The 53,937-nt window shown below is 71.1% G+C and carries 58 protein-coding genes, 3 tRNA genes and 1 pseudogene (1 of these 62 only partly in view); 25 read left to right on the top strand and 37 right to left on the bottom strand.

What is annotated here, in order from left to right; all coding sequences use genetic code 11:
- Both KUM49_RS07210 and KUM49_RS07215 read right to left on the bottom strand, forming a co-directional pair.
- On the bottom strand, nucleotides 1-2,828 hold a 2,828-nt coding region (locus KUM49_RS07210), incomplete at its 3' end, for a PAS domain-containing protein (RefSeq protein WP_217235881.1).
- 316 nt (nucleotides 2,829-3,144) lie between these two features.
- Nucleotides 3,145-3,627, bottom strand: coding sequence for an SSI family serine proteinase inhibitor (locus KUM49_RS07215; RefSeq protein ID WP_217235882.1), 483 nt, complete (start codon nucleotides 3,625-3,627; stop codon nucleotides 3,145-3,147).
- Between the two features lie 168 nt (nucleotides 3,628-3,795).
- Between KUM49_RS07215 and KUM49_RS07220 the strand changes: the two genes are divergently transcribed.
- Together KUM49_RS07220 and KUM49_RS07225 are read left to right on the top strand one after the other, a co-directional pair.
- Nucleotides 3,796-3,886 (top strand) — tRNA-Ser (locus KUM49_RS07220).
- A 197-nt stretch (nucleotides 3,887-4,083) separates the two neighbouring features.
- A tRNA-Arg gene (locus KUM49_RS07225) sits at nucleotides 4,084-4,156 on the top strand.
- A gap of 88 nt (nucleotides 4,157-4,244) precedes the next feature.
- Here KUM49_RS07225 and KUM49_RS07230 read toward each other — a convergent pair.
- Both KUM49_RS07230 and KUM49_RS07235 read right to left on the bottom strand, forming a co-directional pair.
- A pseudogene (locus KUM49_RS07230) lies at nucleotides 4,245-4,904 on the bottom strand (site-specific integrase); the annotation flags it as partial.
- Nucleotides 4,905-4,917: 13 nt separating this feature from the next.
- Entirely contained in the window at nucleotides 4,918-5,406 is a 489-nt protein-coding gene (locus KUM49_RS07235; protein WP_217235883.1) for a hypothetical protein, read from the bottom strand.
- 516 nt (nucleotides 5,407-5,922) lie between these two features.
- Here KUM49_RS07235 and KUM49_RS07240 point away from each other — a divergent pair.
- From KUM49_RS07240 to KUM49_RS07250, 3 genes are all read left to right on the top strand, one after another.
- On the top strand, nucleotides 5,923-6,210 hold the full coding sequence (locus tag KUM49_RS07240) for a DUF3303 family protein (RefSeq protein WP_217235884.1): 288 nt from the start codon (nucleotides 5,923-5,925) through the stop codon (nucleotides 6,208-6,210).
- A 439-nt stretch (nucleotides 6,211-6,649) separates the two neighbouring features.
- Complete coding sequence (locus KUM49_RS07245) at nucleotides 6,650-7,393, top strand: VOC family protein (RefSeq protein ID WP_217235885.1); 744 nt, start codon at nucleotides 6,650-6,652, stop codon at nucleotides 7,391-7,393.
- A gap of 369 nt (nucleotides 7,394-7,762) precedes the next feature.
- Entirely contained in the window at nucleotides 7,763-8,065 is a 303-nt protein-coding gene (locus KUM49_RS07250; RefSeq protein ID WP_217235886.1) for a hypothetical protein, read from the top strand.
- Between the two features lie 47 nt (nucleotides 8,066-8,112).
- On the opposite strand, the gene KUM49_RS07255 is transcribed toward KUM49_RS07250, so the two are convergent.
- From KUM49_RS07255 to KUM49_RS07270, 4 genes are all read right to left on the bottom strand, one after another.
- Complete coding sequence (locus tag KUM49_RS07255) at nucleotides 8,113-8,829, bottom strand: cation transporter (RefSeq protein WP_217235887.1); 717 nt, start codon at nucleotides 8,827-8,829, stop codon at nucleotides 8,113-8,115.
- Between the two features lies 1 nt (nucleotide 8,830).
- A complete protein-coding gene (locus KUM49_RS07260) occupies nucleotides 8,831-9,166 on the bottom strand; it encodes a helix-turn-helix transcriptional regulator (RefSeq protein WP_217235888.1) in 336 nt (111 codons plus the stop codon).
- A 111-nt stretch (nucleotides 9,167-9,277) separates the two neighbouring features.
- A complete protein-coding gene (locus KUM49_RS07265; RefSeq protein WP_217235889.1) occupies nucleotides 9,278-9,592 on the bottom strand; it encodes a hypothetical protein in 315 nt (104 codons plus the stop codon).
- Nucleotides 9,592-9,840, bottom strand: a complete 249-nt coding sequence (locus KUM49_RS07270) for a hypothetical protein (RefSeq protein ID WP_217235890.1) — start codon at nucleotides 9,838-9,840, stop codon at nucleotides 9,592-9,594. The genes KUM49_RS07265 and KUM49_RS07270 overlap by 1 nt, the downstream gene beginning before the upstream one ends.
- A 160-nt stretch (nucleotides 9,841-10,000) precedes the next feature.
- Here KUM49_RS07270 and KUM49_RS07275 point away from each other — a divergent pair, with 160 nt between their 5' ends.
- Both KUM49_RS07275 and KUM49_RS07280 read left to right on the top strand, forming a co-directional pair.
- Complete coding sequence (locus tag KUM49_RS07275; RefSeq protein WP_217235891.1) at nucleotides 10,001-10,252, top strand: GntR family transcriptional regulator; 252 nt, start codon at nucleotides 10,001-10,003, stop codon at nucleotides 10,250-10,252.
- 71 nt (nucleotides 10,253-10,323) lie between these two features.
- A complete protein-coding gene (locus tag KUM49_RS07280; protein ID WP_217235892.1) occupies nucleotides 10,324-10,692 on the top strand; it encodes an SCO4225 family membrane protein in 369 nt (122 codons plus the stop codon).
- Between the two features lie 39 nt (nucleotides 10,693-10,731).
- Here the strand turns inward: KUM49_RS07280 and KUM49_RS07285 are convergent, their stop codons facing one another.
- The 4 genes from KUM49_RS07285 to KUM49_RS07300 all read right to left on the bottom strand — a co-directional run bounded on the left by KUM49_RS07285 (nucleotide 10,732) and on the right by KUM49_RS07300 (nucleotide 13,214).
- Nucleotides 10,732-11,460: a hypothetical protein gene (locus KUM49_RS07285; RefSeq protein WP_217235893.1), complete on the bottom strand. Its 729-nt coding sequence runs from the start codon at nucleotides 11,458-11,460 to the stop codon at nucleotides 10,732-10,734.
- A 78-nt stretch (nucleotides 11,461-11,538) separates the two neighbouring features.
- Nucleotides 11,539-12,063 carry a GtrA family protein gene (locus tag KUM49_RS07290; RefSeq protein WP_254400872.1) on the bottom strand — a complete coding sequence of 175 codons (525 nt, stop codon included), beginning with the start codon at nucleotides 12,061-12,063 and terminating at the stop codon, nucleotides 11,539-11,541.
- Between the two features lie 180 nt (nucleotides 12,064-12,243).
- Entirely contained in the window at nucleotides 12,244-12,642 is a 399-nt protein-coding gene (locus KUM49_RS07295) for a hypothetical protein (protein ID WP_217235894.1), read from the bottom strand.
- 26 nt (nucleotides 12,643-12,668) lie between these two features.
- Entirely contained in the window at nucleotides 12,669-13,214 is a 546-nt protein-coding gene (locus KUM49_RS07300; RefSeq protein ID WP_217235895.1) for a MarR family winged helix-turn-helix transcriptional regulator, read from the bottom strand.
- 106 nt (nucleotides 13,215-13,320) lie between these two features.
- On the opposite strand from KUM49_RS07300, the gene KUM49_RS07305 reads away from it, so the two are divergent.
- The 8 genes from KUM49_RS07305 (at nucleotide 13,321) to KUM49_RS07340 (ending at nucleotide 23,460) form a co-directional block, all read left to right on the top strand.
- Nucleotides 13,321-13,776 carry an HGxxPAAW family protein gene (locus KUM49_RS07305; RefSeq protein WP_217235896.1) on the top strand — a complete coding sequence of 152 codons (456 nt, stop codon included), beginning with the start codon at nucleotides 13,321-13,323 and terminating at the stop codon, nucleotides 13,774-13,776.
- Nucleotides 13,777-13,824: 48 nt separating this feature from the next.
- Nucleotides 13,825-14,700 (top strand): DUF2797 domain-containing protein, encoded by an 876-nt coding sequence (locus tag KUM49_RS07310; RefSeq protein WP_217235897.1) that lies wholly within the window; start codon nucleotides 13,825-13,827, stop codon nucleotides 14,698-14,700.
- A gap of 147 nt (nucleotides 14,701-14,847) precedes the next feature.
- Nucleotides 14,848-15,588: a response regulator transcription factor gene (locus KUM49_RS07315; protein ID WP_217235898.1), complete on the top strand. Its 741-nt coding sequence runs from the start codon at nucleotides 14,848-14,850 to the stop codon at nucleotides 15,586-15,588.
- Nucleotides 15,585-17,189 carry a HAMP domain-containing sensor histidine kinase gene (locus KUM49_RS07320; RefSeq protein WP_217235899.1) on the top strand — a complete coding sequence of 535 codons (1,605 nt, stop codon included), beginning with the start codon at nucleotides 15,585-15,587 and terminating at the stop codon, nucleotides 17,187-17,189. Before KUM49_RS07315 ends, KUM49_RS07320 begins: the two co-directional genes overlap by 4 nt.
- 14 nt (nucleotides 17,190-17,203) lie before the next feature.
- On the top strand, nucleotides 17,204-18,751 hold the full coding sequence (locus tag KUM49_RS07325; RefSeq protein WP_217235900.1) for a bifunctional glycosyltransferase family 2/GtrA family protein: 1,548 nt from the start codon (nucleotides 17,204-17,206) through the stop codon (nucleotides 18,749-18,751).
- A complete protein-coding gene (locus KUM49_RS07330; protein ID WP_217235901.1) occupies nucleotides 18,751-20,958 on the top strand; it encodes a glycosyltransferase family 39 protein in 2,208 nt (735 codons plus the stop codon). Before KUM49_RS07325 ends, KUM49_RS07330 begins: the two co-directional genes overlap by 1 nt.
- Before the next feature lie 121 nt (nucleotides 20,959-21,079).
- Nucleotides 21,080-22,579: an MFS transporter gene (locus KUM49_RS07335; protein WP_217235902.1), complete on the top strand. Its 1,500-nt coding sequence runs from the start codon at nucleotides 21,080-21,082 to the stop codon at nucleotides 22,577-22,579.
- Between the two features lie 122 nt (nucleotides 22,580-22,701).
- Nucleotides 22,702-23,460: a TetR/AcrR family transcriptional regulator gene (locus KUM49_RS07340; RefSeq protein WP_217235903.1), complete on the top strand. Its 759-nt coding sequence runs from the start codon at nucleotides 22,702-22,704 to the stop codon at nucleotides 23,458-23,460.
- A 30-nt stretch (nucleotides 23,461-23,490) separates the two neighbouring features.
- Here the strand turns inward: KUM49_RS07340 and KUM49_RS07345 are convergent, their stop codons facing one another.
- Nucleotides 23,491-23,961 (bottom strand): PPOX class F420-dependent oxidoreductase, encoded by a 471-nt coding sequence (locus KUM49_RS07345; RefSeq protein ID WP_217235904.1) that lies wholly within the window; start codon nucleotides 23,959-23,961, stop codon nucleotides 23,491-23,493.
- A 35-nt stretch (nucleotides 23,962-23,996) separates the two neighbouring features.
- The gene (locus tag KUM49_RS07350) at nucleotides 23,997-24,359 is read right to left on the bottom strand and encodes an STAS domain-containing protein (protein WP_217235905.1); all 363 of its coding nucleotides are present in this window, start codon (nucleotides 24,357-24,359) and stop codon (nucleotides 23,997-23,999) included.
- Between the two features lie 264 nt (nucleotides 24,360-24,623).
- Here KUM49_RS07350 and KUM49_RS07355 point away from each other — a divergent pair, with 264 nt between their 5' ends.
- The gene (locus tag KUM49_RS07355) at nucleotides 24,624-25,304 is read left to right on the top strand and encodes an ANTAR domain-containing protein (protein WP_217235906.1); all 681 of its coding nucleotides are present in this window, start codon (nucleotides 24,624-24,626) and stop codon (nucleotides 25,302-25,304) included.
- Nucleotides 25,305-25,357: 53 nt separating this feature from the next.
- Nucleotides 25,358-26,053 (top strand): GAF and ANTAR domain-containing protein, encoded by a 696-nt coding sequence (locus KUM49_RS07360; RefSeq protein ID WP_217235907.1) that lies wholly within the window; start codon nucleotides 25,358-25,360, stop codon nucleotides 26,051-26,053.
- Here KUM49_RS07360 and KUM49_RS07365 read toward each other — a convergent pair.
- The 3 genes from KUM49_RS07365 to KUM49_RS07375 form a co-directional block, all read right to left on the bottom strand.
- On the bottom strand, nucleotides 26,050-26,871 hold the full coding sequence (locus tag KUM49_RS07365) for a YceI family protein (RefSeq protein WP_217235908.1): 822 nt from the start codon (nucleotides 26,869-26,871) through the stop codon (nucleotides 26,050-26,052). The genes KUM49_RS07360 and KUM49_RS07365 overlap by 4 nt on opposite strands.
- Before the next feature lie 85 nt (nucleotides 26,872-26,956).
- Nucleotides 26,957-29,473: an MFS transporter gene (locus tag KUM49_RS07370; protein ID WP_217235909.1), complete on the bottom strand. Its 2,517-nt coding sequence runs from the start codon at nucleotides 29,471-29,473 to the stop codon at nucleotides 26,957-26,959.
- 13 nt (nucleotides 29,474-29,486) lie between these two features.
- Entirely contained in the window at nucleotides 29,487-30,038 is a 552-nt protein-coding gene (locus tag KUM49_RS07375) for a MarR family winged helix-turn-helix transcriptional regulator (RefSeq protein ID WP_217235910.1), read from the bottom strand.
- A gap of 197 nt (nucleotides 30,039-30,235) precedes the next feature.
- On the opposite strand from KUM49_RS07375, the gene KUM49_RS07380 reads away from it, so the two are divergent.
- Nucleotides 30,236-30,439 carry a hypothetical protein gene (locus KUM49_RS07380; RefSeq protein ID WP_217235911.1) on the top strand — a complete coding sequence of 68 codons (204 nt, stop codon included), beginning with the start codon at nucleotides 30,236-30,238 and terminating at the stop codon, nucleotides 30,437-30,439.
- 660 nt (nucleotides 30,440-31,099) lie between these two features.
- Here the strand turns inward: KUM49_RS07380 and KUM49_RS07385 are convergent.
- The 8 genes from KUM49_RS07385 to KUM49_RS07420 all read right to left on the bottom strand — a co-directional run bounded on the left by KUM49_RS07385 (nucleotide 31,100) and on the right by KUM49_RS07420 (nucleotide 35,704).
- Nucleotides 31,100-31,981, bottom strand: a complete 882-nt coding sequence (locus tag KUM49_RS07385; protein ID WP_217235912.1) for an RNA polymerase sigma factor SigF — start codon at nucleotides 31,979-31,981, stop codon at nucleotides 31,100-31,102.
- 289 nt (nucleotides 31,982-32,270) lie between these two features.
- The gene (locus KUM49_RS07390; protein WP_217235913.1) at nucleotides 32,271-33,149 is read right to left on the bottom strand and encodes an RNA polymerase sigma factor SigF; all 879 of its coding nucleotides are present in this window, start codon (nucleotides 33,147-33,149) and stop codon (nucleotides 32,271-32,273) included.
- A 181-nt stretch (nucleotides 33,150-33,330) separates the two neighbouring features.
- A complete protein-coding gene (locus tag KUM49_RS07395) occupies nucleotides 33,331-33,624 on the bottom strand; it encodes a Dabb family protein (protein ID WP_217235914.1) in 294 nt (97 codons plus the stop codon).
- Nucleotides 33,625-33,635: 11 nt separating this feature from the next.
- Nucleotides 33,636-33,812: a hypothetical protein gene (locus KUM49_RS07400; RefSeq protein WP_217235915.1), complete on the bottom strand. Its 177-nt coding sequence runs from the start codon at nucleotides 33,810-33,812 to the stop codon at nucleotides 33,636-33,638.
- Nucleotides 33,813-33,901: 89 nt separating this feature from the next.
- A tRNA-Ser gene (locus tag KUM49_RS07405) sits at nucleotides 33,902-33,986 on the bottom strand.
- A 62-nt stretch (nucleotides 33,987-34,048) separates the two neighbouring features.
- The gene (gene tadA / locus KUM49_RS07410) at nucleotides 34,049-34,480 is read right to left on the bottom strand and encodes a tRNA adenosine(34) deaminase TadA (protein ID WP_254400873.1); all 432 of its coding nucleotides are present in this window, start codon (nucleotides 34,478-34,480) and stop codon (nucleotides 34,049-34,051) included.
- Nucleotides 34,481-34,536: 56 nt separating this feature from the next.
- Nucleotides 34,537-35,067, bottom strand: coding sequence for a hypothetical protein (locus tag KUM49_RS07415; RefSeq protein ID WP_217236011.1), 531 nt, complete (start codon nucleotides 35,065-35,067; stop codon nucleotides 34,537-34,539).
- A gap of 451 nt (nucleotides 35,068-35,518) precedes the next feature.
- A complete protein-coding gene (locus tag KUM49_RS07420) occupies nucleotides 35,519-35,704 on the bottom strand; it encodes a hypothetical protein (protein ID WP_217235916.1) in 186 nt (61 codons plus the stop codon).
- Between the two features lie 108 nt (nucleotides 35,705-35,812).
- Between KUM49_RS07420 and upp the strand changes: the two genes are divergently transcribed.
- Nucleotides 35,813-36,448: a uracil phosphoribosyltransferase gene (gene upp / locus KUM49_RS07425; protein ID WP_217235917.1), complete on the top strand. Its 636-nt coding sequence runs from the start codon at nucleotides 35,813-35,815 to the stop codon at nucleotides 36,446-36,448.
- Between the two features lie 58 nt (nucleotides 36,449-36,506).
- Here the strand turns inward: upp and KUM49_RS07430 are convergent, their stop codons facing one another.
- From KUM49_RS07430 to KUM49_RS07455, 7 genes are all read right to left on the bottom strand, one after another.
- Complete coding sequence (locus KUM49_RS07430; RefSeq protein ID WP_254400875.1) at nucleotides 36,507-37,151, bottom strand: LytR C-terminal domain-containing protein; 645 nt, start codon at nucleotides 37,149-37,151, stop codon at nucleotides 36,507-36,509.
- A 99-nt stretch (nucleotides 37,152-37,250) separates the two neighbouring features.
- Nucleotides 37,251-37,547 (bottom strand): type II toxin-antitoxin system VapB family antitoxin, encoded by a 297-nt coding sequence (locus tag KUM49_RS07435; RefSeq protein ID WP_003999914.1) that lies wholly within the window; start codon nucleotides 37,545-37,547, stop codon nucleotides 37,251-37,253.
- A 323-nt stretch (nucleotides 37,548-37,870) separates the two neighbouring features.
- Nucleotides 37,871-38,002 (bottom strand): hypothetical protein, encoded by a 132-nt coding sequence (locus tag KUM49_RS49740; protein ID WP_302185407.1) that lies wholly within the window; start codon nucleotides 38,000-38,002, stop codon nucleotides 37,871-37,873.
- Between the two features lie 70 nt (nucleotides 38,003-38,072).
- On the bottom strand, nucleotides 38,073-38,417 hold the full coding sequence (locus tag KUM49_RS07440) for a hypothetical protein (protein WP_308406561.1): 345 nt from the start codon (nucleotides 38,415-38,417) through the stop codon (nucleotides 38,073-38,075).
- Between the two features lie 102 nt (nucleotides 38,418-38,519).
- Entirely contained in the window at nucleotides 38,520-39,113 is a 594-nt protein-coding gene (locus KUM49_RS07445; protein ID WP_217235918.1) for an HhH-GPD-type base excision DNA repair protein, read from the bottom strand.
- A gap of 25 nt (nucleotides 39,114-39,138) precedes the next feature.
- Nucleotides 39,139-40,623, bottom strand: a complete 1,485-nt coding sequence (locus KUM49_RS07450) for an FG-GAP-like repeat-containing protein (protein ID WP_217235919.1) — start codon at nucleotides 40,621-40,623, stop codon at nucleotides 39,139-39,141.
- Between the two features lie 83 nt (nucleotides 40,624-40,706).
- On the bottom strand, nucleotides 40,707-41,483 hold the full coding sequence (locus KUM49_RS07455) for a siderophore-interacting protein (RefSeq protein ID WP_217235920.1): 777 nt from the start codon (nucleotides 41,481-41,483) through the stop codon (nucleotides 40,707-40,709).
- 92 nt (nucleotides 41,484-41,575) lie between these two features.
- Here KUM49_RS07455 and KUM49_RS07460 point away from each other — a divergent pair, with 92 nt between their 5' ends.
- The 5 genes from KUM49_RS07460 to KUM49_RS07480 all read left to right on the top strand — a co-directional run bounded on the left by KUM49_RS07460 (nucleotide 41,576) and on the right by KUM49_RS07480 (nucleotide 47,346).
- The gene (locus KUM49_RS07460) at nucleotides 41,576-43,645 is read left to right on the top strand and encodes a penicillin acylase family protein (protein WP_217235921.1); all 2,070 of its coding nucleotides are present in this window, start codon (nucleotides 41,576-41,578) and stop codon (nucleotides 43,643-43,645) included.
- On the top strand, nucleotides 43,638-44,249 hold the full coding sequence (locus KUM49_RS07465) for a GNAT family N-acetyltransferase (RefSeq protein WP_217235922.1): 612 nt from the start codon (nucleotides 43,638-43,640) through the stop codon (nucleotides 44,247-44,249). The genes KUM49_RS07460 and KUM49_RS07465 overlap by 8 nt, the downstream gene beginning before the upstream one ends.
- A complete protein-coding gene (locus KUM49_RS07470; protein ID WP_217235923.1) occupies nucleotides 44,246-44,719 on the top strand; it encodes a cupin domain-containing protein in 474 nt (157 codons plus the stop codon). The genes KUM49_RS07465 and KUM49_RS07470 overlap by 4 nt, the downstream gene beginning before the upstream one ends.
- On the top strand, nucleotides 44,716-45,486 hold the full coding sequence (locus KUM49_RS07475; RefSeq protein ID WP_217235924.1) for an SDR family NAD(P)-dependent oxidoreductase: 771 nt from the start codon (nucleotides 44,716-44,718) through the stop codon (nucleotides 45,484-45,486). Before KUM49_RS07470 ends, KUM49_RS07475 begins: the two co-directional genes overlap by 4 nt.
- Before the next feature lie 126 nt (nucleotides 45,487-45,612).
- Complete coding sequence (locus tag KUM49_RS07480; protein WP_217236014.1) at nucleotides 45,613-47,346, top strand: copper resistance protein CopC; 1,734 nt, start codon at nucleotides 45,613-45,615, stop codon at nucleotides 47,344-47,346.
- Here KUM49_RS07480 and KUM49_RS07485 read toward each other — a convergent pair.
- Complete coding sequence (locus KUM49_RS07485) at nucleotides 47,294-48,226, bottom strand: DUF72 domain-containing protein (protein WP_217235925.1); 933 nt, start codon at nucleotides 48,224-48,226, stop codon at nucleotides 47,294-47,296. The two genes, KUM49_RS07480 and KUM49_RS07485, sit on opposite strands and share 53 nt — an antisense overlap.
- Before the next feature lie 162 nt (nucleotides 48,227-48,388).
- On the opposite strand from KUM49_RS07485, the gene KUM49_RS07490 reads away from it, so the two are divergent.
- Nucleotides 48,389-48,673, top strand: coding sequence for a zinc-ribbon domain-containing protein (locus KUM49_RS07490; protein WP_217235926.1), 285 nt, complete (start codon nucleotides 48,389-48,391; stop codon nucleotides 48,671-48,673).
- Between the two features lie 27 nt (nucleotides 48,674-48,700).
- On the opposite strand, the gene KUM49_RS07495 is transcribed toward KUM49_RS07490, so the two are convergent.
- From KUM49_RS07495 to KUM49_RS07510, 4 genes are all read right to left on the bottom strand, one after another.
- Entirely contained in the window at nucleotides 48,701-49,204 is a 504-nt protein-coding gene (locus tag KUM49_RS07495; protein ID WP_254400876.1) for a DUF5990 family protein, read from the bottom strand.
- A gap of 112 nt (nucleotides 49,205-49,316) precedes the next feature.
- Complete coding sequence (locus KUM49_RS49745; protein ID WP_302185408.1) at nucleotides 49,317-49,445, bottom strand: hypothetical protein; 129 nt, start codon at nucleotides 49,443-49,445, stop codon at nucleotides 49,317-49,319.
- Nucleotides 49,446-50,209: 764 nt separating this feature from the next.
- On the bottom strand, nucleotides 50,210-51,445 hold the full coding sequence (locus KUM49_RS07505) for an SWIM zinc finger family protein (protein ID WP_254400877.1): 1,236 nt from the start codon (nucleotides 51,443-51,445) through the stop codon (nucleotides 50,210-50,212).
- Nucleotides 51,442-53,937, bottom strand: partial view of a DEAD/DEAH box helicase gene (locus KUM49_RS07510; protein ID WP_217235928.1) — the 3' portion only. It continues 312 nt past the right edge of the window; the window shows 2,496 of its 2,808 coding nt (coding positions 313-2,808); its start codon lies off the right edge, out of view; the stop codon is at nucleotides 51,442-51,444. Before KUM49_RS07510 ends, KUM49_RS07505 begins: the two co-directional genes overlap by 4 nt.

The following is a 53,937-nucleotide window of genomic DNA, read 5'->3' on the forward strand; positions in this document are numbered from 1 at the left end:
TCCTGCCCGGGCACACCCTGCGCCGGAACTTCCTGAGCGGGCGCTCCTGTTGCTCCTGTTGCCGCTGTGTCTACGGGGGCTCCCGGAACTCCGGTCGGCTCCTCCTCCGCGCGCTGGCCGACGGCCCGTCGGCGGCGCCCCGTCGGCGCGCTGGTGGGATGCGGCTGCGGCGGGGTGTGGTCGTCGGCCTGGCTGGGCGGTACGGCATCGTGCCGGCCCTCGTCGACGAGAGCGTCACCGTTAACACCCTGGTCCAAAGCCTGCGTTTGTCCAGGAACGTGTCCAGGGACCGGAGCAACCGGGGCCTGCCCCGGAACCGCTCCCGCAACCTGCCCCGGAACCGCCCCCGGCGCCTCCGCACCCTCGGACGCCCGGTCCGCGTCCGCCGGCGGCAGGGCGAACACCGCGCGCGGCCCCGCCTCCTGCGCGGCGGCCCGCTCCGAGGCGGCGGCCAGCGCACGCCGACGCCGTCCGGTCGGCTGCTGGGCGTTCTCGACGTGTGCGGCACCCTCGGCACCCTCGCCGGCGGGGCCCTGCGCCGCCCCGCCGGAGGCCAACGCAGGCAACGCGGGCGGCAACGCATGCTGTTCGGCACCGTCGCTCCGGGTACCCCGGCCACCGGGCGCGGGCACGCCCTGCGGGGGCACGGTCCCGCCCAGTCCGGTCCCGACGGCCGCAGTCCCGGAGGCATGCTCGGAGGCCATGACGACGGCCCCTTCGGCGACACCGGCGACCGACCCCCCCAGCGCACCCGGACCCGGACCAGCACCGGCCGCTACACCCGCACCGGCCGCTGCATCCGCCTCCGTACCCGCACCCTCGGCAGACCGCCCCCGCCGCCGCCCAGTACCCCCGCCGGGGCCTTCCCCGGCGTCGCCCGAAGGCTGGGCGGGAACCGGCGCGATCTCCTGTACGGGCGCACTCGCCGCCCGCCGCCTGCGCCGACCGGTCGGGGCCGAGGCCTCCGCCTCGGCAACGGCACCGTCGGTGTCGCCCGCTACCTCGACGTCCAGGAAGGCGTCCGTCGTGGCCCGCCGGGCCCGCCGCCGCCCGCCGGTGGCCTGCTCGGGGAGTACGGCCTCCGCGGGGGCCGTGGGAGCCGTGGGAGCCGCAGGGGCAGCGGGGGCCGCCTCCAGCGCGGCCGGACCCGGGGCCGCGACGGCCCCCGCCCCGCCACCGAGCGGCACTTCGAGGACGTACGCGCTGCCGCTCATGCCCGGCACCTCGTGCGTCTGCAGCACGCCCCCGTGGGCGCGCACGATCCCGCGCACGATCGGCTCGTGCACCGGGTCTCCCCCGGCGTACGGCCCGCGCACCTCGATCCGTACGACCTCACCGCGCTGGGCCGCCGCGACGACGACCGTGTTGTCCATGTAACCGCCCGCGGAGACGGGCGAGTTGCCGGTGGCGTCGACGCCGGCGACGTCCGCGACGAGGTGCGCGAGGGCCGTGGCGAGGAGCTGGGCGTCGACCTCGGCCTCGATGGGCGGCGCGTGTACGGCGAACTGCACGCGGCCGGGCCCGATGAGTTCCACGGCCCCGTCGACACCCGCCGCGACGACGGCGTCGAGCATCACGTTCGTGCGCGTGATGCCGGCCGTCCCGGTGTCGAGCCGCTGGTACCCGAGGACGTTGTCGATGAGTGTCGTGATCCGCGAATAGCCGGCGGACAGGTGATGGAGCACCTGGTTGGCCTCGGGCCACAGCTGCCCGGCGTCGTCGGCGGCCAGGGCGGCCAGTTCGCGGCGCAGCTCGTCGAGGGGCCCGCGCAGCGACCGTGCGAGCAGGGTGAGGAGTTGCTCATGGCGTCCGGCGAGGGCTTCGAACCGGTCCTTCTCGCGCTCGCCGAGCGCGGCGTACCGCTCCTCGCCGGCGGCCAGCTCCTCGTCGTGCTGCTCCTGGAGTTCTTCCAGTTCGGTCAGGTGCTTCTGGCGCAGCGCGGTGAGTTCGGAGGCGTGTTCCTCGGAGAGCCGCTCCAGCTCCTCCGCGTGCCGCTCGTCGGCGGCGGCCTTCTCCTCGGCGAGCGCGTCGTACGGCCGCCTGTCGGTGAAGGTCAGCACGGCGCCGACGAGCTGGTCGCCGTCGCGGACGGGAGCGGTCGTCAGATCGACGGGAAGCCTCTCGCCCTTCTTCGACCACACCACCTGCCCGCGCACCCGGTGCTTGCGCCCGGAGCGCAGGGTGTCGGCGAGCGGGGACTCCTCGTACGGGAAGGGCGTGCCGTCGACCCGGGAGTGGAGCACGAGATCGTGCAGTCCACGTCCGCCGAGGTCACTGGCCCTGTATCCCAGTATCTGGGCGGCGGCCGGGTTGACGAGCACGATCCGCCCGTCGGTGTCCGTCCCGACGACGCCCTCGGACGCGGCCCGCAGGATCATCTCGGTCTGCCGCTGCGAACGGGCCAGCTCGGCCTCGGTGTCCACGGTTCCGGTCAGGTCCCGTACGACGAGCATCAGCAGTTCGTCGCCGCCGTAGCCGGAGCTGTCGTAGGCCTGCTGGCCGTTCTCCAGGTTCGCGCTGGTGACCTCGACCGGGAACTCGGTCCCGTCGGTCCGCCGGGCGATCATCCGGGTCGGCTTGGTCCGGCCGCGCGGATCCATGTGGTCGGGCCGCCGCATGGACCCGGGGATGAGCTTGGAGTCGAACTGGGGCAGCAGATCGAGCAGCCCGCGCCCGACCAGGGCGGTCCCCGGCGCCTCGAAGGCCTCGAGCGCGATCGTGTTCGCGTTGACGACGGTCCCATTGGCGTTGACCAGCACCAACGCATCGGGAAGCGCATCGAGTATGGCTGCGAGGCGAGCAGCGCCTCGGGATGGCCTGCTGCTCACGAGACGCTTCCTCCCTGTTACCGCACCTTGCCGACCGCTCGGGCCATCTTGCCAACCGGCCCGCGACGTGTCACGCGAGGGAGTCTAAGGGCAGTGGTTGCGCTCGCGACGCCGGATGAGAGGGAGGTCGCACGACGAAGTGACGTAGAACGTGTGACCCCATCCGCGACCAGGCGTCCCGCTGAGGCGCAGCGTTCCGGAGTCGGGGCATCCGCCATGAACCGCCTACGCCCGGCGCGACCTCCCGCTTCCGCCCATGGGCCGACCCCAGGTCCGCCCCTTACACCCACCCCCTACGCCTTCCTCCCCTATGCCCCTATGCCTGTCGCCCGACCTCGGGCAGCAACGGCACGAGCCGGTCCCACCGCCCGATCTCACAGCCGTTGCTGCGGTCGAACCGCGCGTCGACGGGCCGCCCGGCCCACGTCCCGGTGACATGAGCGGTGGCCGGCCCGCCGTACTGCATGGTGCAGACGCTGTCCCGGGGCACGGCGGCGAACGCGTCCTTCCCCCACCGCGTGTTCCGCTCGACGACGGCACACGCTCCGCCGGCGTCGGGATGGCTCCCCCCGCCGGGATGACAGTCCACCTCGTACGTCCCGTCCGCGTCGCCGCCCGCGTTGCGCACGGTGACGGTGAGGTGGTCGCCGCCCGTGGCCCGGTCCTCGTCCCGGACGGGCGGTGGCGCGAGGGAGGAGGAGGCGGCAGCTGGCGCCGCGGACAGGGCGACGGCAGAGCCGACGCCGACGAGAAGGGGGGCGAACCGCGCGAACCGGCCGAGCCGGGTGACCTGCAACATGCCTTGACTAACGCGGTCGCCCTCGGGATGTTGCGCGCCCCGCCGCCGCCGATATGCACTTTGCCCTGCGGCCCGCCCTCCTAGTACCGTGGGAGGCGATTGGTGACACCCCGCTCGACTGTGTCATCATCTGCACGCACCACTCGCGCTCGCGCGGGCGGCTGTGCTGGAGGCGTCGCCTAGTCCGGTCTATGGCGCCGCACTGCTAATGCGGTTTGGGCCTCAAAGCCCATCGAGGGTTCAAATCCCTCCGCCTCCGCACCTCATCACGAAGCCCCGGTCGACACGGCCGGGGCTTCGTCGTTCCCGTGTTCGTTCCAGACCCCGCTCAGAGTGCCGTTTTCGCAGGTCACAAGCGGTATGGCAAACGGATTTCACATGGCGGCGGCAGTCATGTAATGTTCTTCCTGTCGCCGCGAGCGGGCCGGAAGGCCGGGCGGCGGGACAAAAAAACAAGCACTCGTAGCTTAACGGATAGAGCATCTGACTACGGATCAGAAGGTTGCAGGTTCGAATCCTGCCGAGTGCACACAGGTCAAAGGCCCCGGAGAGATCCGGGGCCTCTTGCGTTTCAGCGGCGTACAGCAGCGAAGTACAGCAACCGCGTCAACCGGTACGCCCATGGCGTCGGACAACTGGCCGATCGCGGCGCGCACCTCCTCCTCGCTTGCTTCGGCGTAGACCTCCATCGTCATGGCGATCTGTGAGTGCCGGAGGATGCGCTGGGCCACCTTCGGGTGGACCTTGAGCGCGACCAGGAGCGAGCTGCACGTGTGCCGCGTGTTCCGGAGCGGGATGACCCGGAGACCGGCGCGACGCGCCCGGAGGGCGAACATGCGGGTCATGTTGCCCGGCTCGGTCGGAGTCCCGTACTTCGTCGTCAAGATCAGGTCATGGCTTCCCTGCCAGAGCTCCCCGGCGGCTTTCCGGTCGCCGATCTGTTGAGCGCGGCGCATCCGCAGCGCCTTGAGGCAGAGTGCCGGCAGAGGGAGGAAGTCGTCGGAGTCCTCGGTCTTGGTCTCGCGGTGAAGGATCTCCCGCCCCGCGCGCTGGATCTGGTGATCGACGTACAGCTCTCCCCGCTCGAAGTCGACGGACTTCCACGTGAGACCCAGGACCTCACCACGACGCAGGCCGAGGCAGAGCACCAGGACCCAGGCCGCGAAGAGGTGGTCATCCCGGGCGGCGGCATCGGTGAGGAACCCACTGGCCTCAGCGACTGACCACGGCTTGATCCGGCGGCGACGAGGCTTCGGCACCTTCACGAGCGAAGCCACGACGGCAAGCTGGTCAGGCGAGGGATGACCGGATCCGGTCGATGGCGGGCAGAACCTCATCTCTGTTCTTCGCACTCTTGATCCAGGTTGGCAGCCGCGCGACGAGCGTCATCTTTTTTACCTGCGCATCCCATGGGGCTCGCTCACGCAACGGTGCCTGTACGAACTTCCGGATCAGCTCCAGGTGTTCCGGGTTGTAGGCCCACAGCCAGCCGTGTCGCATCTCTGTCTGCAACCACAAGGGCAGACCGAAGTAAGGATCTGTCGCTTCGCCTCGCCCTCGAAAGAGGCGGAACCCTCCCACAGCGGCGTTTCGCGATAGACCGCACGCCCTACACACAAGACGGCGGCGCGCGAACACCGAGGGAACTGCGTCCTCAGCCGCAGGTGCCACCGGGGCAACGTGTGCAATCCCGGCGCACTTCGGGCAGCGCACGAGCACATGATCAATGAAGTGGTACTTCGTGTGCTGGGCGTCGCGGAACCGCTGTGCCGAGAGCATGACGCCAGTATGCGATCCCTCTGTCTGACCATGCTCATGCACGGATGGACCGTGCCTCTTCCGTTGCCCGATCAGGCGGGGAATCGCGGGGAACCATGGTCACTCACAGCGAGAAGGGAAGACGAGAGGTGGGTGGCGAATCTGTCAAGTCCGCCCACGGCGGCTGACACCAACAGCCCCGAACAGCAGCGGTTGGCGCCGGACCCCAGCGGATGGTCAGCGCATGAGCACGGCCGGTTGACCAACGCCACCGACGTCCCGTGATCGACCTGATGAGGATGAGGCCCGACTTCAACGCCTGTGCTGCGCGGGGCGCCCGTCGGTTCGAATGGGCCATTGAGACTCCACCGACCTCGTAGATGTCTGTGCGTGGCAACGTCACCTCTCCTGGGCGTCACGTAGGGCGCAGGAAATGTTGCGGCCGGTGATCAACGGAGTGAAGCTGAGCGGGATGCACCGGATCCCAGCGAGCGCGGACGGAACCGCGCAGGTCGCGGTGCGCGAGGAGAGCGTGCGATGCGGATGATGATGAAGGCCCGCATGGACACCCAGATGTCGAATCAGGTGACGAAAGGCGGAGCGATGCCCGACTCGCTGAAGTCAGCCATCGAGCAGCTGAAGCCGGAGGCCGCCTACTTCACTCCTGAGGGTGGGCGCTCCATGATTCTCGTATTCGACATGCAGGACAGCTCGCAGTTGCCCTCCATCGCCGATCCGTTCTTCCAGGAGATGGGCGCGGAGGTCACGTTTGAGCCGGTCATGAACCTCGACGATTTACAGAGGGGCCTTGCTGCCCTGAAGTAGCAGAGCTGACCTCAGCGCCCGCATGCTGAAGGCCCCGTGTGATCGGGCTGTACAGCAGTGAAGAACCGCAACCTCAATAACCGACCTTGTCCGCTAGCGTCCCTCACGGGTCCCGCGATGGCGGTTATGGCCGTCGCTGACCGATCCACATAGAACTACGGATCAGAAGGTTGCAGGTTCGAATCCTGCCGAGTGCACACAGGTCAAAGGCCCCGGAGAGATCCGGGGCCTTTGGCGTTTCCGGGCTGTACAGCAGCGAAGTACGCCGACGGGGCTTCGGCGCTGCTTGCGTTCCCCCTCCGGCCCCCGGCACCGCACCGTTGTGAATGCCCTTGTCCCAGCCCCGAGGTTGTTCCCTAGAGTCTGATCAACTGCACAGAGGCCAAGTGGGGCGGGGCATGGCAGGTCGTTGCGGGCTGGCTTGCTTAGGATCGGGGGCATGACAATGCGACTGGTTCAGATCGCGATGAATGCTCGGGACGACTCCGAGCTCGGCCGGTTCTGGGCGGAGGCGCTCAGCTGGAGCAGTTCCGTCGAGGAACCCGGCGTGGTGACCAATCTCGAACCCGAGGGCTTCGCCTATCCCGATCCCACCGCCGTCTGCATCGACGTCATCACCGTCCCGGATCCCAAGACGGTGAAGAACCGTGTGCACATCGACCTCGCCACCACCTCCGCCGCCCATCAGGCGGAGCTGGTCGCGCGTCTGAAGGATCTCGGCGCGACGCCCGTCGACATCGGTCAGGGCGACGTCCCGTGGACGGTCCTGGCCGACCCGGAAGGCAACGAGTTCTGCGTGGCGGAGCCTCGGGAGATCTACGGCGACACCGGGCCGATCGCCGCGATCGTGGCCGACTGCATCGATCCGCGTGCCATGGCCCGGTTCTGGGAAGCGGCGATGGACTGGACCCTGCACGAGATCACCGACGATCACGCGATGCTGCGCTCCGCCAAGGGCGTCGGCCCGTATCTCAAGCTCGTTCGCACGCCCGACGCCAAGACTGTGAAGAACCGCGTCCATCTCGACCTCCGGCCCTACCCCGGTGACGATCAGGCGGCGGAGGTGGCCCGGCTGCGGACTCTCGGCGCCACCGACATCGACCTCGGCCAGGGCGACGAGGTGTCGTGGACGTGCCTCGTCGACCCGGAGGGCAACGAGTTCGACGTCCTCGCTCCGGGCTGACGCGGAGCCCCGGCCGGACGTTGCGTCCTCGGGGCGACGGTCAGCAGCTCACCGCCGACCCGGCGCGCACGGCCCCGTTCGCCCGCGCGTCCTCCCGCCTCAAACCGCGATCCCGCGTCGAGAGTGGCGAGCAGGAACGGCATGACGCCACGGTCTCGCAGGTCGTCCTGCCTGGCTGCTTGCCTCGTCCCGTGTCACGTTCGCCAGTTCCCGCACTGGCTCCCTCGCCACCTGGATGAGGCTGACGGCACTTCCGCGAGTCCGCCGCACGAATGGCCCGCCTGACGTGCCCGGTCGGCCAGGCCTGCTTGGCGTCGTCGTGCGCGCGGCGCAGACCGTGCCGCGCCGAGGCGAACGAGAGGGGCCCTCATGGCCGTCGTCATGACCTTTGTGTGGCCCGAGATCACGCCCGAGTTGTACAAGGAGGTCCGGGAGAAGGTGCGTTGGGAGGAGGACTCCCCGGACGGGTGCGTGTTGCACGTGGCGTGGTTCGCCGACGACGGTTTCCACGTGCTCGACATCTGGGAGTCCGAGGAGCACTTCGGCCGGTTCATCGCCGGCAGGATCGAACCCGTGCTCAAGGGTGAACTGGGTGTGGAGAGCGACCCTCAGCCGGAGTTCTTCCCGCTCCACAGGCGATTCGTGGCCCCGGGGGTCAGCGGCGCTGCCTGACGCCCGGTCGGGGTTCCAGCGGTCTCAGCAGCCCGTCGGCGGCCCCGTCAGCAGCAGTCGCAGCCGGCTCGGCACCCGCAGGAGTCCGCCCCGGTGCCAGGGCCGGGCCCACTCACTGCCGTGGGGGCGCAGCAGCCCTTGCCCTGCCAGGCGTCGCGGCCTTCCTTGACGGCGATCGCGGCGATGACGAGGGCCGCGATCGGATCGGCCCAGGCCCAGCCGAGCAGGGTGTTGGCGAGCAGGCCGAGGAGGAGGACGGCGGAGAGATAGGTGCACAGGAGGGTCTGCTTGGAGTCCGCCACGGCGGAGGCGGAGCCGAGTTCGCGTCCGGTGCGGCGTTGGGCGGCGGACAGGAACGGCATGACCAGCAGGGACAGGGCGGCGATCACGATGCCGGGCGTGGAGTGTCCGGCTTCGCCGGTGCCGGCCAGCGCGCGGACGGCGTCGAGGGTGACGTAGCCGGCGAGGGCGAAGAAGGAGACGGCGATGATCCGCAGCGTGGTCTTCTCGCGGGCTTCACGGACCGTGTGGTCGCGGGCGGAGAACTGCCAGGCGACCGCGGCCGCGGAGGAGACCTCGATGACCGAGTCGAGGCCGAAGCCGATCAGCGCGGTGCTGGAGGCCAGGGTGCCCGCCGTGATGGCGACGACCGCCTCGATCACGTTGTAGGTGATCGTCGCCGCGACCAGCAGCCGTATGCGCTTCGCCAGTACCTCCCGGCGGGCCGGGGACGGGCCGAGGGACATGTGGGTCGTGGCGGCCATCTCAGCAGCAGCCCTTTTCCTCGGCGTCGGGGCAGGTGCGGTCGGTCTCGACGGCTACGACGGCGGTGCGCAGGTCGTCGAGGGCGTGACCGAGGCGTTCGTCGGCGAGTTCGTAGCGGGTGCGGCGCCCCTCGGGGACGGTGACGACGAGGCCGCAGTCCCGCAGGCAGGTGAGGTGGTTGGACAGGCGGGTGCGGGAGATCCCCAGGGCCTCGGCAAGGTCGGACGGGTAGGCGGGGGCCTCGCGCAGGGCCAGCAGGAGTCGGCAGCGGATCGGGTCGGCCAGCGCGCGGCCGAAGCGGGCCAGCACCTCGATGTCGGAAGCAACAGTCAGCACCCCACGACAATACACGTGATCCTGGATTCAGGAAATCCTGGATAATCGTCTACGCCCTCGCCGGCGGCTGGCCCTTCGGTGAGGGCCACGCCGTCGACGAGTGGGGCCCGTTCAGTTCAGACGGCTCAGTCGCCTTCCCCGACTCTCCGCGATGCGGAGGGTGTCCCGTAGGGCCTCCGTCAGGCGTTCCGCCAGGTAGCGGGTCTCCCCGGGCGGGGTGTTCGGGAGCAGGTCACGGGCGTGTTCGAGGAGTTCGGTGCCCATGCCCAGTTGGATCGACTCCGTGGCGTCGGCCAGGCGGGAGACCGGGCCGGCGGGGTCGTCGGTGACCAGGTAGCAGGGTTTGCCTTCCGGGCCCGTCCAGGGGAGAAGGCGGGGTTCGCACGAGGGCTGCGGCTGCGGCTGTGATCGCGGTTGCGGTTCCATCAGGCGGCCTCCAGCCCGGGGAACTCCAGTCCGTGGAACCAGAGTTCGTGTGCGGCGAGGTACGGGCGTACGGAGCGGTTCGTGGTGGCGTCGAGGGGGGTGTCGAGGCCGTACGGGCTGCGGTGGGGAGGGAGGAGGGGTGCGGTGATGGGGGTGGGGAGCGGCGGTCGCTCCGTGCGGGTGGGTGCGCTGGGTGGTTTGAGCAGCAGGGTCACCCAGGTGATGAGGCGGTGGATAAGGTCGGTCATGTCATCAGCTCCGTACAGCTATAGCTGGTGGCCTGCCCCGGGACGGCTCCATCCGTCGCCGGGGCTTCTTCGAGGTGCCACCATACTATGGTGTACTGCGGTATAAGCGGTGAACTGTGAATCGCGCCGGGTGCCACCGTCTGCGCATGGTGGTGCGGTGATGGAATTCGCTCCCGACATCCCCCGTTGGCGCCAAGTGGCCGAGGTGATCCGCCGCCGCATCGAGGACGGCACGTATCCCCCGCGTACGCGTATCCCGTCCGTCGTCGAGATCACGGCGGAGTTCGGCATCGCTGCGGTCACCGCGCAAAAGGTGCACAAGGGGCTGCGTCAGGAAGGTCTCATCTACACCGAGCCCGGTCTCGGCTCCTTCGTCGCCGAACCGCCCGTGACACCTGAGTCGCCCAGCTGAGTACGGGTACTCACGACAGCGGCGTACCGCCGACCGACCCTGGAGGCATACGACAACCGGGGGAGAAACCGATGAACGCTCGCTCTGCAGGTACCCGCACCCGCACGCGCACTCTCGTACGCCTGATGTTCGCCAACCCCGCCTCGGCGGTCTACCTCGGCCTGGTCGCGGTCGCCGTGGCGGTCGCCGCGGCCGAGCCGCTGTTCGGGGACAGCCCGGACGCCTCGATGATCTGGGTGTGGCCCGCGCTGTTCACCTTCCCCGTGTTCGGGGTGGTCGCGGGGCTCGGCGAGGCCGTGTTCGGCGCGGAGGCGCCCGCGTGGTTCTTCGTCGGCGGGATCGTCGTCGCCGCCCTGGCTCAGTCGCTGGCTCTCGGAGCGGTTCTGGACTCCCTGCGCGGGCGGCAGCGGCGCCGGGTTCCGCGTCCGCACGCCGGCTGAGACGCTGCGCGGACGCGGAACCCGCCGACCTGGGCTGCCTCAGCCGTAGTACGGTCCCGCAGCGCTCCACGTCGTGTGGCCGAAGACGTTGTCGTCCTCGACCGTGACGTTGACGTTGGTGACTTTCAGGCCGTACTGGGTCGGGGTCATGCCGTCGGGGCAGTTCACCTCGACCGCGGGGAAGTTCGTGTAGAAGCCCGGGCCCGTGTCCTGGTTGGGGTACTGGTCCTGCTGGTAGAGGACCCAGGAGGTCTGCGTCGTGTAGTACACGGGCTGCAGGGGCTGCTGCTCGGTGCGGACGACGAAGCTGGTGGCGTGGTCGAAGGTGCCGTCGGGCCGGAGGCAGCCGAAGGTGCGTGCGGTGTCGGCGTACGCGTCGAAGAAGTCGTCGGTGCTGCGCAGCCCGGCGAGGTAGCCCGGCTGGTTGCGGACGTTGTGCAGGGTGACGTCCAGCTTGAAGCCGCCGCAGCCGGGCGTCGGGGTGTAGTCGTGGTAGATGTTCAGGCACTTGCGGTCGCCGAAGTAAGCGGCGGGGTCCGGGTTGTAGGGCTGCGGGACGACCGTGTCGGAGAACTTCACCGTGGCCGAGACGCCGTCGGCGGTGGGTGCCGGGATGTCGGTCGTGGTGGTGGCGTGGGCGGTGCCCGGGCCGGAGAGGGCGAGGCCGGTTCCGGCGAGCAGTGCGACGGTCAGGCGCGACAGTGCTCTTCGCGTGCTCGGTGCGTTCGGCGTCTTGGGTGACCTGCGTGTACTCCGCGTTTTCCGCATGTGAAGGAATCCCCCTCGTGCACATGGTGCACTCTCACACAAACAGTGACATGGGCACGCTAGCTCGCCGGTGATGGGTCATCCGGCGAACGCCTCGGTCCTCACAAACGGAGGATTCCAGTCGCCGGCCACCCGCTTCGGTGCGGCCGTCCGGGTCGCCGGGCTCCTGCCGTCAGCGAAGACGACCAGGCGCAGGACCAGGAAGCGGCCGATGCCGGCGAGGCCGGACGCGGAGAGGTAGACCGCCTGCTCCCGGAGCGTGCTCGGCGACGACTGCACCGCATGCAGCAGGAACATCGCGGCGCAGGTCACGACGTACGCGGCCGTCGCCGAACCCGCGGACTGCAGGTGGCGGCGCCACCCCGGCCGCCGTCCCGTGCCGAAGGTGAAGAGGGCGTGCAACTCGGTGCAGAGGAGGGTGGAGGCGACGGTGATCACCGCGTTCGCCACCGCCCAGGGCATGGTCATGGCCACCAGCGGAACGGTGAAGCTGGCGAGGACTCCGATGCCGCCGCCGCACACCACGAAGCGGGCGAAGGAGGAGAGCGGGCCCGGTGCCGGCGCCGGCTGCGACTGCGGCTTCGGCGGAAGCAGCGACTCCATGACGTTTCCTTCCGGGCGGCGGGTTCGAGCTCGGGCTCGAACTCTCTGACCTGTTCGATCACTTGGATCAACCGAGGTCAACGATGCCGTCGCGCGCCGCGGGAAACGATGGTGTGCTCTCCCGAACCGGAGGTAGGGCTGGCCACACCATGGACGTGTGGCCGCCCGGGGGTCGGGTCGTCAGGACAGAAGGCGTACGAAGCCGCCGTGCGCCGTTCCCGAGCCCAGCAGATGGGTCCAGTCGAGCACTTCGGGCAGCTGGTCGAGGGACAGGACGACCGCGCCGCCCGCCTGTTCGGCGTCGGCGCACCAGGCGGACATGGCCTCGGGGTCGTCGTCGTTCACCGCGCCCTCGTCCAGGACCGGCGCGGCGATGGCGGGCACGATCAGCCCGTGCTCCCCCGGGCCGTCCACCACACACATGGTGAGTTTCGGGACGATGCCCCAGCCGTCGCACAGGGGTATCGCACCGTCCGGCGCGGTCAGCGGCGGCAGGACGTCATGGACGGGGGCATCGGCCAGCAGCAGTACGGGAGTTGTCCCCCGTACGAACAGGGTGTTCTCAGGATTCAGCAGCACCGGCGCATTTTCGCAGGCGGGGCGCTTCAGGAGCGACGACTTCGGTTGCCGCCACCATTGCCGTTGCCCTCGGCCTCACCGTTGGCCGCGCCGCCTGCGTCCTTCACCCGCATCTCCTCGATATAGCCGTGCGCAAGCGTGGTCGTGCGGGTGAACCAGTCCGTGAGCACGGCGATCTCGTCGGCGGTGTAGTCGGCGAAGAGGGCGTTCAGGCGGGCGTAGTAGGGCTCGTAGAGGGCGTGGACGCGGGCGACCGCGGACGGGACGGCGGCCACGCGGACGCGGCGGCGGTCGGCCGGGTCGGGGACGCGGGTGACGAAGCCGGCGCGGACCAGGCGGTTGAGGATGCCGGTCACCGCGCCCGTGGTGACGTGGGCGTGCTCGGCGAGGTCACCGGCCGTCAGCAGGTCCTCGCCTGCTTTGAGGACGCAGGCGAAACAGAGGAGATCGGTGACGTTGAGGCCCAGCCGCTGGGCCATCTCCTGCTGGCCGAGCAGATGGGCGGCGACGAGGGAGTCCATCGCCGACAGCGCCTGGGCCGGAGTTGCGGTGGGGCGCGGCTTGGCTTGCATCCGGGTACTTCCTTATTCCCTTAGCGCGTGAGATGTTTATGCAGTAAATTTCTCACGTGGTGAGAGATCTGCTGGGATCTGATGACCGACTCTGGGAGGCGGGCACGTGAGCGCACATCAGTATGACCACGGCCATACGGTCGCAGGATGGACCGGCGTCGGCGTCGCGACCGTGGGGAGCGCGGTGCTGGGGGCGGGAGTGTGCCTGGTGTCCGTCCCGCTGCTGGCCGGCGGATTCGCGATCGTGGTGGTGAGCCTCCTCGTCACCTGGGCCCTGCATCTCGCCGGCTGGGGCAAGCCGTCGGGGCTGCGGCCCAGGGAGGAATGGGGCATGCGAGTGCGGGACCTGTCGGCGCGCGGCGGGCATCCGGGGTGTGTCGGATGCCGGATGGCGGGGCGGGGGGCTCGGCGTATGGCGGGGCGTCCGGCCGTGGCGGATCTGCCGGTGCCGGGCTCTGCACCGGTTCCGCAGTCGTCCCCGGTGTCGGTTCCGGCGTCGGCCTCGGTGTCGGTTCCTGCGGGCGGCGAGCCCGCGCCCGTCACCGTCAACCCCGGTGGCTGAGCCGCACGCGACCGGGAATGTCAGTGCCGCCCTCTACTCTCGACAGAGATGGCACAGGCATGGAAGTGCTCGGGGCTGCGCTGGTCGGCGGACGGCCCCGTGCTGGTGTGGGACGGCGGTCGGCGCAGTGCGCTGACCTGGGGGAAGCGGGTGGCCTTCGGGGTCGCGGAGGGGGGTGTCCGGACGTGTGTGGGAGCGCGGGGGCATGGGTGTCCGGTGCGGGCGGCCGTGCCGGGGCGGAGCACGGGGGCGCGGTGCGAGGAGTGTGCGCGGCTGGACCGGGCGCACTCGGTGGCCGCCGACAGCCTCGCGGACGACCCGAGGCCGTACCGCGTCTATCTGGCCTGGTTCGGTCCCGGCCTGCTCAAGGTCGGCATCACCGGCGAAGAGCGGGGTTCGGCCCGGCTGCTTGAGCAGGGGGCCGTCTGCTTCACCTGGCTGGGCACCGGGCCGCTCATGGCCGCGCGGCGCACAGAGGAGTTGCTGCGTGCCGCGCTCGGCGTGCCGGATCGTATTCCGTACACCGCGAAGAGGGCGGTGCGGGCCGCGTTGCCGGAGACGGAGGCCGAACGGACGGCCGAGATCGCGGAGTTGCATGCGTGTGCCGTGCGGCTCGGCGGCTGGCCGGAGTCTCTGGAGCCGGCTCCCTGCCAACCCGTCGATCACGCCGGGGTGTTCGGACTCGCCGGCCTGCCGGCGGCGACGGGCGAGGTGAGCGAGCTCGTGGCGGGCGGTGCGGTGAGCGGCCGGCTGGTGGCGGCCGCCGGACCCGACCTGCACGTGCTGACCGAGGGCGGGGGCACCGTCGTACTCGACACGCGGTTGATGACGGGGTGGGAGCTGGTTCCCGCCGGGAGTGAGCAAGTCACCGTGCCGATACGGCAGTTCAAGGCACCGCCGGGCGTGCAGTCCGGGCTGTTCTGACGGCGGGACGTCGGAGAGCCGGGCGCCTGAGTATCGGACGTCTGGGTGGGGTTCCCAGGGGTTGCCTGAGAGCCTCCTGTGCGTTTCTCAGGAAAATCACAGATTCCCGAAAGCGTGCTCTCAGAGGCCCCCGACATCGTGTCCGGCATGACCACGACCTCGCCCCAGGGGCGCACCGAACTGCTGAGGCCGGACGGGAGCCCCGTCCGAGTGCTTGTGGTGGACGACGAGTTGTCGATCACCGAGCTGCTGTCCATGGCCCTTCGCTATGAGGGATGGCAGATCCGGAGTGCCGGTGACGGCACCGGAGCGATCCAGGCCGCCCGTGACTTCCGGCCCGACGCCGTCGTCCTGGACATGATGCTTCCCGACATGGACGGGCTGACCGTTCTGGGGCGGCTGCGGCGCGACCTGCCGGAGGTGCCGGTGCTCTTCCTGACCGCGAAGGACGCGGTCGAGGACCGTATCGCGGGGCTCACCGCCGGTGGCGACGACTACGTCACCAAGCCGTTCAGCCTCGAGGAGGTCGTGGCGCGGCTGCGGGGCCTCATCCGGCGCTCGGGTGCGGCCGACCGGCGGTCCGACTCCGTGCTGGTCGTCGGTGACCTCGCCCTCGACGAGGACAGTCACGAGGTGTCGCGGGCCGGGCAGGGCATCCACCTCACCGCGACCGAGTTCGAGCTGCTGCGCTTCCTGATGCGCAACCCGCGCCGGGTGCTGAGCAAGGCGCAGATCCTGGACCGGGTGTGGTCGTACGACTTCGGCGGCCAGGCCAACGTGGTCGAGCTGTACATCTCCTACCTGCGGCGGAAGATCGACGCGGGCCGTGAGCCGATGATCCACACCCGGCGTGGTGCCGGTTACCTGATCAAGCCCGCGGCGTCATGAGCGGGCGACGACGGCCGCGTACGCAGAAGAAGCCGGCGGGCAAGCCGCGCACCCTGCGGAGCCGGCTCGTCGTCGCATCGGTGGTGCTGATCGCCGTGGTCTGCGCGGTGATCGGCACGGTGACCACGCTGGCGCTGCGGTCGCATCTGTACGAGCAGCTGGACGGCCAGGTGAGCGAGAACGCGACGCGGGCGTCGGGTGACTTCAAGCCTTCCGGCGCCAAGGACGGCGGCGCCCCGAACGCGCAGCCGCCGCCCAAGAAGACCCTCGACCAGCTCGTCGAGAACGGTCCGCAGCTGGACGGCAACGTCGCGGTGGAGATCGAGAACGGCTCCGTCACCGAAGGCAGGGTCGGCAAGAAGGACGACTTCCAGCAGATGGGTGCCGTGGAGCTCAGCGCGGCTCAGCTGAAGGTGTTCGACTCCGTCCCGAAGGACGACAGCGCACACACGGTGGAGATCCCCGGGCTCGGCGGCTACCGCGTCAAGTACGCGGACGGCCCCAACGGCACCTACTACGTCGCCATCCCCACCGCCGAAACCGACAGCACCATCAACACGCTGATCCTCGTCGAGCTGAGCGTCACCGCCGCCGGCCTCGTCGCCGCCGGCATCGCCGGCTACGTCCTCGTCGGCGTAGCCACCCGCCCGCTCCGCAAGGTCGCCGCCACCGCCACCCGCGTCTCCGAACTCCCGCTGCACACCGGCGAGGTGAACCTCAGCGAGCGTGTGCCCGAGTCGGAGACCGACCCGCACACCGAGGTCGGGCAGGTCGGGGCCGCTCTGAACCGGATGCTGAACCACGTCCACGGGGCGCTGCACGCCCGCCAGCAGAGCGAGATGCGGGTACGGCAGTTCGTCGCGGACGCCAGCCATGAGCTCAGGACACCTCTGGCCTCCATTCGCGGGTACGCCGAGCTGACCCGGCGCGGCAGAGAGCAGGTCGGGCCGGACACCCGGCACGCCCTGGGCCGTATCGAGTCCGAGGCGGGCCGGATGACGTTCCTCGTCGAGGACCTGCTGCTGCTCGCCCGCCTGGATGCCGGGCGGCCTCTCCAGTTCGAGCAGACCGATCTCGTACCGCTCGTCGTGGACACCATCAGCGACGCGCGCGCGGCCGGGCCGGAGCACATCTGGCGCCTCGACCTGCCCGACGAGCCGGCACTGGTGTCGGCGGACGCGGCCCGGTTGCAGCAGGTGTTCGTCAACCTGCTGGCCAATGCCGGCAAGCACACCCCGCCGGGTACGACCGTCACCGCGCGCGTGCAGCGGCGCGGGCCGTGGCTGTGCGTGGACGTGGAGGACGACGGCCAGGGCATCCCGCCCGATCTGCTCCCGCGGGTCTTCGAACGGTTCGCGCGCGGCGACTCCTCGCGTTCCCGTGTCTCCGGGTCCACCGGACTGGGACTTGCCATCGTGCAGGCCGTCGCGGCCGCGCACGACGGCGCGGTGACCGTCGACAGCGTTCCCGGGCGCACCGTGTTCACCGTGCACCTGCCCGCGCTGGGCCCGGTGGTGCCCCACCCGGCACCCGAAACGAACTGGCAATCGCACTCACAGGCACAGCACAGCGCTGCCATATGGGTGCAACAGGGGGCCTGACCAGAGTCGTTGGCATGCGAACCGACTCTTCTCCCGGCACTCTGCCGGCGCGGGAGCACCTCCCGGCCACAGACGCCGGAACGCCTGTCCTGGACGTAGTGATCCCCGTCTACAACGAGGAGAAGGACCTCCAGCCGTGTGTGCTGAGACTGCACGAGCACCTCAAGCGCACGTTCCCCTACGCGTTCCGCATCACGATCGCGGACAACGCGTCGACGGACACCACCCCGCGGGTGTCCGCGCGGCTGGAGGCGGAGCTCCCGGAGGTGCGGGCCTTCCGGCTGGAGCAGAAGGGCCGCGGCCGGGCGCTGCGGACCGTCTGGTCCTCCTCGGACGCCCCGGTCCTCGCCTACATGGACGTGGACCTGTCCACCGACCTCAACGCGCTGCTGCCGCTGGTGGCACCGCTGATCTCCGGCCACTCGGACCTCGCGATCGGCTCCCGGCTGGCGCGTAGCTCGCGGGTGGTGCGCGGTGCCAAGCGGGAGTTCATCAGCCGCTCCTACAACCTCATCCTGCGCGGCTCCCTCCAGGCCCGCTTCTCGGACGCGCAGTGCGGCTTCAAGGCCATCCGCCGGGACGTCGCCCAGGTGCTGCTGCCTCTCGTGGAGGACAGCGGCTGGTTCTTCGACACCGAGATGCTGGTGATCGCCGAGCGGGCCGGGCTGCGGATCCACGAGGTACCCGTCGACTGGGTCGACGACCCGGATTCGACGGTCCACATCGTGAAGACCGCGACCGATGACCTCAAGGGGGTATGGCGCGTGGGCAGGGCTCTGGCCACCGGCTCGCTGCCACTGGACCGGATCACCCGGCCGTTCGGCGACGACCCGCGCGACCGCGACATCCAGGACGTGCCGAAGGGCCTGGCCCGCCAGCTGGTCGGCTTCTGTGTCGTCGGCGGTCTGTCGACGCTCTTCTACCTGGTGCTCTACAGCGCCTTCCGGCAGTTCGGCGGCTCGCAGACCGCCAACGCGCTCGCCCTGCTGGTCTCGGCGGTCGCCAACACGGCGGCCAACCGCCGGCTGACCTTCGGGGTGCGCGGCAGCGGCGGCGCCGTCCGGCACCAGGCACAGGGCCTGGTCGTCTTCGGCATCGGCCTCGCGCTGACCAGTGGCTCCCTCGCCGCCCTGAACGCGGCGTCCTCCGACCCCGCGCACTCCACCGAACTCGCGGTGCTCATCGCCGCCAACCTGGCCGCGACGGTGCTGCGCTTCCTGCTCTTCCGTGCCTGGGTGTTCCCGGACAGGCGCGAGTCGACGGTCGTGGCCGCGCACACGCCGTCCGCCCCGGCCTCCTTCACGGCACCCGGAGCCCACCAGCAGCCGTACCCGCCGCTGCCGCAGCGCCCGGCGGCCCAGGCGCCTACGCAGGCCCCCCAGTACGCCACGGCGCCCCGATCGCCGTACGACAGCGACCAGTTCGGCTCCAGCCAGTCCGGCACCAGCCGGTTCGACACCACCCCGTTCCGCGCCGGTGAAGCCGCGGACCGCACCAGCAGGGACGCGACCGCGTGGCTCCAGCCGGTGCGCCCGACCGGCACCGACCCGAAGGACGCCTGATGACCACCCACACCGACCATCCGATCCCCCAGGGCCCCTCGGCGTGTGAGCCGCCGACAGCCGCTACGGACACGGCCGTTCAGGAGCCGGTGACCACCCCGGCTCCGTCGGCACCCCAATCCGGCGAACCCCGGCAGCCCTTCGTCCGCAGACTGTGGCGGGGGCGGCCCGAGGACCCGCGCTGGGCGCGACCCGCGTTCCTCGGCCTGCTGCTCGCGACCGCCGCGCTCTACCTCTACAACCTGAGCGCGTCCGGTTACTCCAACTCCTTCTACTCGGCGGCCGTCCAGGCGGGCAGCAAGTCCTGGAAGGCGATGTTCTTCGGCTCGCTGGACGCGAGCAACGCCATCACCGTCGACAAGCCCTCGGCCTTCCTGTGGCCGATGGAGATCTCGGTCAGGATCTTCGGCCCCAACTCGTGGGCGATCCTCACTCCGGAAGTCCTCATGGGCGTCGGCACCGTCGCGGTCGTCTACGCGTCCGTGCGCCGCCGGTTCAGCCCCGGGGCCGGTCTGATCGCGGGCGCCGTGCTCGCGCTCACTCCGGTCGCGGCACTGATGTTCCGGTTCAACAACCCGGACGCGATGCTGGCGCTGCTGATGGCACTGGCCTGCTACCTCGTGATCCGCGCCCTGGAGGACGGCCGTACGAAGTGGCTGGTGTGGGCCGGTGTCGCGATCGGCTTCGCGTTCCTCGCCAAGACCCTGCAGGCCTTCGTCATCCTGCCGTCGCTCGCGATCGTCTACGCGGTCTGCGCGCCGGTGAATCTGAAGAAGCGCTTCGCGCAGCTCGGTCTCGCGACCGGTGCGATGGTCGTGGCCGGCGGCTGGTGGGTGGCGATCGTCGAGCTGTGGCCGGCGTCGTCGCGTCCGTACATCGGCGGCTCGCAGAACAACAGTTTCCTGGAGCTGACCTTCGGCTACAACGGCCTCGGCCGCATCAACGGCGAGGAGACCGGCAGCGTCGGCGGCGGTGGCGCGGGCGGCACCGGACAGTGGGGCGAGACCGGCTGGGACCGGATGTTCAACTCCGAGATCGGCGCCCAGATCTCCTGGCTGCTGCCCGCCGCGCTGATCCTGCTCGTCGCCGGTCTGGTGGCCACCCTCCCCCACTCTCGACTTCGCTCGAGCGGGGGGACCCCCATGCTCGACCGGACGTCGGTGACCCGGAGTTCGTTCCTGGTGTGGGGTGGCTCGCTGCTGATCACCATGGTGGTCTTCAGCTACATGGCGGGCATCTTCCACCAGTACTACACGATCGCCCTCGCCCCCTACATCGCGGCCGTGATCGGCATGGGCTCGGCGACCCTGTGGGAGAAGCGGGGCGAGATGTGGGCGTCGCTCACCCTCGCGGCCACGGTCGTGGCGAGCTCCGCCTGGGGTTACGTCCTGCTCAACCGCACCCCGGACTACCTGCCCTGGCTGAAGTGGCTGGTGCTGACCGGCGGCCTGGCCGCCGCCCTCGGCCTGATCTTCGTGGCCAGGCTCGGCCGGCAGCTCGCCCTCGCCGCCGTGGCGCTGGGCATCGTGGCCTCGCTGGCCGGCCCGGCGGCGTACACGCTGAGCACGGTGAACTCCGCGCACACCGGCTCCATCCCGACGGCCGGTCCGGCGGGCGCGAGCATGATGGGCGGCCGGGGCGGCGGTCCCGGCGGCGGTGGCGTCCCGGGTGGCGGCCAGAACCAGCAGAACGGCAACGGCACCACGCAGGGCGGCACGCCCGGCGGTACCGGTACCTTCCCCGGCGGGGGCATGCCCGGCCGGAACCAGCAGGGCAACGGCGTCCCCGGCGGTGGTCAGGCCGGTGACGGTGGCGGCATGGGCGGCGGCGGAGGCGTGGGCGGTCTGCTCAACGGCGCCACCGTCACCGACGAGGCCAAGAAGCTGCTGGAGACCGACGCCGACCAGTACACCTGGGCCGCGGCGGCCATCGGCGCCCAGAACGCCGCGAGCTACCAACTCGCCACCGGCGAACCGGTGATGGCGATCGGCGGCTTCAACGGCACCGACCCGTCACCGACGCTGGCCCAGTTCAAGCAGTACGTGGAGGACGGCAGGATCCACTACTTCGTCTCGTCCGGCACCGGCGGCGGCATGGGTGGCAGCAGCGACGGCACGTCCTCGCAGATCACCACCTGGATCGAAACCAACTTCGAGAAGGTGACGGTCGGTTCGGCCACCTTCTACGACCTGACGCAGAAGGCGTAAGCACAAGGCGTAAGCAGAAGGCCTTCGGGCCGGAACGACGAGGAAGGGCGATGGCCGCGGCCACCGCCCTTCCTCATATCTTCGTTGTACGCCGTATGGGAACTGTTCTACGGTGTACAGCATGACGACGTCCCCCCAGGAACAGACTCCTGCGCAGACTCAACAGACGGGCGGCCACCCCCAGCGCTGGCTGATCCTCGGTGTCATCTGCCTCGCACAGCTCACCGTGCTGCTCGACAACACCGTCCTGAACGTGGCGATCCCCTCCCTCACCCGGGAACTGGGCGCGGGCACCTCCGACATCCAGTGGATGATCAACGCCTACTCGCTGGTGCAGTCCGGCCTGCTGCTCACCGCGGGCAGCGCCGCCGACCGCTACGGCCGCAAGAAGATGCTGATCGCGGGACTGGTCCTGTTCGGCGCGGGCTCGTTGGTGGCCGGACTGGCGGACTCCACCGCCCAGTTGATCGCGGCGCGGGCCGGCATGGGCATCGGCGGCGCGCTGCTGATGACCACCACTCTCGCCGTGGCGATGCAGATCTTCGCCCCCGAGGAGCAGCCGAAGGCGATCGGCATCTGGGCCGCGGTGAACTCGCTGGGCTTCGCGACCGGACCGCTCATCGGCGGCTTCATGCTGAACCACTTCTGGTGGGGAGCGATCTTCCTGATCAACCTGCCGGTCGCCGCACTGGGCCTGGTGGCGGTCGTCGCACTCGTCCCCGAGTCGAAGAACCCGCAGGGCGACCGGCCCGACCTGCTCGGCGCCCTGCTGTCCACGATCGGCATGGCCTCCCTGGTGTTCGCGATCATCTCCGGGCCGGAGCACGGCTGGACCTCCGGCCGGGTCATGGCTCCGGCGGCCGTCGCCGTCGTCGTGCTGGCCGCCTTCGGGTACTGGGAGAGCCGGATCCCCTACCCCATGCTCGACATGCACTTCTTCAGGAACCGCCGCTTCACGGGAGCGGTCGCCGGCGCGGTACTGATCACCTTCGGGATGGGCGGATCGCTCTTCCTGCTCACCCAGCACATGCAGTTCGTGCTCGGTTACGGCCCCCTGGAGGCGGGCCTGCGTACGGCCCCGCTCGCCTTGATGATCGTGGCGCTGAACTTCACCGGGGTGTCGGCGAAGTGGGCGACCCGGCTCGGGACCCCCCTGTCCATCGGGCTGGGCATGACGGTGATGGCGGCCGGCCTCCTCTCGATCGCCACGATCTCCTCCGGGGGTTACGCCGGCACGCTGCTGGGGCTGCTGCTCATCGGCGCGGGGGCCGCGGTCGCCAGCCCGGCGATGTCCCACGCGATCATGAGTGCGATCCCGCCGGAGAAGGCCGGGGTCGGCGCGGGGATCAACGGCACGGTGGCGGAGTTCGGGCAGGGTCTGGGGGTGGCGGTGCTCGGGGCTGTGCTGAACTCGCGGTTCGCGGCGCTGATTCCGGTGGCTGCTTCCTCGTTGCCGGCGGCGTTGGCCGAAGCGGGGTCGGCCGAGGAGAGGGCGCGCATCACGGATGCGTTCGCCTCCGGGCTGGAGAGCAGTCAGTTGGTGGGGGCCGTGGCTGTGTTGCTCGGCGGTCTGGTCGCCGCCGCGTTGTTGCGTCGGGCGGAGCGGGCAGACTCCGCCTAGGAGCCCGGGTGGGTGAGCCCGGCGTGCGACCGCGGGTTGTGCGTGGCTGGTCGCGCGGTTCCGCGCGCCCCTGGAGGGGCGCTTAGCATGACCGGCAGTGAGTAAGTCTAGGAAGGTGCGCCATGGCGAAGACGGTCCGGTCTGCGGCGCGGACCAGCGTCTGGCTGGAGGGCAAGGCGCGCCGGGGCGGGCGCGGGGGTGGGCAGCCGTCGGGGCTGGACCGCGACCGGATCACCGAGGTCTCCGTGCGGCTGTTGGACGCGGAGGGGCTGGCCAGGTTCTCCATGCGCCGGCTGGCCGCCGAGCTGAACGTCACAGCGATGTCCGTCTACTGGTACGTCGACACCAAGGACGACCTCCTCGAACTCGCCATGGACGCGGTCATGGGGGAGCTGGAGCTGCCCGACCCGGCGGCCGACGAGGACTGGCGCGGCCAGTTGCGCACGCTTGCCCAGGGGTACCGGGCCATGCTGGTCCGCCACCCCTGGCTGTCGCCCCTGGCCGGACGCTTCCTCAACATCGGCCCCAACTACCTGGCCTTCTCCCGGGTCGTCCAGCAGGTCATCCGCAAGACCGGCCTGCCCGTGCACCGGCTGACCGGGGCCATCTCGGCCGTCTTCCAGTTCGTCTACGGCTACGGCACACTCGAGGGCCACTTCTACAGCCGTGTGACGGACACCGGCATGACCCCGGACGAGTACTTCCGGACCGCCATGAACGAGGTGACGGAGTTCCCGGGCGCCACCGAGGTCATCCAGGAGTCCACGGAGATCATGGAGGCCCGCGGCGGCGACACCGTCGAGGAGATGCTGGAGCGGGACTTCGAGTTCGCCCTGGACCTGCTGGTGGCGGGAATCGAGGCGATGGTGGCGAGGGCTTAGCTCCCGTGGCCCGTGGCCCGTGGCCCGGGGTCAGTCGTCCGAGGCCAACCGGGCCGGGAAACCGCCGGTGGCGACCGGCCCCCACCGCTCCGGTTCGACCCGGATGATCGACTTGCCCTGCTTCAGCATGGCCGCCCGGTACTCGTCCCAGTCCGGGTGCTCACCGGCGATGTTCCTGTAGTACTCCACGAGCGGCTCGACGGAGTCGGGTGTGTCGATGACCTCGGCCGTGCCGTCGATCTGCACCCACGGCCCGTCCCAGTCGTCGCTCAGCACGATGAGGCTGACCCGGGGGTCCCGCCTGGCGTTGCGGGTCTTGGCGCGCTCGGGATAGGTCGAGACGACGATTCGCCCCGAGTCGTCGACCCCGCAGGTCAGCGGCGACCCCTGAGGGCTGCCGTCGGACCGGCGGGTGAGCAGGATGGCGTGGTGCCGGGGACGTACGAAGTCCAGCAACTCGTCCAGTGAGACGGCGGTATTGGTCGCGATGTTCGGTGCCATGGGCTCAGCCTAGGACGCCGGTCCACCACGCCGGTCTACGACTCCAGCGCCTCGGCGAGGTTGTCGTACACGGGGACGTCCCGCCGCGCCCCGGTCAGCTCCAGGACGCGGCCGGCCACCCCGCCGGGCATCGCCACCACCCGTACCAGCGCCCGCGGCGGGAGGCGGTGGCGTATGTCGTTGACGAGTCGTACGCCCTGGGAGTCCATGAAGTGGGTCCCGGTGAGGTCGAGGACCAGCAGGCGCAGCCGGCCGGCGCGGGCGTCGACGGCGGACAGGATGCGGGCGTACAGGCCCGGGGCGTTGCAGAAGTCGATCTCCGGGGGCAGGGCGATCACGGTGCAGCCGGGCAGATCTCGCAGATCACGCAGCTCGCACGGATTCGGGATGAAGGTCATGGCACTCTCACCTGGCAGACGTTCGTCCGTATTCCGGGGAGGCCACTTCCTGACCTGTCGCCCCCCATTCCACCACGCCGACGACTGCGTCCGAAAGTGCTCCTGGCCCTCCGTCGGCCGGACGTCACCTGGACGCAACCAAGCAGATAAAGTGCTGTCCGTCCTGTGCTCGCAGTCGGGAATGTGCTGCGGAGCTCTCCTGCGCACGGCCATTGGCCGTGCACGCCGAAGAGGTTCGTGGTGGCTGCGTCCGAGTTTCCTGATTTGCCCGGTTTCCCTGCCGGTTTCGAGCTGGCGGAAGCCCTGACGGTGGCGGCTCAGCAACTGCACGACACGGTCACCCCGCACAGCACCATGCGGGCCGCGGTCCGGCTGGCCGTGCACATCGTGCCCGGCGCCGACCACGCGGGCATCTCCGTCATCGAGAGCAGTCGGCACCGCCGTACGGTCGCCTGGACCGACGAGGTCGTGCGCACGGCCGAGTCCGGGCACCCGGAGCGCGAGCAGGACCCGTACTGGGAAGGCCTGTGGACGGCGCCCGTCGTACGGGTGGAGGACAGCGAGGCCGATGACGGCGGGAGCGTCCTCGCGGAGCTGGGCCTGCGCTCGGCGTTGTCGCTGCGGCTGCGCGCCGACCGCCGCCGCCTCACCGTGCTCACGGCCTACGCCCGCAAGCCGCGCGCCTTCGACGAGGCCGCCACCCGCGTCGGACGCCTCTTCACCGCGCACGTCAGCCTCGCCCTCGACTCCGCGACCGTGCGCGAGCAGCTGACGGAGGCCATGCGCACCCGGGACCTCATCGGACAGGCCACCGGGATTCTCATGGAACGCATGGACATGGACGCGGCCGAGGCCTTCGAGTCCCTGGTCAAGGCCTCGCAGCGGGAGAACGTCAAGCTGCGCGACCTCGCCCGCCGCATCGTCGATGCGAACAACCCCACATGACCGGCGGGGTGCGCCAAGGCGTTAACGGCCGTTGACGGGATATCCGTACGGTCATGAGTCCTGACACGCCCGACACGCTGGAGATGGCCATCGTGCGCAGCAGCGGCCTCGACACGCTGCTGCGGGATCTGACCGACCGTGCCGTCGAGGCGGTGCCAGGCGCCGCCGCGTGCAGTATCACGGTGCGCCGCGCCGACCGCCTGCTGACGCTGGCAGGCAGCCGCGGCATGCCGAGCGGCCTCGACCAGCGCCAGTACGAGAACGGGTCGGGGCCGTGCGTGGAGGCCGCCGAGACCCAGGCCGAGCAGTACGCCTCCGACCTGGAGACGGAGACCCGCTGGCCCACCTACACGTCGTACGCCCTCTCGGTCGGCGTGCGCTGCGTGCTGGCGCTGCCGATCGACGTCGAGGGCGAAAGAGGCGCCGCCCTCAACCTCTACGGCGTGGAGACCGGCGCGCTGGGCGGGGGCCGGGACGCGGCCCGCGCCTTCGCCGCCCGGGTGGGCGACGCGGTCAACGTCGCCCTGCGGGTCGAGCGCCGCCGGGAGTCCGCCGCCGACGTGCGCACCGCGCTGCTCTCCCGCAGCGTCATCGACCAGGCGATCGGCATCCTCATGGCCCAGGAACGCATCGACGCCCACAACGCCCTGCAACGCCTGCGCCGGGTCTCGCAGGACCACAACGTCAAACTCCGCGACCTGTGCACCGACCTGGTGACACGAGCGAGCGGCGGCGGCAATCGACGTTAGGCCTGCGGGAGCGACTCGCCCTGCACCGCCTGGATGTCCAGCTCCACCTTCAGGGTGGTACCGATGGCGGCGATGCCCGCCTGGACGACCTGGTTGTAGTCCATGGCGAAGTCCTCGCGCCGCAGTTGGGCCGTCGCCCGGAACGCCGCCCGGGTGCCGCCCCATGGGTCCGAACCCGTGCCGAGGTAGGCCAGATCCAGGTCCACCGGTCGTACGACTCCGTGCAACCCCAGTTCACCGTGGACGGTCCAGCGGTCGGAACCGGCCGCCGTCAGCCCCGTCGACCGGTAGGTGATCTCCGGGAAGCGCTCGACGTCGAGAAAGTCCGCGGACCTCAGGTGGGTGTCCCGCATGCCGTTGCCGGTGTCGATGGACGCGGCCCGGATGACCGCCTCGACGCGGGACTTGCTCACGTCGTCGGGGGCGACCTCGATGGAGGCAGCGAAGTCGGTGAACCGTCCGCGCACGCTGGAGATTCCCAGGTGCTGGGCCACCGCGGCCACACTGGAGTGCGCCGGATCGACGGTCCACGGTCCCGGCGGCGGCAGTTCGGTGCCGCCCTGCCGGGCCAGCGTCACCGTGCCGACCTCGGCCCGCCCGCTCGCGGTGACGAGGGCGCTCGCCGCGGCGGGCGCGTATCCGACCGCCGTGACGATCACGGTGTACGCCCCCGGCGCGAGCTCGCTCGCGTCCCGCACGGCCCCGTCCCCGTCGGCCTCGGCGCGCAGCACCTGCGAGCCGGCCATGTCGGTCACCGTGACGACCGCGTGCGACACGGCCCATCCGTCCCGCGTACGGATCTTCGCGGTCAGTCCCATCTCACGTAACTCCTCGAATGAGACCGGCCCGTGGGGGTGCGCACCTCCGCTCGGAGTGCGCACAGCGCCACGGGCCGGGGCTGAACTACTCGCCGGGGTGGGCGAGTTCGATGTCGTGGTCGTCGACCCCGCGGCCGTCGACGGTCAGGGCGGTCGCCACCGGCGGGTACCCCGTCGCGATGACGGTGTAGTCGCCGCCGTCCAGGTCGGCGAAGGCGTACGCCCCGTCCGTCCCGGTGGTGGACGTCCCGACCACGTTGCCCGCCGCGTCCACGAGCGTGACCCGCGCGTCCGCCAGCGGACCGTGCGGCGCCCGTACGACACCCTGGAGCTGCGCTCCGGCATCGAGGTCGATCTCGATCCGGGTGACCCCGGTGCCGCCGATCTCGACGGGCAGGGCCCGCGGCCGGTGGCCGGCGGCGTTCACCGCGACGGTCACCGTCCCCGGAATCAGCTCGGTGAAGGCGAACTCGCCCTGCTCGCCGGTGGCGGCGGTGGCCAGCAGGTCACCGCGCACGTCCGTCACGATCACCATGGCGTCCTTGACGGGCAGCGCGCTCTGCGCGGCCCGCACGACACCGCTGAGCCCGCTGGTGCCGCTGAGCAGGATGTCGTACGACACCGGCTCGTCCCCCACGACCACGGTGGACGCCTGCGGCTGGAACCCGTCGGCGGAGGCGATCAGGACGTACGACCCGGCACCCGGCGCGTCCACGCCGTAGGAACCGTCGGCCTGTGCGACGGACCGGCCCAGCTGCCGTCCCGCCAGCGAGATCAGCGTGACGGCGGCCTGCGGGACGGGCGCGCTCTCGGCACCGCGGACATGGCCGCGGACCGGAATTCCACCTGACACCGGTGCGGTCCCCCTCTCGACGGTGGCGACGGCCGCGAGCCTCTGCGTGCCCTGCGGACCGGCTTCGGTGCTCGTCTCGGCGACGGCCGGGCTCGGGACCTTCTCGGCGGCCGGAGCGACGTCGGCGCCCTCGGCACCGGCGGCCGGAGCCTTCGCCGCCGCGGCCTGCGCCAGCCCGCCCGAGGTCCGCAGCGGGACCTCCTTGATGAACAGCGTGACCAGGAAGGCGACCAGCGCGAGCGGCGCGGCGATCAGGAAGACGTCCGCGATGCCGTGGCCGTACGCGCTCTCCATCACGGTGCGCAGCGGACCGGGCAGACTGTCCATGTCCGGGATGCTGCTGCCGGTGCTCGAACCGGCGGCGGCGGACGCGTACTTGGGGTCGAGCGTGCTGAGGCCGTCCTTGGCGTAGTCGGTGATCCGGTTGGCCATGACGGCGCCCAGCGCCGAGACGCCGACCGCACCGCCGAGGGACCGGAAGAACGTCACCGTGGAGCTGGCCGCGCCCAGGTCGGCCGGGTCCACCTGGTTCTGCGTGCACAGCACCAGGTTCTGCATCATCATGCCGATGCCGAGGCCCAGGAGCGCCATGAAGATCGCGATGTGCCAGTACTCGGTGTCGTAGCGGATCGTGCCGAGCAGGCCCAGCCCCGCGGTCACGAGCACACCGCCGGCCAGCAGCCAGGCCTTCCAGCGGCCGGTCTTGGTGATGACCTGCCCGGAGACCGTCGACGAGACGAACAGACCGCCGATCATCGGGATGGTCATGACGCCGGACATCGTCGGCGACTTGTCGCGGGCCAGCTGGAAGTACTGGCTGAAGAAGACCGTGCCGGTGAACATCGCGACGCCCACGAAGAGCGAGGCGATGGAGGACAGGGTGATGGTGCGGTTGCGGAACAGCCGCAGCGGGATGATCGGCTCGCTCGCCTTGGACTCGACGAGCACGAACAGCAGGCCGAGCACGACCGAGCCGCCGACCATCGCGTACGTCTGCCACGACACCCAGTCGAACTTGTCACCGGCGAAGGTGACCCAGAGCAGCAGCAGCGAGACAGCGGCGGAGATGAAGAACGCGCCGCCCCAGTCGACCTTCACGTCCCGCTTCACGACGGGCAGGTGCAGGGTCTTCTGCAGCACGATCAGCGCGATGACCGCGAACGGCACACCGACGTAGAAGCACCAGCGCCAGCCGAGCCAGCTGGTGTCGGTGATGACACCGCCGAGCAGCGGACCGCCGACGGTGGCGATGGCGAAGGTCGCGCCGAGGTAGCCGGAGTAGCGCCCACGCTCACGCGGGGAGATCATCGCGGCCATCACGATCTGCGCGAGGGCGGACAGACCGCCGACGCCGATGCCCTGCACCACGCGGCACGCGATCAGCATGCCGGGGTTCTGCGACAGACCCGCGGCGGCCGATCCGAGCACGTAGATGACGAGGGCTATCTGGACGAGAGCCTTCTTGCTGAACAGGTCGGAGAGCTTGCCCCACAGAGGCGTGGCCGCCGTCATGGACAGCAGCGCGGCGGTGACGACCCAGGTGTAGGCGGACTGGCCGCCGCCGAGGTCGCCGATGATCTCGGGGAGGGCGTTGGTGACGATCGTGGACGACAGGATCGCCACGAACATTCCGAGCAGCAACCCGGAGAGCGCTTCCATGATCTGCCGGTGCGTCATCTGGACGCCGTCCGGGGAGCCTCCCCCGTGCTTGGCGTGGGCCCGCACACCGGCCGGTGTGGTCGTTGCCATGGACTTCCTTCTCTTACTTGGTGATCGCGGGTGTACGGGGGGACTGCTCGGCCACGGGAGCGGTGGGCGGCCGGGGCTCCACGTCGGAGGGGAGCGGGGCGTGCGTGGCATGCGAGGCATGCGGTGTGTGGGAGACACGGCAGTCGTCGAAGCTCGCCCGGAGCCGTGCCATCAGCACGGTCAGCTGGGCCACCTCGTCGTCGCTCCAGTCGCTCAGCCGCTCGGCGAGGATCCGGCAGGTCAGCCGGGACATCTCGGCCAGCCGGGCCTGGCCCGCGGGCGTGAGGCGCAGGATGCGGGAGCGCTTGTCCGCCGGGTCGGGGGAGCGGTCGATCCAGCCGCGCTCGGCCACATGGGCCACATGCCTGCTGGTCACCGACATGTCCACGGCGAGCAGTTCCGCGAGCTTGCTCATGCGCATGTCCCCGTGGCGGCCGAGCAGCGTGAGCACGGCGGCGGAACCGCTCGGGCAGTCGGGCGGCATGATCCGTCCCAGCTCCCGGCGCACGGCGCCGAAGGCACTGAACTGACGGATCAGCTCCTCGTACTGCGCCTGCTCGGCCATCACACACCTCCCGTGTTCGTTGCTTAGGGCAACCATAGAACCGGTTGGTTGTTACAGGCAAATAAGGAGCGGGGGGCCGCGGTCAAAAAGTTGGCAAAGGCAAGTATTGCGACCGTAAACGCACAGCTGAGGGAATGTGGTGCGGACCCGGAGCCCCCGCTTGGGCCACACCCTTGGATTCGCTAGGGTCTCGGGGCATGGCTAACACGCAGGGCCCCCAGGGCAACCACGACCCCGCCGGCAGCACCCAGATGTTCCGCGCGTTCGTCGACGAGGCCCCTCAGGGCCGGCAGCGGCAGGCGGCTCCCTCTTCCTCCGGCGGTCCCCGCCTCGGCCTGATCATCGGCATCGTCGCCGCGGTGGCGATCGTTGCGGCGGTGGCCTGGCTGGCGCTCAAGTAACACCCAGGAGTCACCTCCGTGGCGGACTCGCCGTCGTACGACGGGGCTTGGTGCCTTCGGGCGGCGGAGTGCGCGCACCGGCGCCGATCGGGGCGGGTTCCGGGCTGCCCTCCGGAATGGCCTCCGGGGCATACGGATTGCCCGCGTCGCCGCTGAACCGCCGGCCGGCACCGGCGTCACCTGCCGGTCGGCGTCGGCGCCGGCGCCGTACCGGAGACCCGGGGCGGACCACCGCACGCCGCCCCGTGGCGACGCGACCGCCACCACCGCCCCGCACGCGGCGGCCGACGCGTCGCCCAGCACGACGACGGCCGCCGACGCGCCGGTCAGGGCGCACCGACGGCCAAATTGTCCGTCCGGAACGGGTCGCTCGAAGCATCTCGGAATGGTGGCCGACGCCCCGTCGAACAGGAGACCCCTGGCGAGGGCTCCCACAGCCCGGGCCTCAGCCAGGGACGGAACCCTGAGGCTCAGCCCCGAGACCAGGCCCTCAGGGATCGAACCCCGAGGCGCAGCCCCGGCCCCGAGACCAGCCCCGGGCCTGTAACCCTGAGGCTCAGCCCCGAGACCGGGCCCCGAGACCAGCCCCGGGCCTGTAACCCTGAGGCTCAGCCCCGAGACCGGGCCCCGAGACCGGGCCCCGAGACCGGGCCCCGAGACTCAGTCGGAGATGAGCCCCTCCCGCAGCTGCGCCAGTGTCCGGGTCAGCAGCCGGGAGACGTGCATCTGGGAGATGCCGACCTCCTCGCCGATCTGCGACTGGGTCATGTTGGCGAAGAAGCGCAGCATGATGATCTGGCGCTCGCGCGGCGGCAGCTTGGCCAGCAGCGGCTTCAGCGACTCCCGGTACTCCACGCCCTCCAGCGCCGTGTCCTCGTAGCCGAGGCGGTCCGCGAGGGAGCCCTCGCCGCCGTCGTCCTCGGGGGCCGGGGAGTCGAGCGAGGAGGCGGTGTAGGCGTTGCCGACCGCGAGGCCGTCGACGACGTCCTCCTCGGACACGCCCAGGACCACGGCGAGTTCGGTGACGGTCGGGGAGCGGTCCAGCTTCTGGGCGAGCTCGTCGCTGGCCTTGGTGAGGGCGAGCCGCAGCTCCTGGAGGCGCCGCGGGACGCGGACCGACCAGGACGTGTCCCGGAAGAACCGCTTGATCTCACCGACGACCGTCGGCATCGCGAACGTCGGGAACTCCACGCCGCGTTCGCAGTCGAAGCGGTCGATCGCCTTGATCAGGCCGATCGTGCCGACCTGGACGATGTCCTCCATCGGCTCGTTGCGGGAGCGGAAGCGGGCGGCCGCGTAGCGCACCAGCGGGAGGTTGAGCTCGATGAGGGTGTCCCGTACGTACGCGCGCTCGGGGCTGTTCTCGTCGAGTGCGGCAAGCCGCAGGAAGAGGGAGCGGGACAGGGTGCGGGTGTCGAGAGCTCCCGAGGTCGGGAGGGCCGGGGCCGGCGCGGCCTCGACGGCCGTTACGTCGTCGAGTGCGGGCGCGGGCTCGCTCTTTGTGAGCGTGAGCACCTTCGAGCTGCCCTGGTCTGCGGACATGCCACCCCCTTTGGGTCGCGGGACGGTACGGCGAACGCTCCGTCGAGGAACGTCAGCCTTCACCTGAATACCGGAGCCGAGGCCACGGCAAACGCGCTTCCGGCAGAATGTCACATGTCGGCAACACGCTGTAGTGACATGTCGACATGCGAGACGCGAATACGCCCTGCCTACAGGGGGTCTGACGGTATTTCGGCACAGAAATGCCGGGATCCGCGCTGGTGAGCGATTCAGTCCTGCCGGTGACGACTCGATCCCCTATTCGGTTACGAGCCGACCGGACTTCCGCCTACGCGTCGATCCGGTTCGCGGAACGCAGTCGCTGGAAGCTACGCGCGAGTAGCCGCGAGACGTGCATCTGGGAGACGCCGAGTTCCGCGCTGATCTGCGACTGGGTGAGATTGCTGTAGTAGCGCAGCAGAAGAATGCGCTGTTCCCGCTCCGGCAATTGCACCAGCAGGTGCCGTACGAGATCCCGGTGCTCCACGCCGTCCAGGGCGGGGTCCTCGTAGCCGAGCCGGTCCAGCAGTCCCGGCAGTCCGTCGCCCTCCTGGGCGGCCTCCAGCGAGGTGGCGTGGTACGACCGTCCGGCCTCGATGCAGGACAGCACCTCCTCCTCGGTGATGCGCAGCCGCTCGGCGATCTCGGAGGTCGTCGGGGTGCGCCCGAAGGCGGTGGTCAGGTCCTCGGTCGCGCTGTTGACCTGCACCCACAGCTCGTGGAGCCGGCGCGGGACGTGGACCGTACGGACGTTGTCGCGGAAGTACCGCTTGATCTCGCCGACGACGGTCGGCATCGCGAACGTCGGGAACTGCACGCCCCGGTCCGGGTCGAAGCGGTCGATGGCGTTGATGAGGCCGATGGTGCCGACCTGGATGACGTCCTCCATCGGCTCGTTGCGGGAGCGGAAGCGGGCGGCCGCGTAGCGCACGAGCGGGAGGTTGGCCTCGATGAGCGCCCCGCGCACGCGGCTGTGCTCCGGCGTGCCCGGCGCCAGCCCTTTGAGCTGGCCGAAGAGCACCTGCGTGAGTGCCCGGGTGTCCGCACCGCGGCTGCGTTGGGGTGTGGCCGGCGCTGCGGCCGGCGCGGCTTCGGCGACCTCGACGACTTCCTGGGGCGGCGCAGTACTGGCCGACACGGTCAACGCCACCTCTTCATCGGTCTTCATCGGTCAACTCATCCATCAAAAGCGGTCATAGCATCACAAGACATGTGCACTGTGTGCAAGCACCGCATAACGCCGTGTTGAGGTGAGAGTTGGGGCGGACGACACGAAAGAGCCCTCCGCCGTACCGGCGGAGGGCTGCTCAGGAGGTGAGGAATGCGAGGGGTGCCGGAGGTGCGAGAGGTCAGTACGCGTAGTCCGCGATCACCCAGGTGGCGAACTCCTGCCACAGGGCCACGCCGGCCTGGTGGTCGGGGTGCTCGACGTACCGGCGCAGGGCGGGCAGGTCGTCGAAGCCGGAGTTGATGGCGAAGTCGTAGGCGATGGGCCGGTCGCTGAGGTTCCAGCCGAGCTCCCAGGAGCGGATCTCGGGGATGGTGCCGTCGAGCGCCCGGAAGGCCTCGAAGCCCCGCACGACTCGCGGGTCGTCGCGCTCGACGCCCTCGTTGAGCTTGAAGAGGACCAGATGGCGGATCATGTGCGCTTCTCCTACTTGGCGCCGTCGGCGAGCCACGTGAAGAAGTCGCCGATGGACCTGGCTGCGTCCGATATGCCCTCGAAGGCTATCTGGACGTAGTCGGCGGCCTTGGCCGGGTCCGTGATGATCACGTAGAGCACGAAGACCACGGCAACGTAGACGGCGATCTTCTTCGCGTTCACCGCCATCGCGGCCTCCCTGTTTTCTCCGGTGTTGACCCCAACGAGCGCACATGATCGCACGAAGGGCCCCGTCTTTCGACGGGGCCCTTCTTCTGCGGTAGCGGAGGGATTTGAACCCTCGGTGACTTGCGCCACACTCGCTTTCGAGGCGAGCTCCTTCGGCCGCTCGGACACGCTACCGAGGGAGACCTTACAGCACGGTGGGGCATGGTTTGAAATCGGTATTCGGCCGGTACCGGGCGTCAGCGGGAGCGGAAGAAGTCGGTCAGCAGACGGGCGCACTCCCCGGCGAGCACACCCTCGATCACCTCGGGACGGTGGTTGAGCCGGCGGTCGCGGACGACGTCCCAGAGGGAGCCGGCCGCACCCGCCTTCTCGTCGCGGGCCCCGTAGACCACCCGGTCCACGCGGGACTGCACGATCGCGCCCGCACACATCGTGCAGGGCTCCAGCGTCACGACGAGCGTGCAGTCGGCCAGCCGCCACCCACCGAGCCGGGCGGCCGCCCGGCGGATCGCCAAAACCTCCGCGTGCGCGGTCGGGTCGCCGGTGGCCTCGCGTTCGTTGTGCCCGGCTGCCAGGACGGTTTCGCCGTCGCCGGCCAGCACCACGGCGCCGACGGGGACGTCACCGCCCCGGCCGGCCCGCCCGGCCTCTTCCAGGGCGAGCCGCATCGCGGCCCGCCAGGCGTCGCGTACCGGGTCCGGTGTGGTTCCCGCGGTCGGTGGGGTCAGCGGACGGCCTCCAGGACCTCCGAGGCGCCCAGGGCCTCGGCGATCTCGGTGACCGCGTCCCGCGACAGCGACTTCAGCTCCTTCTCGCCGACGCCGAGGTCGTCCAGGATGCGGATGTCGCCGACCGGGCCGTGCGGCACGAGCTCGCCGGAGCCGCCGTCCTCGGCGTCACCGTCCTCCTCGTCCTCACCGTCCTCGGTGCCGTCGAGATCGAGGGCGTCCAGGTCGGGCTCGTCGTCGTCGGGATCCCTGCCGAGCAGTTCGTCGGTGAGCAGGATCTCGCCGTACGAACTGCGGGCGGCGGCGGCTGCGTCCGAGACGTAGATACGCGGATCCTCCTCACCGTCGAGGCGGACGACGCCGAACCAGGCGTCCTCCTGCTCGATCAGTACGAGCACCGTGTCCTCGTCGGGAGAGGCCTCCCGGGCCAGGTCGGCCAGATCCGACAGGGTCTCCACATCGTCGAGCTCCGTGTCGCTCGCTTCCCACCCGTCTTCGGTGCGCGCGAGCAGTGCGGCGAAGTACACCGTGACTCTCCCACTGGTCATAGGCGTGCCGGTTGGGGGTCCCCCCGGCGGAGGCTGTGGGCGGGAGAGCTGTGCTCCGAGCCCCACCCACTCGGCATCGTGGCAGAAACATGCCGCTCAGGGGGACGTCTTCGGCTCCCTGTGTGTCCGGCTGCCGCCGATCCCGTGGCAGCGGAGGGCCCGTCGAGGTCTCACCAGCGCACTCGTTGCCGCCAACAGCGGATCGTACGCGGCTTTCCCAGGCGCCCACGCATGGCCACCCGGACAACGCGCGACGGCTCCGCGGTCTGCCAACTCGAAGGGCCCGTCGGCGTGTCTCGGCTCCCGTCCCGGCTGCTAGGGCCTGCCGGCGGATCAAGTCGCAGGACATCCGCGGCGCCTCATCGACGCAGATCGGCGTGCCAGGCCCCGCGTCTGCGGCATGATCCGCCGGACAGGCCCTGGCGGGCTCTCACCAACGGAACGTCCGCATGCGCATCGCGTGCCGCAGGCGGGCCGTCTTGGCCCGGCGTGGCTGGACGCGGTCGCGCAGTTCGCGGGCCTCGGCCAGGTCGCGCAGGAACTGGGCACGGCGCCGACGGCGCTCGGCGTCGGTCCTCGGGGCCGACGCGTCCTCTCGGATATAGCGGTCAGGCATAGGCACACCACCCTGGTACGTCCCTCCCACTTTCCCTCTGCCGGGCGGTTTGATGCCAGCGCAAGGCCTATCGGAGCGCGGCACTGGTCCCCGGTTACTGTTAGCGCCATGCGCCTCCACGTCGTCGACCACCCTCTGGTCGCTCACAAGCTCACCGCGTTGCGCGACCAGCGCACCGACTCCGCGACCTTCCGCCGTCTCGCCGACGAGCTGGTCACCCTGCTCGCCTACGAGGCCACGCGTGACGTGCGCACCGAGCAGGTCGACATCACGACGCCGGTGGCCTCGACCACGGGCGTCAAGCTCTCCTACCCGCGCCCTCTGGTGGTGCCGATCCTGCGGGCCGGCCTCGGCATGCTGGAGGGCATGGTCCGGCTGCTGCCGACCGCCGAGGTGGGCTTCATGGGCATGATCCGCGACGAGGAGACGCTGCAGGCGTCCACGTACGCCACGCGTATGCCGGAGGACCTCTCCGGCCGCCAGGTGTACGTCCTCGACCCGATGCTCGCCACCGGCGGCACCCTGGTCGCGGCGATCCGGGAGCTGATCAAGCGCGGTGCGGACGACGTCACCGCCGTGGTGCTCCTCGCCGCCCCCGAAGGCGTCGAGCTCATGGAGCGCGAGCTCGCGGGCACCCCGGTCACGGTCGTGACCGCCTCGGTCGACGAGCGCCTGAACGAGCACGGCTACATCGTGCCGGGCCTGGGCGACGCGGGGGACCGGATGTACGGGGCGGCCGAGTAGGCCTCGGCACAAGCCCTCGCACGAGGGCCCTCGTGCGAGGAGGGCCTTCGTGCGAGGCTCAGCAGTTCTGCTTCGAGGAAGTGGACGTCGGCTGGGGCGCGGCCAGTGCGGCCAGCGCCTTGTCGGCGTCCGCCTTGCTGTTCAGGCTCTTGTAGCCGGTCCCGATGATCAGGTCGAGCTCGGTGCCCTTGCGGGCGGCGTCCGTGCGGCGCTCGGCCGTGGAGAGCTGGGTGGCGAGGACGGGCAGCGAGGTGTTCAGGGAGGACGCGGGGCCGAGCAGCAGCCCGGTGCCCTTGACCTTCTTGTCGAACTCCTTCGTCGCGTTGCCCACGTCCCCGATCTTGAAGCCGCGCTTCTTCAGCTCGTCCGCGGCCTTCTTGGCGAGGCCGCTGCGGGGGGTCGCGTTGAACACGTTGACCGTGATCTGGGCGGGCTTGACCGTGGCGGCGGCGGACGGGGAGGCCGACGGGGTCGCCCGGGTGCCGCAGCCCGCCTTGGGGCCGACCGCCTCGGCCTTCTTGCCCCCGCCGGTGAAGACGTCGATGAGCTGCAGGGTCCCCCATCCGGTCAGCCCGAGCGCGGCGGCGGAGGCCACCAGCCCGAGGACGAGCCTGCCGCGCCGCCTGTGCCCGCGCATGCGGGGGTACTTGTCTCCCGTGATCCGGTACTGGCCGCCCATGCCGGGGGGAGTCAGCATGCTCATGGGCGCAGCGTAGTGCGCTCGGGCGACGATTCCTACTAGATGATCATTGGACGTGGTGCAGGAGAACCCGAAAGGGCCAACCCGTCACGGGCAGGCGTCTCAGTCGAGTTCGAGCACGCGCGCGTGCAGCACCTGGCGTTGCTGGAGGGCCGCGCGGACCGCTCGGTGGAGGCCGTCCTCCAGATACAGGTCGCCCTGCCACTTCACGACGTGCGCGAAGAGGTCGCCGTAGAACGTGGAGTCCTCGGCGAGCAGGGTTTCCAGGTCGAGCTGGCCCTTGGTCGTCACGAGCTGATCGAGGCGGACCGGGCGCGGCGCGACGTCCGCCCACTGCCGGGTGCTTTCCCGGCCGTGGTCGGGGTACGGCCGGCCGTTTCCGATGCGCTTGAAGATCACACGGAAAGCCTACCGGGCAAGAGCTTCCGGGCGCAGCCTTGGCGGCGGAGTGTAGGGCCGGAAAAGACGCCGTAAAACGAGGCAAAAGGTAACTAGGGTCCGAGATGAGTGACAGCGAAACGATTCGGCAGGCCGCCGTTTCCGGAGCTCCGGGGGGTGCCCCCGGCCCTCCCCGAGGAGGCCCCTGAAGATCACCTCCGGGTGGGCCTCTCCCGCCCCGCTCTCGACCGGGGCGCCCTGCTCGGCACCCGGAGTGGCCGGGAGATCACTTTCCGCCTTCGGTGCGACACGGCGGAGGCGGTAGGTCCGCCTCCGCCGACGGGTCAGCGGCCCGGTTCCTCCGGGGGCCGCTGCGGCTTCGGTTCCTTCACCTGCGGAACCTGCTCTTTCGGTGCGTTGCGTGCCGCCTCGGCGCGCAGGAGGGCGCGCAGGACCGCGTACGGGTCGTTCGTCATGTCGGTGTTCCTCGCGTTCTCTGGGTTCCTTGCGTCGTGCTGACGGACCGGAGGGCGGGAGCCGGTTCTGTCAGCAGCGCAGGACCACTGAGCGCAGGGCGTGCAGCGCGGCCGGGGGGCGCGGCTGTACGGGCAGGGGCCGGGCGGCCGGGGCGGCGGGCGGCCCGGCCGGGAAGGGCGCGGGCCGCGGCGGCGCGAGGAGACGTCCGGCGCCCCGGGACACCGGACGCAGCACGGTGTCCAGGACGTCGTACTCGAAGACCGCCGAGCCGGCCTCGGCGGCCACCGGGGAGACGGGAACCGCCTGTGCGCCCGCGTGCGCGCCCGGTATGGACAGGGCGAGCAGCAGGACGAGCACCCGCAGCCAGGCACGCCGACGGGCGGGGCCGGAGGCTTGCGGTGCGGCGGTGCTCACGGGAAGTCATCTCCCCGTGCGGCCTACGTGGTTCATCCCACCGGCGGTGAAAACCGCCCGCTCGGCCTACATTCCGGGCCGGCCGGGTCACCCGGACGGCGGCTACTTGCCGGCAGCCTTCGCGGCCTTCGCCGCCGCCTTCATCTCCTGCTTGTGCGCGCGGACCTTGGTCAGCGACTGGGGCCCGGTGATGTCGGCGACGGAACGGAAGGACTTCGGCTCGCCGTAGGCGCCCGCGGCCTCGCGCCAGCCCTCGGGCCGCACGCCGAGCTGCTTGCCGAGCAGGGCGAGGAAGATCTGGGCCTTCTGCTTGCCGAAGCCGGGCAGCTCCTGAAGGCGGCGCAGCAGTTCCCGTCCGTCGCTCACGCCCTTCCAGACGAGCTCGGCGTTCCCGTCGTAGTGCTCGACGAGGTACTGGCACAGCTGCTGGATCCGCTTGGCCATCGATCCCGGGTAGCGGTGCACGGCCGGCTTCTCCGACAGGAGCGCGGCGAAGGCATCCGGGTCCTGTGCGGCGATCTCGTGCGCGTCCAGGTCGTCGGCGCCGAGCCGGCCCGCAATCGTGCGGGGCCCCTTGAACGCCCACTCCATCGGAACCTGCTGGTCCAGCAGCATCCCGACCAGCGCGGCGAGCGGGGAGCGCCCGAGAAGCTCGTCGGCCTCGGGGTCCTGGGCGAGGTGAAGAGTGACGTCCATGACCCCGATCATGCCTCCGTGTCCCTCAGTTCTCCACGTGAGGGCTGGTCAGCGCCGCGCCGAAGTACCCCTTCACCCCGCGCACGGTGATGCCGGCGCTCTTGCCGCAGAGGTTGGCCGAGCCCTTCAGGACGGGGCCGGCGGCCGAGCCGCGGGCGATCCACAGGCAGCCGTCGCTGTTCTCGGCGGGAGCGCCGACCACGGCCTCGGCCTTGCCGTCCTGGTTGAGGTCGGCGAGGTGGACGGTGGCGCCGAACCAGTCGCCGGTCTCGGCGGCGCCGGGGATGTCCGCCGTGTCCTGGGTGTAGCCCGCCGCCTTGGCGGTGGTCAGGCCGGTGGCGGAGCCGCGCAGCAGGACGGCCGCGCCCGCCGAGGCGCGGGTGCCGACGGCCTCCTCGGGCGAGCCGACCAGGACGTCCGTGTAGCCGTCGGCGTTCACGTCGCCGAGGCTCAGCGACTGGCCGAACCAGTCGCCCCACTCCGCGGTGCCGGGGACGCCCGCGGTGTCCTGGTGGAAGACCTTCGGCTTCTGCGTGGCGGTGATGCCTTGGGCGCTGCCGTACAGGACCTGGATCTCACCGCCCTTGCGGGCGGCGCCGGGCGCGTTGAAGTGGGACTGGTCGCCCGCGATGCCGGTGACCAGGTCGCCGTAGCCGTCGCCGTTGAGGTCGCCGATGCGGCCCGCGTGGCCGTCGGCGTAGGGGAGCTCGACGGGCCAGGTCTCGCGGGAGTTCTCGGCGTCGGGGGCCCCGCTGTCGACGTCCACCGGGCCGCGGATGTCGCCGTCGGTGGGACCGGCCAGGTAGAAGCGCTCCGCCCGGCCGTCGCCGTTGACGTCGCCCATCACCACGCCCCGGGCGTTGACCCGCCACTCGAGATAACGGGAGGCGGAGCCGCCGGTGCGGGTGAAGGGGCCGGTGTAGGAGGAGGCCGAGCAGCCCGAGCCGATGCCGGCCTCGGGAGCGCCGTCTCCGTTCATGTCGCCGGTGGCCAGGGACATGCCGAAACGGCAGTACGTCCTGCCGTCCCCGAACCCGGCGGGCGGGGCGATGTTCGCGCCGCCCTTCAGCCCGGTCGGTCCGCCCCACACGACGGTCACGGAACCGCGGGCCTCGATGCCGCCGACGTCCTCGCGGGGCGTGCCGACGAGCAGATCGGCATAGCCGTCCCGGTCCAGGTCGGCACTGGCCACCGTGGTCCCGAACTGGTCCCACTTCTCCGGCTCGCCGGGGACTCCCGCCGTCGCCTGGGTGACGACCGTCCGGCGCGTGGCGCCGACCGAGGACTTCGACCCGTACAGCACGACGACCGAGCCGGCCTCCTCCACGGTGCCGTTGGCCGCGTTCGGCGCTCCCACGGCGAGGTCGCGGTAGCCGTCGCCGTTGAAGTCGTCCTGGACGGCGGCGGTGTTGGCGCCCTTGTAGGGGGCGGCGGCGGACGACGTCATCGGGGTGAGCGTGACGCCGGCGACGGCCGTGAGAACGGCGGTCGCCAAGACTGCTCTGCGCAACGGGGCTCCTGGGTCGTGCGGCAACAGATGCTGCACACGACCCACGGATCACACAAAGGGTTGTACGCGCCCCTGATACCGGGTCAGCCGGCCCGCCAGTACCCCAGCGCGTGCACCCGCTGCTTGGGAAGCCCCAGTTCCTTGCGGACGTACGTCGAGAGGGTCCGGGTGGTCGCCGTGTCGCAGGCGATCCAGACGTACGGCTCCGGGCCGGCCTTCAGCAGGTCGGGCAGGGCCGCCTTCACCTCGGCGACGAGGTGGGCGCCGGAGTCCCGCCGGGGCACGGGGCGTACGTCGTGCCGGGCGGGGTCGGTGCGGAAGGGGAGGCCCTCGAGGGCGGCGTCGAGAGCGGTGCCGGGGGTGCCGTCCGAGGTGCCGTCGGGGGTGCTCTCGAACCAGATGGTCGCCGGGGCCGGGGCGAGGGCGTCGAGGAGGGAGTTGAGGGCGGGCAGCGAGGCGGCGTCGCCGATCGCGAAGACGTGCGAGGGCATGGGATCGGGCTGCCGGAAGTCGGTGCCGTGCACGGTCGCCTCGATGGTGTCGCCGGGCTTCGCCGCCCTTGCCCAGTCGCTGGCGCACCCCTCGTGCAGGGCGAACTCCAGGCTGAAGGTGCCGGCCGCGGGGTCGGGGTCGGGGTCGACCAGGGTGTAGGCGCGCTGGTGCGGTCTGCCCGCGTTGTCGAACCAGAGCCGCACCCACATCGTCGGGTGGACCCCGGTGGCCGCCAGCATGCCGCCGTCGGTGAGGTGGACGCGCCGGTAGTGCCCGGTGACGTCCTCCGCACCGGTCACGGTGAACACGAAGTCCTTCGCCCGCAGCAGTTTGAGTACCGCGCCCTCCCAGCCGTGCCCCTGCCTCATCGCGTTTTCACCCTTCGCGTACGATTCCCTCACCATTTAGTTAGGCAAGCCTAACCTAAAGCGTAGAATCCAAGCACAGACAGGGCACAGGGATGAGCACCGAGATCTTCCGCGACGCCTGGGGAATCCCCCACCTCCGCGCCGGCAGCGCGCGGGGGCTCGCCCGCGCCCAGGGCCGGGTCACCGCCCGCGACCGCGCCTGGCAGCTGGAGGTCGAGCGGCACCGCACCCAGGGCACCTCGGCCGCCTTCCTCGGCACCGAGGCCCTGGCCTGGGACCTCTTCGCGAGACGGGCCCGCCTCGCCGACACGTCCAGACGCTGCTTCACCGCCCTGGAGAGACGGGACCCGGAGACGGCCGACTGGGTGCGGGCGTACGTCGACGGCGTGAACGAAGAGCTCGCGCGGAGCGAGGCCCCCGAGTTCGCCCGCGTCGGTCTGGCTCCGGGCCGCTGGGATCCCTGGACCCCGCTCGGCGTCTGGCTCGCCACGCACATCCTCTTCGCCGGCTTCCCCGCCAAGCTCTGGCGCGAGCAGGTCGTCCGGCATCTGGGAGCCGACGCCGTCCGGTTGTTCGCCACCGACGGCCCCGGCACCTCCGGCAGCAACGGCTGGCTGGTCGGCGGCGAACGCACGACCACCGGCCAGGCGGTCATCGCCGGCGACCCGCACCGCTTCATCGAGGACCCCGGCGTCTACCAGCAGATCCACCTGTCCTGCCCCGAGTTCGACGTCGTCGGCCTCGCCGTCCCCGGCGTCCCCGGCATCGCCCACTTCGGCCACACCGGCACGGTCGCCTGGGCCATCACCAACGCGATGGCCGACTACCAGGACCTCTACCGCGAGAGGCTGCGCCGCACCGGCGCCGGCGTCGAGGCGCTCGGCCCGGACGGGCTCTGGCACCGGGCCGCCCGGCACCCGGAGACCGTCGAGGTGGCGGGGGAGGAGCCGGTCGAGGTCGAGGTCATCGAGACGGAACGGGGACCGGTGATCGCCGGCGGCCCCGAAGGACTCGACGACGGCACCCCGCTCGCGCTCACCCTGCGCTATCCGCCCCGCGTCACCGAAGACCTCGGCTTCAGCGCCCTGCTCCCCCTGCTGCGGGCCCGCCGGGTCGCCGACGTCGACCACGCCTTCGACCTGTGGGCCGAGCCCGTGAACGTCGTCCAGGCCGCCGACACCGAGGGCGGCCTGCTGCACCGCGTCGCGGGCCGGGTGCCGGTGCGCTCCGACGCCAACCGCACCCACCTCGTCCCCGCCTGGGAACCCGGCCACGACTGGCAGGGCTGGCACGAGACGCCCCGGGCCGGTCTCACCGACGGCATCGCCGTGATGGCCAACCAGCGCGGCCCCGCGGCCCCGCTCGGCGTCGAGTTCGCCGCACCCCACCGCGCCGACCGCATCACCGCCCTCCTCACTCAGAAGGACCACTGGTCGCCCGCCGACATGCCGGTCATCCACATGGACACCCGCCTCGCCTCCGCCGTACCGCTCCTCGGCCACCTGGAAGCGCTGCACGGACTGACCCCCGAGGCCACCGCCCTGAGGGACGCCCTCCTGCGCTGGGACCGCCACATGGACGCCGACAGCACGGACGCGGCCCTGTACGCGGCCGTGCGCGGTGCGGTCGTACGCCATCTCGCGGCCCACCCGGCGTTCGCCGCGCTGACCTCCCCGCCCGCGTACCCGGAGGTCTTCCTGCCGTGGCTCGCGCTCGTCCCGCGGATCGGCTTCGCCCTCGAACACCTGCTGCGGGCACGGGAGCTGTACGGGATCGACCGCGCGGAGATCGTCCGCAGGGCCGTGGAGGAGGTGGCGGCCGCCGGGAACCCGCCCGCCACCTGGGGTGACACACACCGCCTGTTCGCCTGGCGGGCGCTCACCGGCACACCCGACGAGGGTCCGGGCCTGTCCGGCGATCACGACTGCGTGCTGTGCACCTCCGCCGTACCGGGCTGGACCGATATCAGCGCGCGCGGCCCGGCGGCCCGTTACGTGTGGGACCTCGCGCGGCGCGAGGACAGCCTCTGGGTGGTGCCCCTCGGCGCCTCCGGGATCCCCGGCTCGGCCCATCACCGTGACCAACTCCCCCTGTGGCTCAGGGGTGACCTCGTGCCGGTCGTCACCGACTGGCGGCACCTGACGAAGGAGACCGATGTCTGACGCGCACGCCACCACCCGCGACCCCGTCCACGAGCAGCGAGTCGACGGCTTCGGCACCGTCCGCGTCCTGCCCCTGGACGCGGCCGCCGACGCCGAGGTCGTCCACGCGTGGGTGAGTGAGGAGCGGGCGTCCTTCTGGGGCATGAACGGGCTGAGCAGGGATCAGGTCGCCGAGATCTACGCCCACATGGACAGCCTCGACACGCACCACGCCTTCCTGGTGCTGAAGGACGGCGAACCGGTCGCCCTCCTCCAGACCTACGAGCCGGAGGCCGACCGCGTCAGCGAGTGCTACGAGGTGCGCCCCGGCGACATCGGCGTCCACCTGCTGCTGGCGCCCGCGGGGCGGAACGGTACGAGCCCCGGCTGGTCGTCGGCGCTGCTCACCGCCGTCACCTCGTACGTGCTGCGGGGCCTGGACCGCACTCGCGTCGTCGTCGACCCCGACGTGCGCAACGAGAAGGCCATCGCGCGCTTCCTGAAGCAGGGCTTCGAGGCGGGCCCGGTCGTCGTCCTGCCGGAAATAGACCTCCCGGACGTGTACCTGCCCGAGAAGCACGCCCAACTCGCGTTCCTGAACCGGGAGGTAGCCTTCCCGGGGTGACCCCAGACGACCTCGTCGCCCACTACGGTCTGGAGCCCATCCCCCGCGAGGGCGGGCTGTTCCGACGCACCTGGGCGGGACCGGAACTGCCGGACGGCCGGCCCGCGGGCTCGGCGATCGTCGCCCTGCTCACCGCGGACGACTTCTCCGCCCTGCACCGCCTGCCCACCGACGAGATCTGGCACTTCTACCTGGGCGACCCGCTGGAACTCCTGCTCCTCGCCCCAGACGGCACGACGACGGCCACCGTCCTCGGACCGGACGTACTCGGCGGCCAGCACCCGCAGCTCACCGTCCCCGGCGGCACCTGGATGGGCGGACGTGTGGCGGCGGGCGGCCAGTGGACCTTCTTCGGCTGCACCATGGCACCCGGATTCACCTACGAGGACTACGAACACGGCGACGCGGCACAGCTGGCGGCGCGTTACCCGGCCCAGGCCGGCCGGATCGCGGCACTGTGCCGTCCATGAGACTCCTCGAAGGGCACGTGGCCCTGGTCACCGGCGCGGGCGGCGGCATCGGACGGGGCATCGCCCTGCGGTTCGCCGAGGAGGGCGCGGCGGTCGCCCTGCACTGCCGTACGGCGGTGGAGCCGGCGCGCGCGGCGGCGGCCCGCATCCGGGACGCGGGCGGGCGGGCCGTCGTCCTGCGGGCGGACCTCACCGACGAGGAGGAGTGCCGGGGCCTGGTGCGGGAGGCCGCCGAGTGGGGCGAGGGCCGGCTGACGGCGCTGGTCAACAACGCGGGCGTCCAGCCGGCCCGGGCGCTGCCCGGGATGACGGCGGCACAGTGGCGGGCGGTGGTGGACACCAACCTGACGAGCGTCTTCGCGTGCACGCAGGCCGCGGTGGAGGTGATGCGCGGGACGGGGGCGTCGGGTTCCGGTTCCGTGACCCACGTCGCGTCCATCGAGGCGAGCCATCCCGCCGCCGACCACGCCCACTACGCCGCCTCCAAGGCCGCCGTGGTCATGCACGCGCGAGCGGCGGCCCTGGAGTACGGCCCCCACGGCATCCGCGTCAACACGGTCTCACCCGGGCTGATCGACCGGGAGGGACTGGGCGAGGCCTGGCCGGAAGGCGTACGGCGATGGGAGCGGGCGGCGCCGCTGGGACGGCTGGGGCGACCGGAGGACGTCGGCGACGCGTGCGTGTTCCTGGCGTCGCGGCTCGCGTCCTGGATCACCGGGCAGGACCTGGTGGTGGACGGTGGGGTGACGGCGCGGCCGACGTGGTGAGCGTTCCGGCCGTCGTGTCCGTACCTGTCCGGTAGGCGGCAAGTCCACAGACGGAGAAGAGACGTGGAGCGTGCGGGTGAGTTCAGGGCAGGCGCAGGCCGAGGACGCCGGGGACTTCAAGGGCTGGTGCTGCTGGGCACCGTGCTGGTCCTGCTCCTCCTCGGCAGCGCGGGACCGGCGTCGGCCCACGCCGCTCTCCGCGACAGCGACCCCAAGGACGGAACCGTCCTCAAGTCCGCCCCCCGCCACCTGACCCTCAGCTTCACCGAGTCCGTGGGCCTTCTGGAGGACTCGTTCCGCGTCCTGGACCCGGACAACCACCGCCTGCGCACGGGCGAGGCCCAGCACGCACCCGAGGGCTCCGACACGGCCCGGGTCACCCTGCCCGCGAAGCTCGCCGAGGGCACGTACGTGGTGGCCTGGCGGGTGGTGTCGGCGGACAGCCACCCGGTGTCCGGGGCGTTCACCTTCTCGGTGGGCAAGCCCTCCGCGACCACGGCGGTGGTCGGCACGGACCCGGTCGAGAACCCGGTGACGGCAGGCCTGTACACCATCGCCCGCTACCTGGCGTACCTGGCCGCGGCGCTGCTGATCGGCACGGCCGTCTTCATGACGGCCTGCCGCCCCCCGGACCCCGCCCCCCTGCGAAGGCTCCTGCGCGCGGGCTGGTGGGCCCTGCTGGCCTCCACCGTGGCGCTGCTCATGCTGCGCGCCCCGTACGAGTCGGGCACCGCCCCGTCCCTCGACCCCGCGGCCTTCACCCGCACCCTGACCACCCGCCCCGGCCTGGTCCTGCTGGCCCGCCTGGCCCTCCTCCTGCCGCTGGCCGTCTTCCTCGTACGACTGCTGCGGCGCGAGTCGCTGTCGCGCGCCTGGCTCGCCGCGGGTACCGCCCTCAGCGTCGGCCTGGCGCTGACCTGGGCCGCCGGCGAGCACGCGTCGGCCGGCATCCAGGTGCCGGTGGCGATGACGTCGTCCGTCCTGCACGTCCTCGCGATGGCGGTCTGGCTGGGCGGCCTGACGGCACTGCTGACCTCGCTGTACCGCTCACAGGCAGCCGTTCCGGCGTCGGTGGTGACCTCCTTCTCCCGCCTGGCCTTCTGGTCGGTGACCGTCCTGGTCGTCACCGGCGTCTACCAGTCCTGGCGGGGCCTCGGCTCCGGGAACGCCCTCACCGACACCACCTACGGCCGCCTCCTGGTCGTCAAGCTCGCCGCGGTCCTCGCGCTGCTGGCGGCGGCGAGCGTGTCACGGCGGTGGACGGCCCGGCTGACGCAGGTGGAGGCGGCCGTACCCGAACGGGTACCGGAGCCGGTGGGCGGCCCGCCGGCTCCGCGGGAGCCCGCCGCCGTCCCCGTCTCCCCCTCGACCACGCACCACTTGGGCCTGCGCCGCTCGGTCCTGGCCGAGGGCGCCGTGGGCGTGGCGGTACTGGTGATCACGACCATCCTCACCGGCACGCTGCCGGGCCGAGCGGCCGCCGAAGCCGCCGAAACGGCGTCCACCACCGGCCTGCCCACCGCCTCCGTCACCACCATCCCCTTCGACGTCGGCATCCCGGGCGGCCAGGGCAAGGTGCAGATCACTCTCGACCCCGGCCGCACCGGCGACAACCGCGTGGAAGCCGTCGTCTACGGCCCCGACGACGGCATCTCCACCGTTCCCGAGCTCCGCCTCTCCCTCACCCTCCCCAGTCAGGACATCGGCCCCATCGACGCCCGGCTCACCGACAAGGGCGGCTACTGGGCCACCAACGCCCTCAACCTCCCCATCGCCGGCGACTGGGAGATGAAGGTGACGGTCCGGGTCACGGAGATCGATCAGGTGAGCGAGTCGAAGACGGTGCGGATCGTGGGCTAGGCAGGGCCTGGCCGGCGAGCAGACGCTCCATCGTCTCGGCGGCACGGACGGCGGAGTCGGCGCAGCAGTTGTTGAAGAGGACGTGGAGCTGGCCGACCCGCCCGGCGAGAGCGCGTAAGCGGGGCACCCACTCCTCGAGTTCGGCGCGCGAGTAGTCGTACCGGAAGCGGTCCTCCTTGCTCCCGGTCCCCCAGGCGGCACTGCGCCCGTGGAACCGTACGACGGACAGGCGCGGCGAGGTCACGGGCGTGACGGGCGGTATGGAGGAGGGCAGCGTCCGCACCATGTCGACCCCGACGGCGGCGAAGCCGAGGCGGGTGAGCAGCGAGGCGGTCGCCTGCGCCGGTCCGTCCCGTCCCTCCGGTCCTTCCGGCTCGCTCCTCCACCACGCGGGATGCCGGAACTCCACGGTGACCGGCCACCCGGCCGTCCGCACCGCGCACTCCTCCAGAAACGCCTCGGCCCGCGCCCCCGGCCGGAACCACGGCGGGAACTGGAACAGCACACCCCCGAGTCGCCCGGCCTCCCGCAGCGGCCCGATCCCGGCGGCGAACCGCGCCCACACCTCGTCGAGCACGGCAGGGTCCCCTGCGTCGGCGGGTAACCCGTCGGGCAGGGACCGCTCCCTGGTCGGGTGCCCGGTGAGCAGCGAGAACGCCTTCACGTCGAACACGAACCCGTCCGGGGTCCGCTCCGCCCACAACCGGCTGTTCCGCTCCGCGGGCAGCGCGTAGTAACCGGAGTCCACCTCGACCACCGGAAACCGCCCCGCGTAGTACCGCAGCCGCCCTTCGGCGTCCCGCTGCCCGGCGGGATACCACCCGCTGGCGACCAGGGCCCGATCGGTCCAGGAACACGTGCCGACGAGGATGTCACCCATGGGGGAGCGGTTACCCGGCTGCCGGGCAGGAACGCGACGGACGCCTCAGGAGTCCTTGCATACGCGGTCGGGCGCCGGAGTGCAGGACACTGTGATCCGTGACCGCACCTTGCCGCTCGCCGGCACTGTGTCGGCAGGTACTGACTCGGGAAGGAACCCGGCATGATCATCTTCGGCACCAAGGGCTATCTGTACCAGCTCGCGATACTGACCCTGGTGTGCGGCCAGTGCGGCAACCCCGCCGCGCACACGCTCAGGAAGCGCGTCACGAAGTTCACGCTGTTCTTCGTGCCGCTGTTCCCGTTCTCGACGAAGTACACGACGCAGTGCACCTTCTGCGGCGCGGAACAGAAGCTGACCAAGGAGCAGGCGGACCAGCTGCAGGCGCAGGGCGCGGGCGGCGGTCAGCAGTACGGGCAGACGCAGCAGCAGCCGTACCAGTCCTGAGCGCGGGCCGGGCGGGCCCGCCCGGCCTCACCGATCCCGCGTGGCCTGCCCCGGCCCCGCGTGGCCGGCCGCCGGTTCAGCGGTCCAGCTGACGTGCGGAGGCGTGATCCGTGCGCACAGGGGCCCGCCCTGCGCGTCGGTGAGGCCGAGGCGCGCGACCAGCAGGCCGTCGGGTGCGGCGGCGGCGAGTACGTCGGCCGGGACGGCGTCGAGCATGAGCTTGGCACGCCGGAACATCGTGAAGAGCCCCGCCTCGTCGACCGTCCCCCACGACAGATAGATGAACCGGTGCCCCAGACGGTTCTGCACATAGGGCCCCCGCACCTCGACACCGCTCGGCGAGACGATCGCCGCGCACTCCAGAGTCCAGGTCGCCGACGCGGCGTCCCCCCGCTGCGGATGGAGCAGCTCGCCCGGCCGGTCGCGGCGTTGCACGGCGACGTGGACGTTGCCATAGGCGGGGGCGCTGCCGTCGGCGGGCGCAGGGCGGGTGAGACCGGGCAGGTCGAAGGCATCGATACGGATACGCATGCGGCCCATCATCCGCTGCCCGGCGCCGGGCAGCGCCGGGCTGCCAGACCGGCCGGCCGCCCGGGACGGAGACCGATACCGATACCGATCCGGTACCGACCAGAACCGCGACCTATTCCTCTTCCTCCGCGGGCATGATGCTGTGGATGCGCGAGAGGGTGAAGACGCGCTCGGCGTCCCGCAGGTGGCACCAGGCTTCGAGGTGGGGCGGGTCGAGCGTGAGGCGGCTGAGGGTACGCACGGTCCGGTTGCCCGAAGTGGCGACGTATTCGACGGTGACGGCCCCACCGGTGCCGATGGCATGGGCGAGCTGACGGACATCGGTGTACGGCAGGAGTTTCGCCCACCCCCGAGACGATCTCCTCGGTGTCCGTGCCGAAGGGCGCTCCTCCGTCGAACGGTGCCGGCTCCGGAGGCTCCGGCGGGGCGGCCAGCAGCCGGGCCGCCAAGGCATTCGCGTCGACGGCGGCCGGCACCTTCGCCGTGACGGTGCCCGCGATCCGGAAGCCGCCCCTTCCACTGGAGCCGCGTGGGGCCGGAACGGGAGCGGCTGCCCGCCGAGCCCGGATGGCGTCGATGCGTACCGTTCCCTCGGCCGTCTCGGCGACCGGGGCGTATCCCTCGGCTCGGAGCGCGGCGAGGGTCACGTCGATCGGGCTGCGGCTGACCAGCACCGTCGGCGCCACCTGGCGTAGTCCCAGCTTGGCGAGCCTCCGGTGGGCGGCGATCTCCGCCAGGAGCGCGGGCTCGTCACCGTGGAGGACGCAGGCGGCGGGAGCGATGCGCACCCGGCCGTGGCCGCGCGCGGTGTCGGAGATCAGATTTTCGTCTGGGGGTTCTGGGGCGTACGGCAACGTCCTGACCTGCGGTGCAGCTGGTCCGGTCGGGGGTTCTGAACGGCGCTGTACGCCGGTGAACGCAACCAGAACCGCAACCACGGATGTGGAGCAGCGTGAGTGTGTCCAGCTGCTGCTCGTGGTTCCTGGTCAGCGGGGAATCGCCTCCTTACTCCCCGTTCTGCGACCAGGCCGCGGTGAGCGCGGTGACCGGGTCACTGTCGGCTGGTGCGACGGGCCACCATTCGCCGTCGTCGTCCTGGAGGTAGGGGTACCAGCGGGCGTCGGGGCCCAGACGCAGCTGGATGCCGTGGTGGATGAGGGTGAGGCGGTTGCGCCAGGTTCTGAGGTGTGTGGGGGAGTCGGTCATCTCGGCGAGGGCCGCGTCCAGGGCGGTGCGGGCGGCCTTCATCACCGTCGGGTCGGGGGCGTGGGGCTGTTCGGCGACGGTGATGCCCGTGGGGCCGCCGTGGTGCCAGGCGCGGGTGAGGCGTGCGAAGACAGTGGGTTTGGTGCCGGTGTTCTGGATCAGGTGGTGGAACCACTCGGGTCCGGGGTTGCTTGCGGCGATGCGGACGGCGTCCTGGTGCTGGGTCAGGTGCAGGTCGGCGGTGTCGCCCTCGAGGAGCCGGGCGGCGCGCGCGGTGGCGTCGGCCATGAGGCGTTCCAGGTCCGCGGCGGCCAGGCCGGTGCCGGGTGGCGGGGCGACGGGCAGTGCTGTGGTGTGGGCGGCGGGTTCCGGGAGTTCGGGCAGTTCGGGCGGCTCTTCGGCCCAGTGGGCGTAAGCGGCGGCGGCCGGGATGCCGGCCGGTGCCGGTGGGGCGGCGGTCTCCTGTGCTGCCGTACGGAGTGTGCGCAGCTGGGCGAAGATCTCCTCACGACCGCGGCCGCGCAGCGTGAAGAGCACGAACGGGTCGGTGTCGATGGTGGCGGCGATGGCGTAGCAGAGTGCGGCGGCGTGCTTGCAGGGGTGTCCCCAGTCGGGGCAGGAGCACTCCGGATCGAGCTCGGTGGGCAGTGGGAGCAGTGGGACGCCTGCGTGCCGGGCGTCGTCCACGAGTTCGGCGGGCATCTCGTCGTCGAGAAGTGCTGCGAGATGCCCGGCGCGGGCCGCGATCGTGTCGAGCAGGGTGTCCCACTGAGGGTCGGTGAGGACGGGCAGGTGGACTGAGGAGCGGTATGGGCGTGGACGGCTGCCCTGGACAGCGGCATTGACCTTGCCCGGAGCGACGGTGACCGGGCCGACCATGCCTTTGCGGGCGTAGGTGCGTCCGCGCGAGAGCCGTCCTGCGTCCAGGGTGGAGTCCTCCAGGGCGGCCACCCATGCCTGGCCCCACCAGGTCGCGGCGAAGGCCCGCTTGCCGCGGGCGGGCGCACGGCGCTGGCCGGGGACAGCGGGGCTCATGACTGCCTGCCCAGGGCGACGAGTTCGGCGAGGTCGGCGTCGGACAGTTCGGTCAGGGCTGCCTCGCCGGAGCCGACGACGGCGTCGGCGAGGGCGCGCTTGGCTTCGAGCAGCTTCGCCACCTTGTCCTCCACGGTTCCCTCCGCGAGGAGCTTGTGTACCTGGACGGGTTTGTCCTGGCCGATGCGGTAGGCGCGGTCGGTGGCCTGGTCCTCGACGGCCGGGTTCCACCAGCGGTCGTAGTGCACGACGTGAGTGGCGCGGGTGAGATTGAGTCCGGTGCCCGCCGCCTTCAACGACAGCAGGAACACCGGCACTTCACCGCGCTCGAAGCGGTCCACCATCTCCTCGCGCCGCGCGACGGGGGTGCCGCCGTGCAGGAAGAGAGCGGGGACGCCGCGCTCGGCCAGATGCTTCTCCAGCAGAGCCGCCATCTGTTTGTACTGCGTGAAGACCAGCACGGATTCGCCTTCGGCGGTGATGGTGTCGAGAAGTTCGTCGAGCAGGTCGAGCTTGCCCGAGCGGCCCCGCAGGGGAGTGGACTGGCGCAGGCTGTGCTCTCTCAAATACTGGGCGGGGTGGTTGCAGATCTGCTTCAGCGCGGTGAGCAGCTTGAGTACCAGACCGCGCCGGGCGATGCCCTCCGATTCCGCGATCTTCGCCATGGTCTCGCGGACCTGTGCCTCGTACAGGCTCGTCTGCTCGGCCGTCAGCGGGACGACGTGGTCGGTCTCGGTCTTGGGCGGCAGTTCGGGCGCGATGCCGGGGTCGGACTTCTTGCGGCGCAACAGGAAGGGACGTACGAGACGGGACAGGCGCTCGGCTGCCTCGGGATCCTCGCCCGCCTCGATGGCGCGGGCATGCCGGTCACGGAAGGCGGTGAGTGTGCCGAGGAGCCCGGGGGTGGTCCAGTCGAGCAGTGCCCACAGCTCGGAGAGGTTGTTCTCCACGGGGGTGCCGGTGAGAGCGACGCGGGCGCGGGCGGGCAGGGCGCGCAGTTCGCGGGCGGTGACGGCGTAGGGGTTCTTGACGTGCTGGGCCTCGTCGGCGGCCACCAGCGACCAGGCTGTCTCGGCGAGCACTTCGCGGTCGCGGCGCAGTACCCCGTAGGTGACCAGGACGATCTCGTCGCCGGCCAGTTCCTTGAGGTGGCGGTCGCCGCCGTGGTAGCGGCGTACGGGGGTGAGCGGTGCGAATCTGGCGGCCTCGCGCTGCCAGTTGCCGAGCAGGGAGGCCGGGCAGACGACAAGGGTGGGGCCCGCGGTGGTGGGGTCGCCCTGGCGGTGCAGGTGCAGAGCGAGCAAGGTGATGGTCTTGCCCAGGCCCATGTCGTCGGCGAGACAGCCGCCGAGGCCGAGTGCGCACATCTCGGCCAGCCAGGCCAGGCCCCGCTTCTGGTACTCGCGCAACGTGGCCTTGAGGGCGGCGGGCTGGGGCACGGGGGTGCGGGACTCGGGGTCGCGGATACGAGCGACCAAGTCGCCGAGCGCACCGACCGCCGCACAGGGGACCCGGTCACCGTCCCGCTCGGTCTCGCCGGTCAGCGCGGCGCTCAACGCCTCCATGGGGGTGAGTGGTTCCATCCGGCGGCGCTTGGCGCGGGCCACCAGCTTCGGGTCGGCGAGAACCCACTGGTCGCGAAGCCGGACGAGGGGACGGCGTGACTCCGCGAGAGCATCCATCTCGGCCTCGGTGAGCGGCTCGCCGCCGAGGGAGACCTGCCAGCGGAAGTCGAGGAGTGCCTCGGTGTCCAGCAGGCCGCCCGCGGCGGAACCGGGGGCGGTGCGCTGCCCGATCTCCGCGGTCGCGGTGAGTGCCTTGACCAGTTCGCGCGGCCAGTGCACGTCGACACCGGCCGCGCGCAGCGCGTCCGTGGCGTCCCCGAGGAGTTCGAAGGCTTCGTCGTCGGTCAACCGGAGCTGATCGGGAGCGGCATCGTCCAGCAGCCTCCGCAGCGGGGACCAGGCGCGGGCGCCGCGGCGCAGGGCGAGCAGGGTCTCGGTCTCGGCGCGTGGGCCGAGCAGCCGCTCCACTTCGGCCGGCTCGCTCCAGAGTCGTGCGGCCTCGATGACGAGCGCCGGGTCCGCCGCGGTGTGCAGTTGCAGGACGGCCCGGAACTGCCGTCGGCGTCCTTCGGGTACGTCGACGCGCAGGGAGACACCGACCTCGGCGGTGAGCGCCGCCTGGGTTTCCTCGGCCCATTCACGCAACGTCGGCACGGCGCGGGCCTCGCGCCAGGCGTACGGCAGCGCTCCCATGGCGAGCGGCGCGGCCGGCGTACGGACCAGATCGTCGGCGACCGCGTCGCAGAACTGGCGTACCAGCGCAACCGGTTCGGCGATCCGTACCGGAGCAGGGCCAGGCTCGGGCAGGCAGTGGGCGTGTGGCGGGAAGGCGGCGGCCAGGGCGTCCAGCGTCTGGCGCTGGGCGGCGGTAAAGGGACCCACCTGCCAGGTGTCGTAACCGGCGGGGGTGAGCGCCGGGTGGAGGCG

It is taken from the genome of Streptomyces sp. AC555_RSS877, assembly GCF_019049245.1.
GTDB lineage: Bacteria > Actinomycetota > Actinomycetes > Streptomycetales > Streptomycetaceae > Streptomyces.

Excerpts from the sequence above, each read along its gene's own strand:
- KUM49_RS07215 (WP_217235882.1), bottom strand. The coding sequence starts at position 3,627 with ATGTTGCAGGTCACCCGGCTCGGCCGGTTCGCGCGGTTCGCCCCCCTT.
- KUM49_RS07235 (WP_217235883.1), bottom strand. The coding sequence starts at position 5,406 with ATGCTCTCGGCACAGCGGTTCCGCGACGCCCAGCACACGAAGTACCAC.
- KUM49_RS07240 (WP_217235884.1), top strand. The coding sequence starts at position 5,923 with ATGCGGATGATGATGAAGGCCCGCATGGACACCCAGATGTCGAATCAG.
- KUM49_RS07245 (WP_217235885.1), top strand. The coding sequence starts at position 6,650 with ATGACAATGCGACTGGTTCAGATCGCGATGAATGCTCGGGACGACTCC.
- KUM49_RS07250 (WP_217235886.1), top strand. The coding sequence starts at position 7,763 with ATGGCCGTCGTCATGACCTTTGTGTGGCCCGAGATCACGCCCGAGTTG.
- KUM49_RS07255 (WP_217235887.1), bottom strand. The coding sequence starts at position 8,829 with ATGGCCGCCACGACCCACATGTCCCTCGGCCCGTCCCCGGCCCGCCGG.
- KUM49_RS07265 (WP_217235889.1), bottom strand. The coding sequence starts at position 9,592 with ATGGAACCGCAACCGCGATCACAGCCGCAGCCGCAGCCCTCGTGCGAA.
- KUM49_RS07270 (WP_217235890.1), bottom strand. The coding sequence starts at position 9,840 with ATGACCGACCTTATCCACCGCCTCATCACCTGGGTGACCCTGCTGCTC.
- KUM49_RS07275 (WP_217235891.1), top strand. The coding sequence starts at position 10,001 with ATGGAATTCGCTCCCGACATCCCCCGTTGGCGCCAAGTGGCCGAGGTG.
- KUM49_RS07280 (WP_217235892.1), top strand. The coding sequence starts at position 10,324 with ATGAACGCTCGCTCTGCAGGTACCCGCACCCGCACGCGCACTCTCGTA.
- KUM49_RS07285 (WP_217235893.1), bottom strand. The coding sequence starts at position 11,460 with ATGCGGAAAACGCGGAGTACACGCAGGTCACCCAAGACGCCGAACGCA.
- KUM49_RS07290 (WP_254400872.1), bottom strand. The coding sequence starts at position 12,063 with ATGGAGTCGCTGCTTCCGCCGAAGCCGCAGTCGCAGCCGGCGCCGGCA.
- KUM49_RS07300 (WP_217235895.1), bottom strand. The coding sequence starts at position 13,214 with ATGCAAGCCAAGCCGCGCCCCACCGCAACTCCGGCCCAGGCGCTGTCG.
- KUM49_RS07310 (WP_217235897.1), top strand. The coding sequence starts at position 13,825 with ATGGCACAGGCATGGAAGTGCTCGGGGCTGCGCTGGTCGGCGGACGGC.
- KUM49_RS07315 (WP_217235898.1), top strand. The coding sequence starts at position 14,848 with ATGACCACGACCTCGCCCCAGGGGCGCACCGAACTGCTGAGGCCGGAC.
- KUM49_RS07320 (WP_217235899.1), top strand. The coding sequence starts at position 15,585 with ATGAGCGGGCGACGACGGCCGCGTACGCAGAAGAAGCCGGCGGGCAAG.
- KUM49_RS07325 (WP_217235900.1), top strand. The coding sequence starts at position 17,204 with ATGCGAACCGACTCTTCTCCCGGCACTCTGCCGGCGCGGGAGCACCTC.
- KUM49_RS07330 (WP_217235901.1), top strand. The coding sequence starts at position 18,751 with ATGACCACCCACACCGACCATCCGATCCCCCAGGGCCCCTCGGCGTGT.
- KUM49_RS07335 (WP_217235902.1), top strand. The coding sequence starts at position 21,080 with ATGACGACGTCCCCCCAGGAACAGACTCCTGCGCAGACTCAACAGACG.
- KUM49_RS07340 (WP_217235903.1), top strand. The coding sequence starts at position 22,702 with ATGGCGAAGACGGTCCGGTCTGCGGCGCGGACCAGCGTCTGGCTGGAG.
- KUM49_RS07345 (WP_217235904.1), bottom strand. The coding sequence starts at position 23,961 with ATGGCACCGAACATCGCGACCAATACCGCCGTCTCACTGGACGAGTTG.
- KUM49_RS07350 (WP_217235905.1), bottom strand. The coding sequence starts at position 24,359 with ATGACCTTCATCCCGAATCCGTGCGAGCTGCGTGATCTGCGAGATCTG.
- KUM49_RS07360 (WP_217235907.1), top strand. The coding sequence starts at position 25,358 with ATGAGTCCTGACACGCCCGACACGCTGGAGATGGCCATCGTGCGCAGC.
- KUM49_RS07365 (WP_217235908.1), bottom strand. The coding sequence starts at position 26,871 with ATGGGACTGACCGCGAAGATCCGTACGCGGGACGGATGGGCCGTGTCG.
- KUM49_RS07370 (WP_217235909.1), bottom strand. The coding sequence starts at position 29,473 with ATGGCAACGACCACACCGGCCGGTGTGCGGGCCCACGCCAAGCACGGG.
- KUM49_RS07375 (WP_217235910.1), bottom strand. The coding sequence starts at position 30,038 with ATGGCCGAGCAGGCGCAGTACGAGGAGCTGATCCGTCAGTTCAGTGCC.
- KUM49_RS07380 (WP_217235911.1), top strand. The coding sequence starts at position 30,236 with ATGGCTAACACGCAGGGCCCCCAGGGCAACCACGACCCCGCCGGCAGC.
- KUM49_RS07385 (WP_217235912.1), bottom strand. The coding sequence starts at position 31,981 with ATGTCCGCAGACCAGGGCAGCTCGAAGGTGCTCACGCTCACAAAGAGC.
- KUM49_RS07390 (WP_217235913.1), bottom strand. The coding sequence starts at position 33,149 with ATGAAGACCGATGAAGAGGTGGCGTTGACCGTGTCGGCCAGTACTGCG.
- KUM49_RS07395 (WP_217235914.1), bottom strand. The coding sequence starts at position 33,624 with ATGATCCGCCATCTGGTCCTCTTCAAGCTCAACGAGGGCGTCGAGCGC.
- KUM49_RS07400 (WP_217235915.1), bottom strand. The coding sequence starts at position 33,812 with ATGGCGGTGAACGCGAAGAAGATCGCCGTCTACGTTGCCGTGGTCTTC.
- tadA (WP_254400873.1), bottom strand. The coding sequence starts at position 34,480 with ATGCGGCTCGCCCTGGAAGAGGCCGGGCGGGCCGGCCGGGGCGGTGAC.
- KUM49_RS07420 (WP_217235916.1), bottom strand. The coding sequence starts at position 35,704 with ATGCCTGACCGCTATATCCGAGAGGACGCGTCGGCCCCGAGGACCGAC.
- upp (WP_217235917.1), top strand. The coding sequence starts at position 35,813 with ATGCGCCTCCACGTCGTCGACCACCCTCTGGTCGCTCACAAGCTCACC.
- KUM49_RS07430 (WP_254400875.1), bottom strand. The coding sequence starts at position 37,151 with ATGAGCATGCTGACTCCCCCCGGCATGGGCGGCCAGTACCGGATCACG.
- KUM49_RS49740 (WP_302185407.1), bottom strand. The coding sequence starts at position 38,002 with ATGACGAACGACCCGTACGCGGTCCTGCGCGCCCTCCTGCGCGCCGAG.
- KUM49_RS07445 (WP_217235918.1), bottom strand. The coding sequence starts at position 39,113 with ATGGACGTCACTCTTCACCTCGCCCAGGACCCCGAGGCCGACGAGCTT.
- KUM49_RS07455 (WP_217235920.1), bottom strand. The coding sequence starts at position 41,483 with ATGAGGCAGGGGCACGGCTGGGAGGGCGCGGTACTCAAACTGCTGCGG.
- KUM49_RS07460 (WP_217235921.1), top strand. The coding sequence starts at position 41,576 with ATGAGCACCGAGATCTTCCGCGACGCCTGGGGAATCCCCCACCTCCGC.
- KUM49_RS07465 (WP_217235922.1), top strand. The coding sequence starts at position 43,638 with ATGTCTGACGCGCACGCCACCACCCGCGACCCCGTCCACGAGCAGCGA.
- KUM49_RS07475 (WP_217235924.1), top strand. The coding sequence starts at position 44,716 with ATGAGACTCCTCGAAGGGCACGTGGCCCTGGTCACCGGCGCGGGCGGC.
- KUM49_RS07485 (WP_217235925.1), bottom strand. The coding sequence starts at position 48,226 with ATGGGTGACATCCTCGTCGGCACGTGTTCCTGGACCGATCGGGCCCTG.
- KUM49_RS07490 (WP_217235926.1), top strand. The coding sequence starts at position 48,389 with ATGATCATCTTCGGCACCAAGGGCTATCTGTACCAGCTCGCGATACTG.
- KUM49_RS07495 (WP_254400876.1), bottom strand. The coding sequence starts at position 49,204 with ATGCGTATCCGTATCGATGCCTTCGACCTGCCCGGTCTCACCCGCCCT.
- KUM49_RS07505 (WP_254400877.1), bottom strand. The coding sequence starts at position 51,445 with ATGAGCCCCGCTGTCCCCGGCCAGCGCCGTGCGCCCGCCCGCGGCAAG.